This window comes from Antiquaquibacter metalliresistens (assembly GCF_029211225.1).
GTDB classification, from domain to species: domain Bacteria; phylum Actinomycetota; class Actinomycetes; order Actinomycetales; family Microbacteriaceae; genus Rhodoglobus; species Rhodoglobus metalliresistens.
The window spans coordinates 450,166-505,350 of sequence record NZ_JARGEM010000001.1; the positions used below are offsets into that span (position 1 = coordinate 450,166).

Genomic DNA, 55,185 nt, shown 5'->3' on the forward strand with positions numbered 1-55,185 from the left:
CAGCCAGGTCGACTGGGTGAACTATCCGCCGGTCATGCCGGATGGGCTGCCCGGCCTGCTGCAGGCAGCGGCGCTGCTGACCTTCGCCACGGGCGGGGCGACCGTCGTCGTCGAGCTCGGCGGCGAGATGAAGCACCCCGGCCGCACGATCCCGGTCGCCGTCGTCGGTGGCACGATCCTCGCCGCGGTGATGTACGTGCTCGTCTCGATCGTCGCGGCGGGCATCCTCCCGATCGACCAGGTGGCGGGTCAGCCGCTCAGCCTCGTCGCGGGCGAATTCCTGCCCCCCGTCGCGCTCGAGTTCTTCATCCTCGGCGGCGCCATGATGGCCGTGATCAGCACCATGAACGCCCAGCTGCTCACCGGCTCCAAGAGCATGCTCGCCGCGGTCGATGACGGGTGGTTCCCGAGCAAGATCGGGGCCGTCAACAAGCGATTCGGCACCCCGCACTTCCTGCTCATGGGTCTCTTCCTCATCGGCCTGGCTCCGGTCGTCTTCAAGGTTCCGCTCGACGTGCTCGCGAGCTCCGTCGCCGGCGTCGCGCAGATCCTGTTCGTGCTGGTGCTGCTCGCCTCGCTGCGGCTGCGCTACGCGCATCCGGAGCTCATCGCGGCGGCGCCGTTCAAGCTCGACGCCCGCGTGCACTGGATTCTGGCGGTGGTCGGCATCGCGATCTGCGGGTACCAGTCCTACATGCTCATCAGCATGAGCATGACGTTCGAGCTGACGATTGTGCTGGGGGTCGCCGTGGTGATCGCGGCGGTCTGGGGCGCCATCCGCTACCCGAAGGTCAAGCGCGTGATCGCTGCCCGCCTCGCCGCCAGCGGATCCGTCGACGCCGAGCCGATCGTGCTCGACGCCGATGCCGAGCGGGATGGCGCGGCAGCGGATGCCCGGCTGGCCGAGTGACAACCACCCTGAGAAAGGACGCATCCCCGATGACCCCGACGAGTGAGACGCCCACGCAAGGCGAACTGGTCCGGGCGCTGCGCACCGCCGCGCCCGACACCTTCGCGAAGCTCATGGCATTCGACGACGCTGCGCTGCGGGCCGAAGGCAACGTCCTTCCTCGCAAGTACGTGGAGTTGATGGCGATCGCGGTCGCCCTCACCACCCAGTGCGAGGGTTGCATCGACGCTCACACGGCGAGCGCGAAGCGCGAGGGCGCGACGGAGGAGGAACTGGCCGAGACGGTCTTCGTCGCGACGGCCCTGCGCGCGGGGGCGGCGCTCACGCACGGGCTGAAGTCGGTGCGGGCATACCACTCCGCCGCGCACTGAACGAGCGGATGCGGCGGGCGTGCCGAGAGGTGCGTCCGCCGCATCGCACCTGTTCAGCTCCACTGCCGGAACCGAATCCACGACGGCAGGACCTGACAGCGCCGCCGGACTCCGCTCCAAGAATCCCGGCCAGTGGCGCTGTTCGCTCCCGTTGGTCGACTCGCCATCAGAAGACGCCCGACGTCACTCCGTCGAGGGTGGAGTCGAGCCCGGGCTCGAAGGAGTCAGCGAGGTCGCAGCTCGGCTGTATGGCGTGCTCCATGGTGAAGCGCACGAGCGACGGGTGCTGCTCGGGCGAGAGGGACGATCACGGGTTCGAGTCCGAGACTTGACATCCCCGACCCTTCCTGCTTGGTTAGTTACACAACTAACTAACCAATGAACTCAACGAAGGCGGTCGGACGACCGTCGCCGCGATGCGCGAGCAGGAGTCCCTGTCTCGCACCGATCTCGCCGCGTTCATCGTCGCCGTCGTTCACATCGTCGCTCGAACGCGGCCGCCATTGCCGCTCGAGACCGTGGCGGTCTTCACGCTCCCCTCGAAGGAGAAACCGAATGAACTTCCGTGCCCTGCTGTCGATCCTCGCGCTCGGCCTGAGCGTCGCCGCACCTGCTGCCCTCGGGGTCGCCTCGCCGCCGACCGCCCCGGCGGGGCCGATCGAGGAGTTGATCGACCGCGAGATGCCCTCCTCCGGTGCGCCGGGCCTGGCGTACACCGTCGTGCAGAGCGGCGAGATCGCCGCGGCGGGCGCGCGTGGCGTCCTCGAGATCGGTGGCGAGGCCACGGTCACGCCCGACACTCCCTTCGTGATCGGCTCGATCTCCAAGAGCTTCACGGCGCTCGCGGTGATGCAACTCGTCGAGGCCGGCGAGGTCGACCTGGATGCCGAGATCTCGCGGTACCTCGACGGCTTCTCCGGTCGCACCTCCGGCACGATCACGGTGCGACAGCTACTGAGTCACACGAGTGGCTTCTCCACCGGTCAAGGGAACGCCTCGCATCCGGACGCCCCGGCGGAGAAGGATGCGCTCGCGCGCGGGGTCGCCCAGCTCACGGAGGTGACTCCCGCCCACGAACCCGGCTCCATGTGGGAGTACTCGAACGCGAACTACGAGATCCTGGGTCGCCTGATCGAGGTCGTGAGCGGCGAGGACTATCAGACCTACATGACGACCCACATCCTGGAGCCGGTCGGCATGCACGACAGCTTCGTCGCGGACGGCGAGGTCCACGGCTCCGCGACGACCGGCCACGTGCCGTGGTTCGGCACAAAGATCCCGGTGGCCGACGGCCCGACCGACCGCGCGACGGCACCCCAGGGTGGCATCTTCGCCAGTGCCAACGATGTCGCGCGCTATCTGCGGATGATGATGAACGACGAGGACGATGTGCTGAGCGCCGACGGCAAGGCGCAGATGATGCGCCCGGTGAGCGATGTCTCGCCGTTCTATGGCTTCGGCTGGTACGTGGAACCCGATGGCTCGGTCTGGCACACCGGGGTGAGCCCGGGCGTCGAGACCCTTGCGACGATGATCCCCGCCGAGAAGACCGCGGCCATCGTGCTCGTCAACGCCGGCAGCGGGATGGGCTTCGAGGAAACCGACGCCCTCCGCATCGGCATCTCCGACACGGCGCTCGGCCTTCACTACTACGACGGCTCGTCGGCTTGGACCCGCCAGGTGCTGTTCCTCGGTGTCGTGGCGCTGCCCATCGTCTACCTGCTCAGCATGGTTTGGGCATGGCTGCGACGCACCAAGATCCGCGCCAAGACCCGGTCGGGCCTTGCCGGCCTCTTCAGCCTGTGGTTTCCGCTGCTGACCACGATCGCCGCCGCCTGGGTGCTCCTCGGTGTGGTGCCGAGCCTGAACGGCACTCCGATCACGTATTGGGCGCTCTTCCAGCCCGATGTCGTCCTGGCGTTCGTCGCCTCGGCGGTGACCGGCGTGGTGTGGGCCGGGTTCCGACTCGTGGTGGCCTACACCGGGAGGGCAAGACCCGCCTGAGACGTCTGCCGGCCGCGCGCGACCTCAGCCGGGCTGTCAGGTCTCTGTGCCCGGGATGCCGTCGTTGTGGTGCCAACGGACCAACCCCTGCTGGTTGGCGAGGGCCGCTGCTTCCAAGCGGTTGCTCACACCGAGCTTCTTGTAGATGCGCTTGACGTGGGTCTTCACGGTGTTCACGGAGGTGAAGTCCGTCGTGGCGATCTCGGCAATGGTGCGGCGGTCGACGAGGTGCTGCAAGATGACCTTCTCGCGCTCCGTGAGTTCGATGAGCTCGATGCCCGCCGGAGAGGTGTGGTCGAACTGCGAATCGAACTCGAGCCCGGCCAACGCGAAGAGGTCGCGAACGTCTTGCGGGCGCTGCCGCGCAAGAATCGAAGGCAGCGCTGCAGGCTCTCCGGCGGTGACGATCGTGAACGAGCGCAGAGCTGCGTCGGTCTCGCCCAGTCTCATACGCGCAATGGCATGGACGATTGTCGCCTCCCACATGTCCTTCAAGGGAGCGAGGACGCGGCGCATCGCGCGAGCGGACACGCGCGCCGCGGCGATGTCGTTGCCCGCCAGCAGATGAGTGCGCGCCACGGGCACGAGGGAGCGGATGGGGCTGCCGAGGTCCTTGGTCAGCCTGATCACGAGCCCTCCTTCGCCGCCGGCGACGAGGGTGTCGAGGTAGGCCCGGAACACGATGTGGTCGGCAATGGGCTCCACCGCGATGTTGATCCCGCGCTCGAATCCGATGCGCTTGAAGCGCTGGTAGGCGCTGACCGGTTCGTTGCGAGCGAGGTCGTACTGGGTGAGCGCATACAACTGGTACGGCCACAGTTCGAATCTGTCGCCCGCCCCCGCCAGGTGCTGCGCGTGCTTGTCGGCGGCTTCCAGATCCAGCGCATCGGTCGCGAGAACGGTCGAGGCGATCGTCGACCCGATGGTGATGAGGTCGCGGCACCACCCGGGAAGCGCGTTCGGGTCGCCCGCGCGGTCGATCCAGGCGCATGCGGCGTCCGGGTACCCCTCGATCGCGGCGAGCATCGCGGCGTTCGCTGCGGCGTTCACCTTCGCAAAGTGTCGGAACGGCGGGTCGCCTCCATCGCGGTATGACTCGGTGAACAGTTGCATTGCGGCATCGGGGGAGCCGGCCAGCAGCGCGGTGATTCCTCGCTGGAGCGCGACGTGTCCAGGGCGGTCGAGATCGTCTCGGATGTGTCGTGTCACGGTAGCTCGAAGACCCGCGTCGCGGGTGAGATTGCCGAGCTTCTCGGAGATCAGCACAGCGTTGTCGAAACGACCTTCCCATCGGGCGCCGATCATGAGTGTCACGAACCAGCGAGCTGCCAGCGTCGAGTTCTGCCGTGCGGTGAGGATCTCCTGCCGCGCGCGAACGTACCGATAGCGCTCGAGCAGGGCGGCTTGGTCGCCGCCTTCGGCATGACTCCCGCTCAGCATGCTCGCGGCGATCGCGGCACCGGTGAGAACGTGGGGACGCTCGAGGAGCTCTTCATCGCTCAGACGCTCGAACAACTCGAGGATCTCGCGAGCATGAGGCTGGTCGAGGTCGTACCACCGCTCGAGCAGCATCGCTTCTGCGGGAAACATCGGCGGCGGTAGCGGACCTGCAGGTGCTGCGGGTGCACTGTCAGCCGCGGCGGCGTGATCGATCCGTTCATGGACATCCATCGATACGACTCCCCAAGTTGTCTCGACGCGGTTGTGACGCTGCCGTATACCGTCGAGCGTATACACAACATCGGTGTCGAGCTTGCCCCATCCAGCCCCCCTCTCCGCCACGGTCTTGCCGCAGGCACGTCCCACCGCGGAACGCCCCGACCAGGTCCGACCAGGCGCCTCGGATCAGGGGGTATTTCGGGGGTGACATTGCTGGACTCGCTATTGGAAGCGCCGCTCGGCCCGCTTACATGAAGGTGCGGTTGGGGCCGTAGCTGATCGACCAGCACGGGGCCCGCTCCCGAATCCGCGCTGCTTCCGTCTTGCAGGGTCCACGCATGCCCGCGCGACGTTGCGGTGCGTTCAGGAACTGACCACTGACCGCCGACCCCGTCACACGGACGGAGGCTTCGACGGAGTGGAAGCAGAGACAACACGTGCGACGCACAGCACCGAGAGACCTATCGCCGGGAGGGCTCCGCGCCCTGGCGATGACCGCATCCGGAGCGCTCGTGGCGGGCATGGCTGTCGCGGTGACGCTGGTCGGCACAACCGCAGCGGTGGCGGTTCCGGGTTCTCCCGGCGTTCCGGATGACCCGACGGTGCTGTACACGGAGGACTTCGAGAACGCGCCCGGCCAGAACCTGAGTATCACCGACTACGTCTCGGCGGGCGGTGTCGAATACTCAGCCTCAGCGTTCTGGTCTAACAGAGCCGAGTGCAACGGCTTTGTGACCAGCGTGTCGACGCCCACGAACACCACCGATTGCACCGTTGCAGACTTCGGCAGCGCATCGCGTCGGCTCAGCTTCCAGAACACGGTCCGACAGATGGTCAGTGCGATCGCCGCTCTCAACGGCGGAAGCCCGCAGACGAACTCCGGACTTGCGGAGCTCGCGAACTCGCGGGCACCAAGCGGAGAGGTCGTGTTTCAGACCGACGACCTCATCCCGTTCTCGTCGCCCAACCGCTTCGTGACGTTCTCTGTCAACGCTGCCGCGACCACATGCGGTCGTGCCCAGGCGAATCTCGAGTTCTTCGCGGTGAACGAAGTCGGGCTCGAGACGCCGTTGAACGACACGCCGCTGAATCCCTGTACGCAGGGCGGGGTCATCGGCGCGACGACATCGATCAACACCGGACCGATCTACGGCGCCACGTTGTACTCGCAACGATCGGTGCTGCTCGACGGCTCCGCGCTGGGTGTGATCCTTCGCAACATGACGAGTTCGACCGACGGCAATGGCAATGATTACGCGATCGACGACATCCGAGTGCTGGATGTGACGCCGCAGCTGGACAAGTCGTTCTCGCCGTCGCGGGTCCCATCAGGTGGCACCTCGACGCTGACCTTGACGGTCACCAACACGTCCGAGCTTGCCGAGAAGGACGGCTGGGGGTTCACCGACACGCTCGCTGGGGGCCTCGTGATCGCCGATCCGGCGAACGTCGGGGGCACGTGTCAGGCCACGGTCGACGCGACGGCGGGCGGAGACACTGTGAGCGTCACCGACGGTGTGCTGTCGTCGGGCGAAGAGTCATGCACGATCACCGTCGACGTCACGAGCACCATCGATCCGGCTTTGGGGTCGACGACCGTCACCTACGAGAACGGCGCCGACAACATCTCCGACCAGATCGGGATCGACAACCCGGGGACGACGACAGTCGAGTTCTTCATCGAGCCGACGCTGGAACTGACGAAGCTGAGCGACGCCACCGTGGAGACCCGCGTGGGCGACACAGTCACCTACACCGTGACGGCGACCAACACCGGAACCGCCGACTACACGGCGTCCGATCCGGCGGTGGTCTTCGACGACCTAGCAGGTGTGCTCGACGACGCTGACTACAACACGGATGCCACGGCCGACCAGCCCGGAACGATCTCATACGCCGAGCCGCTGCTGTCGTGGGTGGGCGCGCTGCCCGTGGGGGCGAGCGTCGAGCTCAGCTACACGGTCACCGTGAAAGCCGGCGGCGACGGCGCGGTCAAGAATGTCGCCTGGCAGCCGACCGACCCCCAGAACCCGGTGACCCCCGTCTGCGACGACAGTCCCGATGCGACCACGGGCGAGGCCTGCGCCGTCGAGGAATGGGAGCTTCCCAAGCTCACGATCGAGAAGCGCGCCGACCGCACGGAGCTTCCCGCCGTCGGCGAGAGCGTCGCGTACGAGGTCGTTGTCACCAACGTCGGCCCGGGCGACTACACGGCATCGAACCCGGCAACCTTCGTGGATGATCTGAGCGAGGTTCTGGACGACGCGACGTTCGACAACAGCAGCGTCTCGGCATCCACTGGCACCGTGTCGTACAGCGCGCCCGAGCTGTCGTGGTCCGGTGTGCTCGCCTCCGGTGAGTCGGCGACCGTCAGGTACACGGTGACCTACGCCGGTGCGGGAGATGCTGTGCTCAAGAACACCGCCTGTGTGACGGCGGCGGAGACCCTGGCTGGTGCCGACTCGTGCGACTACGTGACCGTGCCCGGCGCGCTGCTGTCACAGTGGAAGAGTGTGGAGTCCTCCGACTCTCCTGCCGTCTCCGGCAGCGTTCTCACGTACACGCTTCACTTCGGCAACGACGGGTCTGTGGCAGGGACTGTCGACTCGATCGACTCCCTGGCACGCGTGCTCGATGACGCGGACGTGACCACGGAACCGGTGGCCTCTGCGGGGCTGACAGCGGCGCGCACTGGCGACACGATCCTGATCACCGGCACCGTTCAGCCGGGGGAGACGGGCACGGTCACGTACGCGGTGACGGTCAAGCCCTACGGTCAGCGCGGCGATGACCGCCTCGCGAACTTCCTGCTCGATTCCGGGCAAGAAGTCCCCGAGTCGTGCGTGACCACCCACCCGGAACGGCCGGATTGCACGGTCGACCACGTCGCCGACGTCGTCGTGACCAAGAGCAGCGACCCCGAGTCGGGCACCGCCGTCACCGCCGGCGACGAGGTGACGTACACGCTGACCTTCACCAACGTATCCACGAATCCCGAGTCGGCTCCCGTGGCCGTCGACTACACCGACGACATGTCGGGCGTGCTCGATGACGCGACGATCACCAAGGAAGCCGCTGCCGCCGGAACGCTGGAGGTGCGGCGGGACGGGTCCACGCTCCGGATCACCGGCACGGTCCCCTCGGGCGAGGCGTTGACCGTCATCTACACCGTGACGGTCAGCGCCGATGCGAAACAGGGCGACAGTGTGCTCGGCAATGTCGTGGCCGTCACCGGAGAAGACCCGGTCTGCATCGAAGGCTCTGCGCTGTGCACCGAGCATCCGATCACGCCGACCCCGGCTTCTGCCGCGGCTTCGGGATGGCTGGCGTTCACCGGCGGGACGTTCAGCCCGTGGCCGCTGCTGATGGTGATCCTGGTGCCGCTGGGCGCCGGACTCGTCGCACTCGCGGCGGTCCGTCGCAAACGGGCTGGCAGGGCAGATGCAGACAGCTGAGTGAGTGACCGTTCACGCCAACCAGCCGATCTCGCAGTAGGCGCCGTCAGCGCTGTGCCGTGCCGAACCGCGGCGCGCGGCGCTCGCGGAACGCGGCGACTCCCTCGGCGAAGTCCGACGAGCCGAGCAGGTGCAGCTGTCCGGTCCGCTCCGCCGCGAGGGCGCCATCCAGGTCCCCGAGCGACAGCGCGTTGATCGCCTGCTTCGTGTGTGCGAGCGCCTGCGGGGCGCCGCCAGCGAGGATGCCGACGATCCGCTGAACCTCGTCCTCGAGCTGTTCGGGAGCCACCGCCGCCGCGACGAGGCCGAGCTCCAGCGCGCGGTCGGCGGGCACCCGCTCGGCGAGCAGCGCCATCCGCATCGCCGCAGCACGCCCGATTCCAGCGGCGGCGAGCGCCGATGCTCCGCCGTCTGGCATGAGACCGATCTTGGTGAAGCCGAGCAGCAGATAGGCCGAGGTCGACATGATCGGCAGATCCGCGGCGAGCGCGAGCGAGAGACCCATCCCGACAGCAGGCCCGTGGATCACCGAGACGACCGGGATTGCCGCAGATGCGACGGCCTTCACGAACCCGTTCGCGACGTCGATGACGCGCGCCTGCACCTCGGGCTTCCCGAGTTCGTCGTCGGCGAGGTCGGCCCCGGAGCAGAACGCCGCCCCGGTCGCGCGCAGCACCACCACGCGGGTGCCATCGGCGGTCGCGGCCTCGAACGCTGCGGCCACGGCCTCGAGCACGGGCACGGTGAGCGCGTTCATCACCTCGGGTCGATTGAGCGTGATCTCGGTGACCGCGCCGGTGCGTGAGACGAGAACGTGTTCCATCGATGGGATGCTACGGCACCGATCCACCTCCCAGGGGATTCGGATGTACGCCCGATACAGTCTCGACCGGCGTTTGTCTCGCGCCGTCCGCACTATGAACACTCATTCACTGCACCACGCCGCCCCCACGCGCCGCGCGCGGCGTCCGCGTCGAACCGATTTCGTCGTCGCCGCCACTGTGGCCCTCGTGCTCGGTCTGATCGGCGTTCCCGCCGTGCTGGCGCCCCCGCGACCGACGCAGGCCGACATCCTCGCGGCGTACGTCACGTCCCACGCGCAGACCCTGCGCGTGGCGCCCCACGCGGCGGTGCAGCCGGTGACGCGCGACACCTACTCGGCGACGCCGGGCATCCAGACCCTGGCGGCGGGCGGCACCAACTACGACTGGGCCAAGCTCGTGCTCGTGCTCGGCGGCTGGCCGATGACGGAGCAGAACGTCACCGTGATCACCCGCTGGATGCGCCAGGAGAACTACGTCGACACCTGGTGGAACCGCAACAACCCGTTGAACAACGGCTGGGGTTCCGGCGGCGGTGGCGGCACCGGCAGCTACGACAGCCTGGTGATCGCCGCCGAGAACGCGGCCGAGGCGCTGCACACGCTGGGCGGATACGCCGGCATTCGGGAGTCGCTGGCGGCATCCGCGCCGACCGCGGTCACCGAGGCGGCGATCTGGGCCTCCTCCTGGGCCACCGGACACTACAACAACGGCGCGCACTGGTCGTATGCACCGGTGCCGGTCGTGAAGGCGCCAGCAGACGCCTGGTGACGCGCTCGCGTGAGAGGATCGCTCGCGTGACTTTGAACTGGTCGGGAACCTACCGATTCACCGCCCCGCGCTTGGTCGAGGCGACGACCATCGATGAGGTGCGAGCCGCGATCGCGGCGGGCGGGCCGGTGCGTGCGCTCGGCACGCGGCACTCGTTCAACGACCTCGCCGACAGCGCGGGCACGCTCGTCACGGTCACCGACATCCCCGCCGACCCGGTGCTCGACGAGGCGAACGCGAGTGTGACGGTGAGCGCCGGCACCCGATACGGCGTGCTGGCCGCCTGGCTCGAGCAGCGTGGTTGGGCCCTGCACAACATGGGGTCGTTGCCCCACATCTCGATCGCGGGTGCCGTCGCGACGGGCACGCACGGTTCGGGCAATCGCAATGGCGCGCTGTCCACGGCAGTGCGCGCGATCGAGTTCGTCGATGCGCGGGGCGAGCTCACGGTGGTCCGGCGTGGCGATCCGGATTTCGCGGGGCTGGCGGTCGGACTCGGTGCCTATGGCGTCGTCGTGCGCGTGACGCTGGACATCGAGCCGTCGTTCCGGGTGCGGCAGGACATCTATCGGGGCATGCCGTGGGAGGCGTACCTGCAGCAGGTCGACGAGGTGATGGGCGCGGCCTACTCGGTGAGCGTCTTCACGGACTGGCTGGGCCCGACGATCGGCCAGGTGTGGCGCAAGACCCGCCTCGGCGCGGGACACGACGAGGTGCCCGATCTCTGGCTGGGTGCCGTGCGCGATCGGCACGCCGCCCAATCCCTGTTCGCCGAGGTGGATGACAACCTCACGCGGCAGGGCGGCGAACCGGGCCCATGGTCGGAGCGGCTGCCACACTTCCGGCTGGACTCCACGCCGAGCAATGGCGACGAGATCCAGACCGAGTACTTCGTCGACCGCGCGGTCGGCGCGCAGGCCCTGGGCGCGGTTCGGGCGCTCGGCGAACGGATCGCCCCCTATCTGCTCATCACCGAGCTGCGCACGGTCGCCGCCGACGACCTCTGGCTCAGCGGCGCCTACGGTCGCGACACGCTCGCCATCCACTTCACCTGGCGCAACGAACCGGATGCCGTGCGGGCCCTGCTCCCCGACCTCGAGTCCGCGCTCGCCGACTTCGATGCCCGCCCGCACTGGGGCAAGCTCAACGGCATCCCTCCGCAGACGATCGCGCACGTCACACCGCGCCTGGCCGATGCGCGCGACCTGTTCGAACGGCTCGACCCGGTCGGCACCTTCTCCAACGCTCACCTGGAGCGGTTGGGCGTGCGTGCGCCGCGATAGCGACGAGGCCGCCGCCGGAGCGATCCTCCGACGACGGCCTCGGGCCGGGCATCCATTCGACTCACCGCAGCGGCAGCGACAGGCGCAGGCTGCGCTCGGCGACGCGTTCGCGCTCGAGCCGAGCGAGCTCGAGCTCGACCCGGTTCGCGCGCCGTTCGTGCGTCTCGAGCGTGCGCGACCGCCGGCCCCACATCACGAGGGCGAGGCCGACGTGCAGCGCCAGCCGGTCGAGCAGGTTCACCCGGTGCGGCTGGTAGACCGCGACGGGTTGGGGCGGGTGGTCGTGGCGACCGGGAGCGGTCGACAACGTGGCGTTCATGATGGTGTTCCTTCGATGCTGACGGGCGCGATCCGCGGTCGGCGGTCGGCCCTGCTGTGACGCCGCTCGTGGCGGCGGAGGGTGCGGCGAGCGTCGTCAGAACGGTCGCCGTGCGGGGGCGATGACCCTCGGGATGCACGAGGACACCCGTGCACTGGGTCTGAGCTTCCTCAGCGTCGCCTCCGTCTGGACCGGCGACGCGAGGTCAGCCGATCAGCAGCCGGAGAGGACGCCGAGGAGCCCGGCGGTACGGGGCATTCCCGTCGGAATCTTGAAATTCAACACGCTCGGCTCCTTTCTTGTCATTGGCGCTCGAACACCGTATCGGGCCGAGCACGCCCGGTGCAAGCACCAACGCCGGCCAATTCGCGGTCGGCGGATCGGCCCGCCCGCAGACGCTGGTATAGTTGCACGGTCCGCTTTCGTGCGGACTCTGCGCCCGTAGCTCAGCGGATAGAGCAATTGACTACGGATCAATAGGCCGGGGGTTCAAATCCCTCCGGGCGCACCAAACGAAGAAGACCCCGCCACTTGTGGTGGGGTCTTCTTCGTTGTGTTCGTCTGGGAGGACGCGGACCCTCTCGTGGGCCCCGACCCGTGCAGTCCGGCGCGTTGCGCAGCAACGTGGCGGCGGCTCGGGTTGGGAGTCAAATCCCTCCGGGCGCACCAACGCTCGGCACCGCCCCCTGCACGAACCCCCACCCGACCGAATCGAACCGCGATAGTTGGGTGAGACGGTCGGCCCTCCCAGCAGCCTGGATGTCGAAAGGGGACACCATGATCGCCATCCTCAACCGGCTGATCGATGCCATCGAGGGCCACCTCACCGATGAGATCGACATCGCCGAGGTGGCTCGCGAACTCGGCACCACGGAGTACCACCTGCGACGCATGTTCTCGTCGCTGGCGGGGATGCCCGTCTCCGAGTACATCCGCCGACGCCGCATGACGGCGGCCGCCGCGGACGTGCTCGCCGGCGGTGAGCTGCTGGGCATCGCGGTGCGTCACGGCTACGGCTCGACCGAGGCATTCACTCGGGCGTTCCGAGCGGTGCATGGCGCGGGTCCGGGCGACGTGCGCCGAGACGGTGGTCCCCTTCGCTCACAATCACGCCTCAGGTTCCGCCTGACCGTCGAAGGGAACACTCCAATGGACACTCGGATCACCGAACGATCGGCCTTCCGGCTCGTCGGCCACGCGGCGCGCGTGCCGCTCATCCACCACGGCGCCAACCCGCACATCCAGGCGCACATCGCCTCGCTGCCGGACACCGAGCATGCTCGCCTCAAGGCGCTCGGCAATACGCAGCCGCACGGTCTGCTGCAGGTCAGCGCGGAGGTCGACCCCGACTACACCGAGGGCAGCGAACTGACCTACCTGCACGGTGTCGCCGTGAGCGAGGGGACCTCGGTGCCCGAGGACCTCGACACGATCGAGGTTCCGGCGGGCTCCTGGGCGGTGTTCCGAACCACCGGCCCGTACCCGTCGGCGCTGCAGAGCACGTGGGCGGCCACCGCCACCGAGTGGTTCCCGTCCAATCCGTGGCGTCTGAGGGAGGGGCCCTCGATCGTCGCGATCGTCGACCGGCCCGACGACTTCAGCGCCGCGACCACCGAGCTGTGGTTGCCGGTCGAGGGGGTCTAGCGTCCCCCGGGAGCAGTTTCCGGGGGCGGATGTCCTTCCCGGGGGGGGGGGGGGCAGAATCGGCGCATGGATGAGATTCTCGAGATCACGTCGCTGCGCCCCGCGCCCGGCTTGACGACCGCCGACTTCGTTGCGGCCAACGCCGACATCGATCGATACCTTCGGCGTCAGCCCGGGTTTCTCTGGCGGCGCATCGTCGAGCGTGGCGACGGCACGATCGTCGACATCGTCGCGTACGACTCCCAGGAGCACGCCGAGCGCGGCGCGGATGGCATCACCGGCGAGATGGGGAACTCGCCCGTGCACGCCGCGATCGACCAATCCAGTGTCGACTGGCAGTTCACGCGGGTGGTGCACGCCGTCGATGGCCCTTGACCTCACCCGATGATCGGTCGTTCCTCCGGCAGGTCGTAGAGCAGCTTGCGCTGCTTCAACGCGAGCGCCGCGGCGAGACCGATCGGTCCGATGCGGCCGGCGACCATGAGCACGGCGAGCACCGCCTTGCTGAAGGTGTCGAGCTCGGCGGAGAGTCCCACCGAGAGTCCGCACGTGGCGAACGCCGAGATCACCTCGAACAGGATGCGGTCCAGCCCCACCGAGGGATTCGCGGCAAGGATGAGTCCGGTCGCGCCCAGCACGAGGGTCGCGCCGAGGAAGGTGACGCTGATGGCGACGCGCAGCGTCTCGCTCGGGATCGAGCGGAACGCCACGCGCAGATCTTTGTCACCGCGCGCCTCGGCGATGATCGCGAGGAACAGCACGGCGAGGGTGGTGACCTTGATGCCGCCGGCGGTGGACGCCGAGCCGCCGCCCACGAACATGAGGGCGTCGCTCAGCAGCAGCGTGACCGGCTCCGACGCGGCGGTGTCGGTGATCGCGAACCCGCCCGAGCGCATCATCGTCGAGGCGAAGAGCGCGTTGAGCACCTTGTCGAGCGGGGATGCATCGCCGATCGTCGCCGCATTGTTCCACTCGAGCGCACCCCAGCCGATCGCCCCCACGATCAGCAGGATCGTGGTGGTGGCAAGGGTGAGCTTGGTGTGCAGGGTCCAGCGCTTCCAGTGCCATTTCGACATGATGAGCGTGAGGAACACCGGGAAGCCGAAGCTCCCGACGAACACGCCTATGGCGAGGGGCGTCAGGATCCACGGATTGCCGCTCAGCGACATGAGGCCGCCGGGGTGCACGGAGAAGCCGGCGTTGTTGAACGACGAGACCGCGTAGAACAGCGCGTTCCAGATGGCGTCCCACCAGTGCTCCTCGGTGGTGAGGAACGGCGGCACGAGCAGCGCGAACAGCACGCCCTCGATGGTCAAGGTCGTGACGACGACGATGCGCAGCAGCGTCTTCACCTCGCCGAGTTTGGAGGTGCCGATGCTCTGCTGCGCGAAGACCTTGGTGTGCAGGCCGAGGTGCCGGGTGACCGCCCGGGCGAGCAGCAGCGCGATGGTGACGATGCCGAGACCACCGGTCTGGATGGCGAGCAGGATCACGACCTGACCGAACGGGGTCCAGTGGCTGGCGGTCTCGACCGTGGTCAGGCCGGTGACGGTGAACGCCGAGACGCCCGTGAAGATCGCATCGATCAGGGGAGTGCCCTGCGGGTCCCGCGTCGAGATCGGCAGGGCCAGCAGCGCGCTGAACACCACCGCGGCGAGCACGAAGACCGCGGCGGCCGCGCGGGCCGGCGACGTGCGGGCGAAATCGCGCAGGGGATGCACGGCCTTGGCTCGTGTCTTCATGCGGATCTCACCCGGCTTCCCTCGTTCAGCGCTATGACTCTAGCCCGGCGGCTGCGCCTAGGCTTGAGGCGATGTCTGCCTTCACCGTCTCCGACGAGGTCGCCGCCGCGCTTGCCGAGCGCCGCCCGGTCGTCGCCCTCGAGTCAACGATCATCTCGCACGGCCTGCCGCGCCCCCGCAACCACGAGGCGGCCCTCGAGTTCGAGGCGATCCTGCGGGATGCCGGCGTCACCCCCGCGACGATCGCCGTGCTCGACGGGGTCCCCCGCATCGGTCTGGACGCCGAGGGCGTGCGCCGCATCTCCGAGGAGGAGCTCGCCAAGGCGAGCGTGCGCGATCTGCCCATCATCGCGGCGGCCGGGTCGAGCGCGGCGACGACGGTGGCCGCGACATCCCACCTCGCCGCGCTCGCCGGCATCCGTGTGTTCGCGACCGGGGGGCTCGGGGGCGTGCACCGCGGTGCGAACGAGACCTTCGACGAGTCCGCGGACCTCTCGACCCTCGCGGTGACCCCGATCACGGTCGTGAGCGCCGGCGTGAAGAGCGTGCTCGACATCGCGGCCACGCTCGAGCGGCTCGAGACCCTGAGCATCCCGGTGATCGGCTTCGGCACGACCGTGTTCCCGAGCTTCTGGTTGCGGGAGAGCGCCTTCACGCTCGATTGGTCGGTGGATGACGCGGCCCAGGTCGCCGCGGTCATGCACGCCCAAGACGCCCTCGGCCACGGTCAGGGCATCGTCGTGGCCAACCCCATCCCCCTGGCGCAGCAGTGGGACCCGGCCGAGCACGATCGCGTGCTCGATGAGGCGCTCGCGCTCGCCGCCGCCGAGGGCGTGACCGGCAAGGCCGTCACCCCGTTCCTGCTGCTGAAGATCGTGGAGCTCTCCGCCGGCCGCAGCCTCGAGGTCAACCTCGACCTCGCGCGCAACAACGTGCGGGTCGCGGGCGAGATCGCGACCGCGTGGGCGGCGCTGGCGTGACCCCGCGCATCCTCGTGATCGGGGATGTCATCGACGACGTCGTCGTGGTGCCCTCGGGCCCCATCCGCGTGGACACCGACACCCCGAGCACGATCCGCCGCGTGGCCGGCGGGTCGGCCGCCAACACCGCCGCGTGGCTGGCTTCGCTCGGTGACGAGGTCTCGTTCGTCGGCTGCGTGAACGCGGCCGACGTCGCCCGGCACACCGCCCTGCTCCCCGGGGTGAACGTGCACCTGACGGCGTCCGGCGCTCCGACCGGCACGATCGTGATCCTGGTCGACGGCGAACACCGCTCGATGCTCACCGAGCGCGGGGCGAACGCCGAGTTGGACCTCGGCGCGATCGACGACGCCCTCATCGGCGACCACGTGCACCTGACCGGTCACACGATGGCCGCCTCCGACGGCACCGCCTTCGCGCGGTTCATCGCGCGGGCGAAGTCGCTCGGCGCGACGGTCTCGGTGAGCCCGGGTTCGGCCGCCTACATCGCCGACCTGGGCGCCGAACGGTTCACCGAGGTGATCGCGGGCGCCGACGTGCTGTTCGCCTCGCTCGCCGAGGGCGCGGCGTTGACCGCCGCGGATCGTCCCGCGGAGGTCGCCGAGGCGCTGGGGTTCGGCACGGTGGTGCTGACCCTGGGGCGCGACGGGGTGCTCGTGGACGGGCATCCCGTGTCGGCCGTGCCCGCCGAGGTCGTCGACCCGACGGGAGCCGGAGACGCGCTGTGCGCCGGGTTCCTCGCCTCGTGGGTGCGTGACGGTGACGTGCTCGCGGCCGGGCGGCGTGGCGTGGAGGTCGCGGCCCGCGCCGTCGGCGTCATCGGCGGTCGACCGCAGCCTTGACGCGCTCGTAGGCCGCGAGTGCCGCCGTGCGCGACGCCCCGAGGTCGACGATCGGCTCCGGGTAGTCGGGCGTGCCGAACTCCGGCACCCAACGGCGCACGTACTCGCCGTCGGGGTCGAATCTGGCCGCCTGCAGCACCGGGTTGAACACACGGAAGTAGGGTGCGGCATCCAGCCCGCAGCCCGCGACCCACTGCCAGTTGCCCGGATTGGAGGCCTCGTCGGCGTCGACGAGGGTGTCCCAGAACCACTGCTCGCCGACGCGCCAGTGCACGAGCAGGTTCTTCACGAGCAGGCTCGCCGCGACCATGCGCACCCGGTTGTGCATGGTGCCGGTGTGCCACAGCTCGCGCATGCCGGCGTCGACGAGCGGGATGCCCGTGCGCCCGCGTCGCCAGGCATCCAGCACGGCGGGGTCGGGCTCCGCCCACGGGAACGCGTCGTACTGTGCCTTGACGTTGGTGGTGGCCAGTTCCGGCAGTCGGAACAGCAGCCCGGCGTTGAACTCGCGCCACCCCAGTTCACTGAGGAACTTCTCCGCGTTCGCGTGTCGGCCCTCGACCGCGTGCCAGACCTGGAACGGGCTCAGCTCGCCGAACCGCAGGTGTGCGCTCAGGCGGCTGGTCGCCTCGGCCCCCGGCTCGTCCCGGCGGTGGTAGTCGGCCAGGCCGCGCTCGGCGAAGGCTTCCAGGCGTTCGCGGGCCCCGCGCTCGCCGGGCGTCCAGGTGTCGCGCAGCCCGGCCGCCCAGTCCGGTCGGGTGGGCAGCAGCGCCCAGTCATCGAGGCGCTCGGATGCCGCGTGCCCCCATTCCACGGTCGGCACCGGGAGCGGCGCCCGCACCGGGTGCTCGAGCGCAGCCCGCCAGAACGGCGTGAACACCCGGTACGGCTCGCCCTGGGCCGTGGTGACCGTCCACGGCTCGAACAGCAGGTTGGCGTGGAAGCTGGCGACGTCGATGCCGTCGTCGCGCAGGCGCTGCTTCAGGCGGGCATCGATCGCGCGGGAGGCTCCGTAGCGGCGGTTCCAGAACACGGCCCCGGCATCCGTCTCGGCGACGAGCGCCGGGATCACCTCCTCCGCCGGACCGCGCCGCAGCACGAGCGGCGCCGTCGCCGCCAGAGCGGCGAGCGAGTGGTGCAGCCACCACCGGCTCGCGCTCCCGAGCGGTCGGATGCCGTGGCTGACCTCGTCGAGCAGATAGACGAGCACCACGGGCCCACCCCGCTCGGCCGCCGCCGCGAGCGCCGGGTTGTCGGCCAGGCGCAGGTCGTCCCGCAACCACACGAGGGTCGGGGATGCCGCGGTCATCCCTTCGCGCCGAGCCGCAGCTTGTCGCTGAGCCGGGTCAGCGTCTCGAGCTCCTCGCGGGTCAGGGCGGAGCCGACGACCTGGTGGATCGACGCCGCGTGCACCGCAGCAGCCCGCCGGAACAGCTCCATGCCCTTGTCGGTCAGGCACACGATCGTGCCTCGCCCGTCGCCCGGGTCGGCCTCCTTGGCGACCAGCCCGCGCGTCGCGAGCCGATCCACCATGCGACTCACGCTCGGCTGCGAGAGCAGCAGGTGCCGGTTGAGGTCTCGGATGCGCAGCCGCTGCTCCGGCTGGCGCGAGAGATTGAACAGCACGTCGTACTCCTTGAGCGAGAGCCCGTGCACCGGGAACTCGCTGCCGAGCTGCCGCACCACCGCAACCTGGGCCCGAAACAGCGCCTCCCAGGCGGTCACGGCGCTCCTCTTGTCGCTCACGACACCACTCTAGGCATCGGGGGTGTCAGGAGCGGAATCGTGCTCGTTAACTGGCTGTGGGCCGGTTCCAGAGGCTAGGAACCGGCCCACTCCCTTGCACCAAGAGTGTCCTGCAATCACATTCCGCGGAAGCTGCCACAGCAAACAACTTCTGCTCTATGAATGTATAACGGAAAGGTAACGGTGTCTAGTTATCCAACCGTTATATTTCTGCGAGTTCGCCGCGAGCCATTCACAGCCCGCAGTACGCCTTCCAGAACGCGTACATCTGCTCCTTCAGCGCGTCGCTCGCCGACAGGATGAGCCGCCCCTGCGCCCCCGACGAGGTCGTGACCTCGAGCGGCAGCCGCGTGCCGATCTTGTCCTCCGCGAGCGCATGCGCGTCGCACCGGTTGGGAACGATCGGCACCCGGAACTCCGTCGGCCCAGCCGCGCTCAGCTCGATGCCGAGCGGTAGCTCGCTCGTGCCGACGCCGTCGAGCGCGGGTGCGAGCAGGGTGGTGCTGTACGCGGCATCCACCGTCACGGTGCCCGTCGCACCGGTCGGCGCCACGGCGACGACGATCTCACCGGGGGTGCCGAAGGTGTTCGCGGATGCCACCGAGGTCGCGGTGAGCTGCACGATCTCGCCGACGCGCACACCGAGGCACGCGGCATCCCGAAGGCGAGGCAGCAGGTCGAACGGGTCGTCGGGCGTCAACTCGAGCGTGCCGGATCGGTCGCCCAGCCGGTAGTCGAGCACGACCGTGTGCACCGCGTCGGCGTCGGCGGTGCAGTCGTTGTCGACGAGCGGCACGCGAAGGTCGAGCCGCAGCCCCGCGCCGACCACCGGCTCGCGGTCGCCGGTCCACACGATGTCGTCGACGAAGTAGGTGGACTCCAGCCGTGCCCCGGTGACGGTCAGCGGCTCGGTGCCGTCGTTGTGCACCTGGATCGCGATGCGGCCGGCAGCGACATCCGGTCGCGGTTGATAGACCGAGACCGAGATGCCCTCGAGCGGCGCGGGAGGCTGGGCGCACCCGGCGAGCGCCAGCAGGGCCACCAGGGCGAGGAAGGCTGCGCGAACCATGCCATGGATACAACCACACCGGCCGAGCGGACCGCCAACCGTCGAGAGGCGGCCCGCCAGCGACCGCTTAGAAGAAGTCGGGCGAGGGCGTCGAGGCCTGGCGGATCGAGACATCCGCGTGACGGTCGAAGCGGTAGCCGACCCCGCGCACGGTGCGCACGATGTCCTCGAAGTCGCCGAGCTTGGATCGCAGGCGGCGCACGTGCACGTCGATCGTGCGCTCGTTCGGCACTTCGTCATCGCCGACCGACCACAGTGCTGCGATGATCTCCGACCGATCGACAGTGCGGCCCTCGCGCAGCACGAGGTACTGCAGCAACTCGAACTCCTTGTAGGTCAGGGATGCCGTCTCCCCGTCGAGCAGCACACGCTTGCGCGAGATGTCGATCACGACCCCACCGCGAGGCTTGGGCTCGGCCGGCGCTTCCTCTTGGCGGTGCTTGGCGAGGGCGGCGGGATCCTGCAGGGCGAGGCGCACGACATCGACGTCCCGACCGCCGGCGCCGACCGGCGCCAGAGCGACGGCGGCGTAGGTCTCGGCGCTGGGGACGAGCTCGGCCACGAGCTTCTTGATCTCGGCGACGACATGCGCGAGGTCGGTGCCCGCTTCGACGGCCTTGAACTCGTCGAGACCGACGTAGAGGGCGAAGCCTCGGGCCTCGGTGCCCTGCGGCACGGCCTGCAGGCGGCGGCTCGGGGCGGCGGTGGGAACGGGCGCGGCGGGGGCGATGGGTGCGCGCTCAACGGTGGCAATGGACATGGTTGTTGAATCCTCGGTGGGGGTGAAGGGCCCCTGATGATGGGGTTGTGATCCTTCGGGGTACTGCGGTCGTGCAAGCGGAGTCACGCCGTGATGAGGACGATATCCGCGGAGTTCGTATTCAGGGTCGAACGGAACTCGGCGAGGAGGGGCCGATTAGGCACACATTCGACAACACATGACCGCGCGAGAACCCATCACCTCAAGGGTGGTCAGGGGGCGCACGGAAACGGTCATGCCGCGAGTGTACACACCGGGGCGCGAGCTTGTCGAGATCGACGGGGCTTGCACCAGTCAGGAGTCGGATTTCCGGGCTGGCAGAATCGTGAGGTGGGGGGAACACGTCTGGCCTTGCTGGGTCGTCTTGTCGTCGTGAATGTCGCGCTGTTCGCGGCCTATGCCGGGGTGCTCTCGGTGCTGCTGCCTCAGCAGATCGCGCGAATCGATCCCGAGGGCAAGGTCGGTGCGCTCGCGCTCGTGACCTCGGTATCGTTCGGCGTCACCGCTCTCGCGCAGCCCCTCGTCGGAGCCCTGAGCGACCGCACGCGGAGCCGGTGGGGGCGCCGCGTGCCGTGGATGCTCGGGGGTGCCGTGGTCGGCGGCGTTGCACTCGGTGCGATGGGTGGCGCGTCGTCGGTCGCCATGCTCGTGGTGCTGTGGGCGATCGCGCAGTTCTGCCTCAACGGCACCGACATCGCTTCGAGCGTCTATCTCGTCGACGGCTTTCCGGTGCAGCAGCGCGGGCTGGCCGCTGGAGTGCTCGGGGCGGCGGCGGTCGCTGGTGGTGTCGTGGGCACGATGCTCGCGGGCTCCGGCGCGCTCACGTCGAGTGTCGGATACTGGGTGCTCGCAGCGGTGGTGCTGGTCGCCGTGCTCGTCTTCGCTCTCACCTCGCGGGATCGCGTCGTACCGCAGGCGCAGGCGCAGCCGTTCCGGGTGGGGGTCTTCCTGCGCGGGTTCGTCGTGAACCCGCGGCGGCATCCCGACTTCGTCATCGTGCTCTTCTGGCGCATCTGCTTCACCGTCGCCTACGGCAGTGTCCACGGGTATCTGCTCTACATCCTCAGCGACTTCGTCGGCGTCGGTGAGGAGGAGGCGGCGGTGCTCGTCGGGGTCGCGGCCGTGATCGGTGGGGCCGGACTGCTCGTCGCCGTGCTCCTCGGCGGATGGCTCAGCGATCGCCTGGGACGCCGCCGCCCGTTCCTCGTCGCCGCGGGGTTGGCGGTCGTGGCGGCGCTCGCGGTTCCCCTGCTCTCTCCGACGGTACCGGGCATTCTGGCGCTGGCCGGAGTGCTCGGTGCGAGCCTCGGACTGTCGATCGCGTGCGGGACCGCGCTCGCCAGTCAAGTGATGCCCGACCCAGACCGCGAGGCGGCGCGTGGCCTCGGGGTCTTCAACGTCGCCACGAACCTCGGCCAGGCTGCCGCACCTCTCGTCGCGGCGGTCGTGATCGCGTCGACCGGCGGATACGCGGCGCTCTTCGTCGTCAGCGCGGTGATCATGCTCATCGGCACGGGACTCATCGCGTTCGTGCGCGAAGGCGGTGCGAGCGCGCCCATCGCTCGCGATTCGGCGCATTCGCGCCCGCGGGTGACGCGCGGCTACACCAGCCCGTACAGGCGGTCCCCGGCATCCCCGAGGCCCGGGACGATGTAGCCGACCTCGTTGAGTTTCTCATCGATCGCGCCGAGCACCACGGTGACCTCGCGGCCGGCGGTCGCCTTCTCGACGGCGGCGACACCCTCGGGCGATCCGATGAGGCAGACGGCCGTGACATCCACGGCCCCGCGTTCGAAGAGGAAGTCGATCGCGGCGATGAGCGAACCGCCGGTGGCGAGCATCGGATCGAGGATGAAGCACTGACGGTTGGAGAGATCGTCGGGCAAGCGGTTCGCGTACGTGGTCGGCTGCAGGGTCTCCTCGTCGCGCATCATGCCGAGAAAGCCGACCTCCGCGGTCGGCACGAGCTTGACCATGCCCTCGAGCATCCCGAGCCCGGCGCGCAGGATGGGCACGACGAGCGGCTTCGGGTCGCTGATCGCGAGGCCCTTCGTCGGCGCGACCGGAGTCTGGATGTCCACCTCGTGCACCCGCACCTGTCGGGTCGCCTCGTAGGCGAGCAGCGTGACGAGCTCCTCGGTGAGGGCCCGGAACGTCGGCGACGGCGTGTTCACGTCGCGCAGCACGGTGAGCTTGTGGGTGATCAGCGGGTGGTCGGCAACGTGGACTCGCATAGGCTCAATCTACTGTGGAGAGCTTTTCGGCGAGCGCCGCCGAGGAATGGATGTCGGAGGCGATCTCCGAAGCCCGCCTCGCGCTCGCGAGCGGTGACGTTCCGGTCGCGGCGCTGCTGTTGGATGCCGCGGGCAACCGCCTCGCCGTCGGCCGCAACGAGCGCGAGCTCACCGCCGACCCCACCGCCCACGCGGAGATCGTCGCGATCCGCGCCGCCGCCCGGCAACTCGGCACTTGGCACCTGGAGAACACCACCCTCGTGGTCACCCTCGAGCCGTGCACGATGTGCGCCGGCGCGATTCTGCAGGCGCGCATCCCTCGCGTCGTGTTCGGCGCGTGGGACGAGAAGGCCGGCGCCGCGGGCAGCATCTACGACGTGTTGCGCGACCGCAGGCTGCCGCACCGCGTCGAGGTGGTCGCCGGCGTGCTGGAGCGGCAGTGCGCCGAACTGCTCGTCGGCTTCTTCGACGAACGTCGCTGACGAGTGCTGCCGATGAGCTGCTGCTCATGAGCGCTGCTGACGCGCGACGCCGGCGCGCGACGCTGACCCAGCGCCCGCGTTCGTGATCAACTCCACGCCGCCTCCACGAGGCTCGGGAGTGGCCGTCTCTCTTCCTCTCCGCAGACTCGGCAATTCAAGGACAATGTCCTTGAATTGCCGAACGTTCCGAGGGCCCGGATCTTGGGGCGGGGATATGGCGCGACGGGCCGGCGCTCGCACGCCGGGTCTGCGACGCCGGGTCTGCGATGCCGGGTCTGCAACGCCGGGTCTGCAACGCCGGGTCTGCGACGACCGGCTTAGCGCCAGAACACCGCGACGAGCACGTTGATCACGGCGAGGCCACCCGCGGCGTGGAACCACGGCTGCACCTTGCCGCCCCTGCGCTGCACGACGACCGCGACGATCGCGGCGACGAGCACGATGGCGGCGATGCCGAGCTTGACGGCGATCTTCACCATGTTGACGTCGTGGTCGCCGGCCTCGGCGAGTCCGACCAGGCCGACGCCGGTGAGCAGCTGCACGATGGCGCCGTAGAGGGTCGGGCCGAGGATGAAGTCGGACTTGCGCCTCATCTGCACGAAGAAGGAGCCGATGATCGCGGCGAGGCCGAGCATGTGCCCGGCGAAGAGGATCGAGTGCAGGATGTCCATGGTGCTAGTCCGTTCCCTTGATGACGATCGCGTCGGTGGCCGGCGCGACGGCGTTCGCCGCGACGTACACGTCCGGCTCGATGTAGATCACGCGCGCGACCGGCACGGCGGCCCGAATCGCGGACTCGAGTGAGTTGATGCTCGCGGAGATGTCGGTCAGACGCGCCTTGCTCGCGAATCCGACCTTGGCGCCGACGAGCAGCTCGTCCGGCCCGAGATAGAGGGTCTTCATGTGGATGAGGGTCTCCACGTCGGGGTGCTGTTCGATGACGGCGCGGATCTTCGCGTCATCCTCGAGGTTCGCGCCCTCGCCCACGAGCAGGCTCTTGGTCTCGATGCCGAGCACGACGGCCACGAGCACGAGCAACGCACCGATCGCGAGGGTGCCGATGGCATCCCACATCGGGTTGCCGGTGAGGATCGTGAGCCCGACGCCGACGAACGCGAAGACCAGACCCAGCAGGGCCGCGACGTCCTCAAGCAGCACCACCGGCAGCTCCGGCGCCTTAGCGTGCCGGATGAACTGCACCCAGCTCTGCTTGCCGCGCGTGTGATTGGACTCCTTCACCGCAGTGCGCAGCGAGAACGACTCGAGCACGATCGCGATGGACAGCACGAGGATGGGCAGCCACGGCACCTCGAGCGCGTGCGGGTGCTGCAGCTTGTCGATGCCCTCGTAGATCGAGAACACGCCACCGATGGAGAACAGGATGATCGCCACGACGAAGGCGTACACATAGCGCTCGCGGCCGTAGCCGAAGGGGTGCTCCCGGTCCGCCACCTTCTTGGACCGGCGGCCGCCGATGAGCAGCAACAGCTGGTTGCCGGAGTCCGCCACCGAGTGCACGCTCTCGGCGAGCATCGACGATGAGCCGGAGAAGACGAAGGCCACGAACTTCGTGATCGCGATGCCGAGGTTCGCGAGGAGGGCGGCGATGATGGCCTTGTTGCCGCCGGATGCGCTCATGGCCCAATCCTAGGATGATCACGTGACCATGACGCTTCCTTCCATCGCCATCATCGGCACCGGCGCCATGGGCGGCGCGATCCTCTCCGGATTGCTCGCGCCATCGGTGACGGTGGCCGGTGGCATCCGCGTCACGAACCGCACCGAGGCCAAGGCCCGGGCGCTCGACGGCCCGGGTGTCGTCTCGTACGCGCTCGAGTCCGTGCCGCGGGGCAACCTCGAGGCGGTGGATGGCGCGGCCATCGTGCTGCTCGGCGTCAAGCCGGCCCTGCTGCCCGACACGCTCGCCGAACTCGCCCCCGCGCTGGACCCGAACGCCCTCGTCATCAGCGTCGCCGCCGGAGTCACGACCGCCACCATGGAGGCGCTCGTGCCGAACCCCGTGCTGCGGGCGATGCCGAACACCCCGGCGATCGTCGGCAAGGCGGTCACCGGTCTGGCGGCCGGCTCGCGCGCGACGCCAGAGCAGGTCGCGCTCGGCCGGGCGCTGTTCGAGACCGTGGGGAGCGTCGTGGAGGTTCCGGAGTCGCAGATCGATGCGCTCTCGACGATCTCCGGGTCCGGCCCCGCGTACGTGTTCTACCTCATCGAGGAGTTGACCCGCACCGCCGTCGGCCTCGGGTTCGCCCCTGACGTCGCGGCCCAGCTGGTGTCGGGCACCTTCGAGGGCGCGGTCGCCTTGCTCGCGGCATCCGGTCGCTCGCCCGAGGAACTGCGCGCCCAGGTGACGAGTCCGAAGGGCACGACGGAACGGGCCATCGCCGTCATGCAGGAAGCCGACCTCGCCGGGATGTTCGACCGGGCGACCGCTGCGGCGCTCGCCCGAGCGCGGGAGCTGGCAGCGGGGGCGTGACGCCGAACGGTCGCTGACGCGCGGCCCTAGCTTTCGAGCGTCGCGAACCGTTCGATGTCCGCGGAGTTGCCGCTGACGATGACGAGATCCCGGTTGGAGACCACGGTCTCCGGCGTCGCGTAGGTGAACTCCTTGCCCGGCGACTTCACGCCGACCACAGTGATGCCGTACTTGGACCGCACGCCCGACTCGGCGAGGGTCATCCCCCGGATCGGCTTCGGGGGATACATCTTCACGATGGCGAAGTCGTCGTCGAACTCGATGAAGTCGATCATGCGACCGGAGACGAGGTGGGCGACACGTTCGCCCGCCTCGGCCTCGGGGTAGATCACGTGGTTCGCCCCGATGCGCGACAGGATCTTGCCGTGCGACTGGCTGATCGCCTTCGCCCAGATCTGCGGGATCTTGAGGTCGACGAGGTTGGCCGTGATCAGCACGCTCGCCTCGAGATAGGAGCCGACCGCCACGACCGCGATGGCGAAGTCCTGCGCTCCGATCTGGCGCAGCGCGTCGATGTTGCGCGCATCCGCCTGCACCGCGTGGGTCACGCGCTCCGACCACTTCTGCACGAGGCCCGCATCCTCATCGATGGCGAGCACCTCTCGGTCGAGGCGCTGCAGCTGGCCCGCGGTAGCCGCGCCGAAACGACCGAGCCCGATCACGAGCACAGGTGCATCATGTGGGATCTTGTCAACCAATGGAGGGCCTCCTCGAGCCTGACTGGACGAAGCATAGCCACGCTACTCTGATGTGATGGCCGACATCTTCGACGTCATCGCGGACCCGACCCGGCGCGATCTGCTGCAGGTTCTGCTCGAGCAGCGCGCCTCGCAGGCGTCGGCCACGAGCGAGATCAGCGTCGGCGATCTCGTGGAGCGTCTCGGGCTGAGTCAGCCGACCGTCTCCAAGCACCTCAAGGTGCTGCGCGATCACGGCCTGGTGAGCGTGCGCGAGGACGGTCAGCACCGCTACTACCGGCTCGACGCGTCGCCGCTCGAGGCGCTCGAGGACTGGCTGGTGCCCTTCGTCACCGCGGAGTTCGAGGACGACGACCTGCGCATCGACGACGGCGGCTCGGCCGTCTTCGCGGCCTGGTCGGGTGCGGATGTCGGGGAGAACCTCGGCCGCAAACTCGCCGAAGGTCAGCATCAGGCGCTCACCGTGATCCACGACGCCTCGGAGGCCGTGCAGAAGCGCCTCCCGGTGATCATGCGCAGGCGTCCGTTCCGCAAGGGCTGAGCGCCTTCGAGGGGTGGACACCGGCTCACTCCTGCCCCTAAGGTGATCGTTTGACACTCCAGTCACAGGGGTTTCTCATCCGAAGGGGCACAGGCATGGCCGCGGATCTGTCCGATGTGCGCTTCCTCACGGTCGCCGAGGTGGCCGAGATGATGCGCGTGTCGAACATGACCGTGTACCGCATGGTGCATTCGGGGGAGCTGCCGGCCGTTCGGTTCGGGCGTTCGTTTCGCATCCCGGAGTCTGCCGTGGTCGCCGCGATTCAGACGCCGATCTCCGACGTCGGCTGATTTCAGGTAAACTCGGCGAGTCTTCCCACGGTTCTGACGGACCGAGTGGTCCAGATCAGCAACCAGTGAGGTAAATCAATGGGTTCAGTCATCAAGAAGCGCCGCAAGCGGATGGCCAAGAAGAAGCACCGCAAGCTGCTGCGCAAGACGCGTCACCAGCGTCGCAACAAGAAGTAGCGCGCTGGAGCCTGGAGAAACGTGCCAGCGTTTCCGCGACGCCAGCGCCGCGGGAGCCTGCGACTGAGGTTTCTACCTCGTCTTCTTCACGGCTCGCGCCTCGCGTCGAACGCGCTTGCGGGCATCCCGGATGCTCGACCGCTTCAGCGGCAGCACGCTCCAGCCCTGGTCGATCGCGTGCGCGTGCAGCTTCGCATCGGGGTTCACCACCACGCGATTGCCGACGAGGCTGAGCAGCGGGATGTCGTTGCTCGAGTCCGAATAGGCCCAGCAGTCCCCGAGCGCCGCCTTGCGCTCGCGGGCGTGGTCGCGCGCGACCGCGGCCTTCTCGTCCCCGTGCAGCACATGGCCGTCGAGCGCGCCGGTGAAGATGCCGTCGAGCGCCTGCACTCGCGTGCCGAGGGCGCCGGTGAGTCCGAGTCGGTCGGCGATCACCTGGGCGACGAGCTGCGGGGTGGCCGTGATCAGCCACACCTCGTGGCCCTTGGCGAGGTGCTCCCGGGTGAGGTCGACGGTCTCCGGCCAGAGGCGAGGTGCGAAACGGCGCTCGTAGATGTCCTCGGCGAGATCGATGAGTGCGGCTTCGCTGTGCCCGCCGACGAGTCCCAGCGCACGCTCCTTCGCACTGGCCAGGTGCGCCCGGTTCTCGCCCACGGCGAGAAACCTGAACTGGTGCCAGGCGAAGACGGCGATGTCGCGCCAGGAGATCAGGCCGCGCTTGAAGGCCTCCCGGCCGACGTAATAGACGCTCGCGCCGCGGATGAGCGTGTTGTCGACGTCGAAGAAGGCCACGATCGGGCGTTCGCTCGGTGCCGGCGGCGCTGCAGAAGACATCGCGATTAGTCTATGGGCGTGTCATCCACGCGCCTCACCCTGTTGTCCAAGCCGGGGTGTCACCTCTGCGACGCGGCCCGAGAGGTCGTGACGGAGGTGGTCGCGCAGCTGGGCGATGAGGCATCCGTGACGGTGGAGGAGCTCTCGATCCTCGACGACCCGGAGCTCAACGCGCGGTACTGGGACGAGATCCCGGTCGTGCTGATCGACGGCGTGGTGCACAACATCTGGCGCATCGACGCCGAGCGGCTGCGTGCCGCGCTGGTCGCGAACGGCCAGTGAGCGGCGTCGCTCGATCGTCGCGGGGCTAGAGCGCCTTGGCCTGGTCTTGCACCGGGATCGGGCCCGTGAGCCGCTCGGCGAGCTTGTCGCGCTCCGCGGCCAACGACGCGAGCGTCGAGGTCTCGAGCCCGGGCTGCAGCATGTCGTCGAACGGGTTCGGCATGCCGCTCTTGGCGTGCACCGCCTCGGCGTAGGCGCTCGCGGCCGCAGCGACCTTGGCGCCCGCGCGCTGGGCCTTCTTGAGAGACACCGCACCTCCGCCGACAACATCGGCGTGCTTGTTCAGCGCCTTCTTCAGTTCCTTGAGCGCCGCATCGATCTTCTTGGACATGGGGTCATCCTGCCCCATGAACCTGAACTCGACTAGATCAGGCGCCGGTCTCGTCGACGACGGTCGCGTCCGCGGCGTTCTTGCGCACCGACTCGATGCCGTTCAGCGCGCTCGCCTTGGCGGCGTAGCCCTCCGACATCGCGATGATCTCGCCATTGCCGGCCTTGAGGACGAAGCGGAACTCGCCCTTCTTGTCCTTGCTGACGACGAACTTGCCGGCCATGGTGGCTCCTTTGCTGACGGTTGATGCCAGCCTAGAGCCCCGGGGTGCCCTGCGCCTATGACGGAAGTGCTAGGGCAGCAGGCGCGTCGGCCCGCGGAACAGGTAGGTGGTCTCGCGGATGTTCGTCAGGTGCAGCATGAGCATCAGCACGCGCGACAGTCCCATGCCGAACCCGCCGTGCGGCGGCACGCCGTAGCGGAAGAAGTCGAGGTAGAACCCGAGCTCCTCGGGGTCGAGACCCTTCTCGCGCGCCTGCACTTCGAGCACCTCGACGCGGTGCTCGCGCTGGGCGCCGGTGGAGATCTCGACGCCGTTGAAGATCAGGTCGTAGCTGTTGGTCAGGCCCGGGTCATCCGCGTGACGCATGTGGTAAAACGGCCGGATGCTGGAGGCGTAGTCGGTGAGGAACACGAACTCGTGTCCGAACTTCTCCTTCACGTAGGCGGCGATCTGGCGCTCGCCCTCCGGGTCCATGTCGTCGTCGGCGCGCGGCACCTCGTAGCCGCGCTCGGCCACGATGCGCTTCGCCTCCGCGAGCGGGATGCGCGGGAACGGCAGCGTCGGCACGGTCACCTCGACCCCGAACGCGGCCTCGATCTCAGCCCCGTGCTTGTCCTTGACCGCCTGGAAGCCCGCCACGAGCAGTTCCTCGTGCATGCGCATGACGTCTTCGTGGGAGTCGATCCAGCTCATCTCGGCGTCGACGCTCGTGAACTCGGTGGCGTGCCGGCTGGTGAAGCTGGGGTCGGCGCGGAACGCGGGCCCGACCTCGAAGATCTTGCCGAAGCCGGCCGGCTGGGCCATCTGCTTGAAGAACTGCGGACTCTGCGAGAGGTAGGCCTTCGTCTCGAAGTACTCGACCTCGAACAGCTCGGCCTTCGATTCGCTCGCGCTCGCCATGAGCTTCGGCGTGTGCAGCTCGATGAACTCGTGCTCGACCCAGTAGGTACGCCACGCGTGCTCGAGGGTGGTCTGCACCCGGAAGATGAGGTTGTTCTTGGGCTGGCGCAGGTCGAGGAAGCGCCAGTCCATGCGCTTGTCGACGCCCGAGTCGTCGGCGATCGGCGTCTCGGGGATGGCCGCGGCCGCGATCTCGATGCCGTCGAGCTTGATCTCGACTCCGCCGAGCTTCACGCGCTCGTCGTGCTTGAGCTCGCCCGTGGCGGTCAGGAACGTGCCCTGCGCGAGGCCGGAGATCGTCTCGGCGAGCTCATCGGGCTCGGGCGTGCCATCCTCCGCGAAGGCCCGAGGATGCACGAGCTGCACGGCACCGGACTCGTCGCGCAGCACGACGAACTGCACCTTCTTCTGGTCCCGCACGGTATCCACCCAGCCGGAGACGGAGATCGGACCGTCGGTCGCGGCCAGCAGATGCTTGATCAGGGTGCGTTGCGTCACCCCGGAAGTTTAGTCGTGCGGGGCCGAGCGCCAGCGCTGCTCCCATTCATGAACGGGTTGCAGGGCCACCAGCAGGTCCTCTCCGCGCTCGGTGAGCCGGTATCGGATCTGCACCGGGGTGGTGGGGATCACCTCTCTGGCGAGCAGCCCGGCGGCCTCGAGCTCCCTGGCGCGCTGGGCGAGCATCCGATCGCTCAACCCCTCGACCCGGGCCACGATCTCGCTGAAGCGGGAGGCGCCCTGCCAGACGGCGAGCAGGATGCCCGAACTCCATCGTTTGCCGATCAGCTCCACCGCCCACTGAAAGGGCCGGCACTCTTCGTCCTTGATGCGCCGGAGTGGCGGCGCGGTCTGAGCATGCACTTGTATATCGTAAGTCACTTACGAGGGGTTTGCACCGCCCTGGTGGCGGGAGGATGCTGGTGGAATGCCTGACTACGGACATCCCCTGCAGTTCGGAACCTTCGTCACTCCGGTCAACAATCCGCCGCAGCAGGCGGTGCAGCTGGCCCGGCTGAGCGAGGAGCTCGGCTTCGACCTGGTGACCTTTCAGGACCACCCCTATCAGGCGGCATTCCATGACACCTGGACGCTGATGAGCTGGGTGGCGGCGGTCACCGAGCGCATCCACATCTCCGGCAACGTGCTCAACCTCCCGTTGCGCCAGCCTGCTGTGCTGGCCCGCTCGGTGGCGAGCCTCGACCTGCTCTCCGGAGGCCGGATCGAACTCGGGCTCGGCGCCGGCGGGTTCTGGGACGCGATCGAGGCGATGGGCGGGGACCGGCTCACCGGCGGCCAGGCCGTCGACGCACTCGGCGAGGCGATCGACATCATCCGCGGCATCTGGGATGCGGGTGATCGCTCGCCGCTTCGCGTGGGCGGCGAGTTCCACTCCGTGTCCGGCGCCAAACGTGGGCCCGCGCCGGCTCACGACGTGCCGATCTGGATCGGCGCGAGGATGCCGAGGATGCAACGCCTCATCGGCACCAAGGGCGACGGCTGGCTGCCCTCTCTGCCATGGCTGAAACCTGGCGACCTCGCGGCGGGAAACGCGATCATCGATCAGGCGGCGCTGGACGCGGGTCGCGATCCGCGCGAGATCCGGCGACTGCTGAACATCGGCGGTGCCCTCGACCCCGACGAACTGGTCAGGCTCGCCGTCGAGGACGGCGTGAGCGTGTTCATCATGATGGGTGACGATCCGTCCGCGATGCGCGGTTTCGCCGAGACCCTCCCGGATGTTCGGGAGGCCGTCGCCGCCGAACGAGCCTCCCGTGGCACCGAGCAGGGTCGGGCGCGCGGCGAGGCGATGCTCGCCAAGCGCCGCGCCGGGATCGCCTACGACGCGGTGCCGCCTTCCCTGGCCGCGGACGTCATCGAGCCCGGCGACCCGGCGTACCCGCGCAAGCGCAACAACTACCTGCGCGGAGGTGCGCCGGGCATCATCCTGCGTCCCGCGAACACCGAGCAGGTAGTCGACGCCGTCGCGTTCGCGAGGTCGCATCGGGAGCTTCCACTCGGTGTGCGCAGCGGAGGGCACGGCATCAGCGGGCGTTCCACCAACGACGGCGGGATCGTGATCGATCTCGGTCGCATGGATGCCATCGAGATCCTCGATGAGGCGTCCCGTCGGGTGCGCATCGGCCCCGGCGCACGCTGGGGGGATGTGGCGGCGGCGCTCGCCACGCGCGGCTGGGCCCTGTCATCCGGCGACTACGGAGGCGTCGGCGTGGGTGGACTCGCGACCGCCGGCGGCATCGGATGGCTCGCGCGCGAGCACGGTCTCACGATCGATCACCTGCGCGCTGCCGACGTGGTGCTCGCCGACGGCTCGGTGGTTCGCGTCAGTCAGACCGAGAACCCCGACCTGTTCTGGGCCGTGCGGGGTGCCGGCGCGAATGTCGGCATCGTGAGCTCGTTCGAGTTCGAAGTCGATGAGGTGGGCGAGGTCGGCTGGGCGCAACTCGCCTTCGACGCGACCGATACTGCGGGGTTCCTCGAGGGCTGGGGAGCGCTGATGGAGGCCGCGCCGCGCGACCTCACGAGCTTTCTGATCGTCGGGCGGTCGAGTCCGGGGCAGCCCACGATCGCCCAGATGATGGCGATGGTCGACTCGGCCGATCCGGACACCATCCTCGAGCGACTGCAGCCGTTCGCCGCTATCGCTCCACTCGTGCAGCAGTCGGTCGAGCTCACGACGTATGCGCAGGTGATGGCGAACGCCCAGGGCACGGACCACCACGGTCAGGGTGAGCCGGTCGGCCGGTCCGGTCTGCTGCATCGCTTCACAGCGGAGGTCGCGCGCGCGACGGCACGGATGCTCGACAGCGGCGAGGTCTTCTTCTTCTCGGTGCGATCGGTGGGTGGTGCCGTCGCGGATGTGCCACCGGATGCGACGGCCTACGCCCACCGCACCGCGAACTTCGCCGTCGCTGCACTCGGCGGCAACCGCAGCCGGCTCGACGCGCAGTGGGACACGCTCGTGCAGCGGTACATGGACGGCCTCTACCTGAGCTTCGAGACCGATCCGCGGCCCGAGCGCCTCGCGGACGCGTTCCCGCCCGACACGCTCGCCAGGCTTCGCGAGATCAAGCGCCGCGTCGACCCGGAGAACCTGTTCCGCGACAACTTCCCGGTCGGTGCCGCGATCGCGGCCTGAGGAGCGGTGCGAGCGCCGCGTAGAATCGAGATCGTGCCCGCCGACCTCATCCGCCTCGTGCGTCATGGCGAGGTGCACAATCCCGAGGGCATCCTCTACGGGCGCATCCCGGGCTACCACCTGAGCGAACTGGGGCACCGCATGGCGGATGTCGCGGCCGAGAGCCTGACCGGGCATCCGGTCACCGCGCTCTGGGCCAGCCCGCTGCAGCGCGCCCAGGAGTCGGCGCAGCCCTGGTCGCAGCGCTTCGGCCTGCCGATCATCACCGACGAGCGGCTCATCGAGCCGACGAACTGGTTCGAGGGCACCACCGTCAAGCGCAAGGTGCGCGACCCGCGGTCGTGGCCCAAGCTCGCCGACCCCTTCACCCCCGGCTGGGGCGAGGCGTTCACGCTCGTGCGTGCCCGCATGCTCTCGGTGATCGAGGAGGCCTGGGCTGCGGTGGACGGCGGCGAGGTCGTGATGGTCAGCCACCAGATGCCGATCGTCACCGTGCAGCGCTCGGTCGCGGGCAAGCGACTGTTCCACAACCCGGCCAAGCGCCGCTGCAGCCTGTCCAGCATCACGACGCTCGCGCGCGAGGGCGACCGCTTCGTCGAGGTGGACTATCAGGAACCTGCGAAAGCATTGCTGGCATCCGCCATCGACACCGGAGCAGTGTGAAGACCCGATCCCTCATCGCCGCGGCAGGCCTCGTGCTGCTGCTGGCCGGCTGCACCGCAACCGACCCGCTCGCCGAGCAGTACCAGAACGGCTCGGGCCAGGGGTACATCTCCGGCGACGGCACCCTCGAGGTCGCACCCGACCAACGCGGCGAGGCGATCGCATTCGAGGGCGAGAGCATCGACGGCGACGCCATCACCAACGAGGACTTCGCCGGTGAAGTCACGGTGCTGAACTTCTGGTACGCCAACTGCCCGCCCTGCCGCATCGAGGCCCCGTACCTGGCCGAGCTGAGCGCCGAATACGACGGGGTGGCCTTCCTCGGGGTGAACACCTCGGACGAGGCGGCCGTCGCGCGCCTCTTTGAGGACGAGAACGGCATCGAATACCCCTCGATCCTCGACGCGCGCACGGCATCCGTGCAGCTCGCCTTCGCCGGGGCTGGGGCGGTCGCGCCGAACGCGGTGCCGACGACGCTCGTGCTCGACCGCGAAGGTCGGGTCGCCGCGCGCATCAGCGGCGTGATCAAGGACCCGTCGATTCTCGCCAGCATGCTCGACACCGTGCTGGCCGAGCAGTAGTGGGCATCGAGCAGATCCTCGGGCAGGGCAACCTCCTGCTCGCCCTGCCGATCGCGCTCGCCGCGGGCCTGCTGTCGTTCCTCGCCCCGTGCGTGCTACCGCTCGTGCCCGGCTACCTCGGCTATGTCACCGGGACCACGGATGCCGCGAGCCAGACCCGCGGCCGCACCGTGCTCGGCGCCGCCCTGTTCGTGCTCGGGTTCAGCGTCGTCTTCCTGACCATCTTCGTGCTCTCCGGCACCGTAGGACTCTTCGTGCTGCAGTACCGCGACATCATCACCCGCATCGCCGGCGTGATCGTCATCGTGCTCGGCCTCGTCTTCATCGGGCAGGTCACCTTCCTGCAGCGCGACATCAAGCCGCGGTGGCGCCCCGCGCCGGGTCTCGCGGGTGCGCCGCTGCTCGGCGCGGTCTTCGCGATCGGCTGGGTGCCGTGCATCGGCCCGACCGTCGGTGCCGTCATCGCGCTCGCCAGCTACGAGGCGAACCCGGGGCGGGCCGCGATCATCGGGGCGTTCTATTGCATCGGCCTCGGCATCCCGTTCATCCTGGTCGCCCTCGGTTTCGGCTGGGTCGGCTCGTCGATCGGGTGGGTCAAGCGGCACATCCGGGTGATCAACATCATCGGCGGCGCGCTGCTCATCGCGACCGGCATCGCGATGGTCAGCGGACTGTGGGGCATGCTGTTGTCGTGGTTGGGGGTGGTGATCGGTGGCTTCGACGTCGTCCTCTGATTCCGTGAACAGCGATCCGATGCGCCCGGGAGATCACTTCGACTCCGACGCGCCGATCAACCAGCCGAAGCTCGGCGCGGTCGGCTACCTGCGGTTCTTCTGGCGGCAACTGACGAGCATGCGCACGGCGCTGTTCCTGCTGCTGCTGCTCGCCATCGCGGCGATCCCCGGTTCCCTCGTGCCGCAGGTCAGCTCCGACCCGAACGGCGTCGTGCAGTACAAGGCCGCCAACCCCGAGCTGTCGGCGGTGCTCGACACCCTCGGCGTGTTCTCCACCTACACCTCGGTGTGGTTCTCGGCGATCTACCTGCTGCTGTTTATCTCGCTGATCGGATGCGTCATCCCGCGCACCAAGCACCACGCGCAGGCGCTGCGTGCCCGGCCGCCCAAGACCCCGGCTCGGCTGTCGCGTCTCGAGGGGTTCACGACGCGCCCGTGGGCGGGGGATGCCGCCACCGCCGTCACGACCGCGACCGCCCTGTTGCGCCGCCAGGGCTACCGGGTGGAGCAGTACGGCGACTCCGTGAGCGCGGAGCGCGGCTACCTGCGCGAGACCGGCAACCTGGTCTTCCACACCGCGCTCATCGGCGTGCTCATCGCCGTCGGCATCGGCGGTGGCTTCGGGTACACCGGTCAGCGCGTGGTCGTCGAGGGCTACGCCTTCGCGAACACGCTCGCGAGCTACGACTCGTTCAATCCGGGCCGGTTCTTCCAGGAATCCGACCTCGAGCCCTACTCGATCGCCCTCGAGCGCTTCGACGCCGTCTACGAGCAGGAGAACATCAACGCGCTCGGCCAGCCGGTGGACTTCACGGCCACCGTCACGACGACGCTGCGCGGCCAGGAGCCGCGCGAGCAGCAGATCAAGGTCAACGAGCCGCTGTCCATCGGCGGCACCCAGGTCTACCTGCTCGGCAACGGGTACGCCCCCGAGCTCATCGTGCGCGACGGTGACGGCGAGGTCGTGTTCTCGGGGCCGACGCCGTTCCTGCCGCAGGACGCCAACCTGTTCAGCCTCGGCGTGATCAAGATCCCGGACGGGCTCGACGAGCAGCTCGGCATCCGCGCCCTGTTCTACCCCAGCGCGGTGCCGACGGCGACGGGCGCCTACGCCTCGAACTTCCCCGACCTCATCAACCCGCTGCTGACCCTCGAGGTCTACACCGGCGACCTCGGCCTCGACGACGGGGTGGCGAGGAACGCGTACTCGCTCAACACCGACGAGCTCACCCAGATCGCCGGCCGGGATGCCGCGGCCCCGACGATCGAGCTGCGCCTCGGCGATCGCGTGGACCTGCCCGACGGCCTCGGCAGCATCGAACTGGCCGGACTGCCGCGTTTCGTCTCCCTCGACGTGCACCACGACGCGGCCCAGGGCTGGGTGCTGCTGTTCGCCGCGCTCTCCCTCGCCGGACTCATCGTGAGCCTGTTCATCCCCCGTCGGCGCATGTGGGTGAAGGCGGTCACCGCCGACGACGGCACGGTCACCCTCGAGTACGCGGGCCTCGCCCGCGGCGACGACCCCGGCCTCGAGGCGGCGGTCGCCGAACTCGCCGACCGGCACGCCGCGGCCAAGGCTTAGGCTGGAAGCCGTGACCGACACCCTCGCCTCCCTCTCCCTCGTCGGCGTCTACTCGGCGATGGGCATCTACGTCATCGCGTTCGTGCTCTTCACCCTCGACCTCTCGCGTCGCACCGTGGCGGTGCCCGCCGCCGAGGTGCGCGGGGTCGTGACATCCGCGGGGTCGACCGCCGTGCTGGAGAAGACCGAGGCGCCGGCTCCCGCGAAGAGCCCCCGTTACCTCCGCGCGGCGTTCGCGCTGACGATCCTCGCCTGGGCGCTGCACGTCGCGGCCGCCGTGCTGCGAGGGGTCGCCGGTGGTCGGGTGCCGTGGGCGAACATGTTCGAGTTCTCGCTCACCGCCACGGCGATCATCGTCGGCGTCTTCCTCGCGGTGCAGTTGTGGCAAGACCTGCGCTTCCTCGGCGCCTTCGTGATCGGCTTCACGATCGTCGCGCTCGGGGTCGCCACCGTGAACTTCTACGTCGACGTCGTGCCGTTGCCGCCGGCCCTGCAGTCGGCGTGGTTGGTCATCCACGTGTTCGTCGCGAGCCTCGCCACCGGGTTCCTCGCACTCGGGGCGGCGCTGTCGATCGTGCAGCTCGTCAAGTCGCGCAGAGCGGGCAGCCCGCGCGCGCTGAAGGCGCTGCCGGATGCCGACAAGCTCGAGCAGACCGCCTACCGCCTCATCGTGGTCGGCTTCGTGTTCTGGACCTTCACCCTCATCGCCGGCTCCATCTGGGCCGAGCGGGCCTGGGGCCGCTACTGGGGCTGGGACACCAAAGAGGTCTGGACCTTCATCGTCTGGGTCATCTACGCCGGCTACATCCACGCCCGGGCGACGCGCGGTTGGCGCGGCGCCCGCTCGGCGTGGCTGGCGATCATCGGCTTCGCCGCCCTCGTGTTCAACTTCACGATCGTCAACCTGTTCTTCAAGGGCCTGCACGCCTACAGCGGCCTATGAGCACTGCCGGTATCGATCCCACCGTGCCGCCGAGCGGCACCGGTTGCGTGGAGTGCGACGAGATCGCCAGCTGGTGGGTGCACCTGCGTCGCTGTGCCGAGTGCGGCCACATCGGCTGCTGCGACGACTCGCTGAACAAGCACGCCACCGCGCACTGGCATGCGACGGGGCATCCCATCATCCGCACGTTCGAGCCGAACGAGGACTGGTTCTGGGATTACGCGACCAACCAGTACTACGACGGCCCGGCGCTCGCGCCGCCGGAGCACCACCCGCTCGACCAGTCCGTGCCCGGTCCCGCCGAGCGGTTGCCCGCGGACTGGCAGGAGCTGCTCGAGGCCCAGCGCTAGTCGCTCAGCGCGTGAGCTGGATCGGCACCCGGCCGTAGCCGGTGTCGAACTGGATGAGCGGGCCGTCGGCGGTGCACTCGTAGGGTGCCGAGTTGATCGGCGCGCTCGAGAGGATCTCGCCGAAGAGCTCGCTGCCGTCGGTGACGACTCCACCCACATCCACGGTCAGGGCGACATCGCTCGCCTCGTGGGAGGTGACGATCGTGCCGTCGTCTGCGGTGTAGTCGCCGGCGATCGAACCGGTGATCACGCCGCGGCCCGAGACGCCGGCGAAGTCGAGCACGAGCTCGAAGTCGGGGGTGTACCGGTAGGCGGACCCGTCGAAACCGAGGCCAGTGCCGCCCTCGATGGTGAACGCGGCCCCGCCGCTGCCGACGGAGACGGCGTCGTAGAAGGCCTGCATCTGGTCCTGCTCGATGCGCCAGTCCCCGACGAGGCATTCCGGCCCGGTCGCGGGGGTCTCGACCTCCGCCTCGGCCGTCGGGCCCGTCGAGGCCGATCCGTCCGGCGTCGGCTCGGTCGCGCATCCCGCAAGGGCGAGCGCTGCGCCTGCCGCGGCGAGCAAGGTGATGGTGCGTGATGGGATGCGCAACGGAACTCCTCAAGGTCGCGAACGTGTGCCGCCAGGGTAGCGTCCGGGGTGCGCGACGGGCGTGAGTGGGATCTACTCAGCCTCGAGCACCGCGAAGCAGCGCTCGAGCCGCGCGAGCCACCACCGGGTGCGATCCGCGGTGGCCGCGTGTGCCTCGAGCAGGTGCTCGGTGGGGGTCACTCGGCGCACCTCGATGGCGCCGTCGAAGGGGATGAGCGGCTCGTCGGTCACGTCCACCGCGAGCAGGGACGCCGTCGCCAGTCCGCAGTCGTAGTCGAGCTGCGGGATCGCGGCGGCCAGGTGCAGGCCCATCGAGATGCCGACGGAGGTGTCGAGGGCGCTCGAGACGACGACGGGGAGACCTGCATCCCCGACGATGCGCAGCGCCGCCGTGATGCCGCCGAGCGGCTGCGCCTTGATCACGAGGATGTCGGCGGCGCCCGCCCGCGCGACCGCCAGGGGATCCTCGGCCTTGCGCACGCTCTCGTCGGCGGCGATCGGCACGCCCATGTAGTGCACGCGCTCGCGCAGCTCGGCGAGCTCGGGCACGCTCGCGCACGGCTGCTCGACGTACTCGAGGTCGTACTCGGCGAGGGCGTGGATGGCGCGCTCGGCCTCGTCCACGGTCCACGCGCCGTTGGCGTCGATGCGGATGCGGCCCTCCGGCCCCAGGATCGCGCGCACCGCCGCGATGCGCTCGACATCGTCGCCGAGGCGCTGACCGGGATCGGCGACCTTGACCTTGACGGTGCGGCATCCCGGGAATCGGGCGAGCACCCCGGGTACGTCACCGAGCTCGACCGCCGGCAGGGTGGCGTTCACTCGCACGCTCTCGCGCAGCAGCGGGTGCTCGGGGCCCCAGCCGAAGTCGATCGCCGCCGCGAGCCAGTGCGCCGCCTCCTCGTCGAGGTATTCGGTGAACGGGGAGAACTCGGTCCAGCCGTTCGGCCCCTCGATGAGCACGGCCTCGCGCAGGTCCACCCCGCGAAAGCGCGAGGTCAGCGGCAGCGACACCACGCGGGCGGTCGCGAGCAGGTCATCGACGGTGGGGAGCATCTGCCCAGTCTGACAACATCCCGTCGATTAGGGTGAGGGTCGTGGAGAGTCCGGGCCAGATCGAGCACGTGCCGCTCAAGGTCGTGCCGATGTACGTCGAGGGCGAGAACCCCGATCTCGAGGATGCCGACGAGACCGAGCCCCCAGAACTTCCGGGCGTCGTCGCGCGGGTCCGCACCCCGTGGGTGGGGCGCGGCGCGCTCGCGCTCGCCGTCGCCACCGCGGTCGTGCACGGCATCGCGGTGTCCGTCGCCGGCGACGGCGACCCGGTCACCGGCACGGTGCTCGCCTACGTCGCGATCGGCCTGAGCATCGCCGCCGTCCTCGGCGGGCTCGTCGCGGTGATCGCGGGCTTCGGTCGCCGCACGGGTGCCGCCGCCATCGTGCTCGGGGTGTTCGCGAACCCGGTCGTGCTGCTGACCGTGCTGAGCTGGGTGCAGGCGGTCGCCTCGTAGGCTGGGGCCATGGCATCCCCCTCACCGCTGTTCGACGCCGACCTGTGGCGCGCGGTCGACGGCTTCGGCGAACTGACCGACATCACCTACCACCACGACGTCGCCGGCCGCGTCGCCCGCGTGGCCTTCGATCGCCCCGAGGTGCGCAACGCCTTCCGGCCGCACACCGTCGACGAGCTCTACCGGGCCCTGGATGATGCGCGCCAGAACCCGCGCATCGGCGTGGTGCTGCTCACCGGCAACGGGCCCAGCCCCAAGGACGGCGGCTGGGCGTTCTGTTCCGGGGGCGACCAACGCATCCGCGGTCGGGACGGGTACCAGTACGAGGACGGTTCTGTCGCCAGCGGCAGGCTGCACATCCTGGAGGTGCAGCGGCTCATCCGCTTCATGCCGAAGGTCGTCATCGCGGTCGTGCCCGGGTGGGCGGCCGGCGGCGGTCACTCGCTGCACGTGGTGTGCGACCTGACGATCGCAAGCCGTGAGCACGCCCGGTTCAAGCAGACGGATGCCGACGTCGGCTCCTTCGACGGCGGCTACGGCAGCGCCTACCTCGCCCGGCAGGTGGGGCAGAAGGTCGCTCGCGAGATCTTCTTCCTCGCCCAGGAGTACGACGCCGCGCGCGCGTACGAGATGGGGGCGATCAACGCCGCCGTGCCGCACGCCGAGCTCGAGACCACGGCCTACGCGTGGGCGACCACGATCATGGGCAAGTCGCCGACCGCGATCCGCATGCTGAAGTTCGCGTTCAATGCGCTCGACGACGGCCTGGTCGGCCAGCAGGTGTTCGCGGGGGAGGCCACCCGGCTCGCCTACGGCACCGACGAGGCCGTCGAGGGTCGGGATTCGTTCCTCCAGAAGCGCGAACCGGACTGGTCGCCCTTCCCCTGGCAGTACTGATGACCCGCCCGCTCGCCGTCGTCGACTCGCGGGACGTGCCCGCGGTGCTCGAGGGACTGCGGGCGGCGCTCTCCGGCGACGGTCCGGCGATCATGCCGCACCCGGGCACACCGCACGGGCTGCCGCCGGTGGTCGAACGGCGGGTCGCCGTCGTGGTCGAGACGAGCGGGTCCACCGGGCGGCCGAAGCGGGTGGCGCTGTCCGGTGACGCGCTGTTGGCGAGTGCCGCGGCATCCGATTCGCAACTCGGCGGACCGGGGCAGTGGCTGCTGGCCTTGCCCGCGCACTACATCGCGGGCATCAACGTGCTCGTGCGCTCGCTCGCGGCGCAGACCGAGCCCGCGATCATGGACCCCGAGGGGTTCACGCCCGAGCGGTTCGCGCTCGCCGCCGCCGATCTCGGTGCCGAGCGCTGGTTCACCTCCCTCGTGCCCGTGCAGCTCGCGCGGCTGATCGAGGACGACACCGTGCTGGAGCTGCTGCGGCGCTTCGACCGCATCCTGGTGGGCGGGCAGGCGGTGCCCGTGCCGTTGGCCGCGCGCGCCCTGGAACTCGGCCTCTCGGTCACCCGCACCTACGGCTCGAGCGAGACCTCCGGCGGCTGTGTGTGGGACGGCGCGCCGATCGGCGACACCGAGGTACGCATCGTCGACGGTCGCGTCGAACTCGCCGGCAGCGTGCTCGCCGAGGGCTACCTCGACGACCCGGGGCGCACCGCGCTCGCCTTCCCGCAGCGCGACGGCCGCCGCTGGTACCGCACGGATGACACGGGCGAGCTGGTCGACGGCGCGCTGCGGGTCACCGGCCGCGCCGACGACGTGATCGTCTCGGGTGGGGTGAAGGTGTCGCTGGCCGAGGTGGAACTCGCGGTGCGCGGCATCCCGGGCCTCGCCGAGGCGGTCGTCGTCGCGGTGCCGCACCCGCAGTGGGGCGAGGTGCCCGTCGTCGTCGCCACGAACTCGCCGCCGCTCGAGACGGTTCGGGATGCCGTCGCCGCCGCCCTCGGCCCGGCCGCCGCCCCGAACCGGGTGCTGCTGCTCGACACGATCCCGACGCTCGCCTCCGGCAAACCAGACCGCCTCACGATCGCGGCCCTCGCGCTCGGCTAGGCTCTCCGCGTGGCACGGCAACAGCGCATCGACCCAGCATCAGTCCCCGCGCCCCGCAAGGCGCCCGCCAAGAAGAGCAAGAAGCGCAGCGGCCGCCCGGGTGGCAGACCCGGCGCGGTGCAGGTGAGGAAGGCGACCCTCGGCGACTGGATCGGCGGAGCGCGCCTGCTCACCCTGCCGTTGTCGATCGCGCCGGTCGCGATCGGTGCCGCATCCGCCTACATCCTTCGGCCGGATGACGCGGGCCCGCTGTGGGGCCTCTGGCGCACCCTCCTCGCCCTCGCCGTCGCCGTCGGGCTGCAGATCGGCGTCAACTACGCCAACGACTATTCGGACGGCGTGCGCGGCACCGACGCCTATCGCGTCGGACCGAGTCGACTGACCGGGTCCGGTGCGGCGAAGCCGCGCGCCGTGCTCGCGGTCGCCCTGGTGTTCTTCGCGCTCGCGGCCGCCGCAGGGGTCGTGCTCGTCATCGTCACGCAGCACTGGTGGCTGCTCGCCGTCGGTGCCGTGGCGATCCTCGCCGGCTGGTTCTACACCGGTGGCAAGCGGCCGTACGGCTACTACGGCCTGGGCGAGCTGTTCGTCTTCGTGTTCTTCGGCATCGTCGCCACCGCCGGCACCACGTTCGTGCTCGTCGGCACGGTCAACATCGAGAGCTGGCTCGGCGGGGTCGCCACCGGCCTGCTGGCCTGCGCCGCGCTCATGATCAACAATGTGCGCGACCGTGAGCAGGACGCGCTCGCCGGCAAGCGCACCCTCGCCGTGCTCATGGGCGACCGCGCCTCGCGCATCGCCTACGTCGTGCTGCTGCTGGTGCCGTTCGGCGTGCTCGCGTTCTATGTGCTGTTCTACGCCAACGCCTATCTCGTGTACTTCGCCCTGCTCGCGGCGCTGCCCGCCGCGCTCATCGCGATCACCGCGAAGAGCGGCCGCGAGTTCGTCGTCGCGCTGCGACTGACCGGGCTCACCGCGCTGGCCTACGGCCTCGGGCTGGGCTGGGCGATCGCGTTCTGAGGGGACTGATCTCGACGTCCGCCACCCGACCGAGCCGAACGCGCCGTGGGCTGGTGGAAACGTTCGGGAGTTCAAGGACAATGTCCTTGAACTCCCGAGTCTGCCGGGAGGTGGGCTTGAGCCCAGCGGCTTGAGCCCAGGGATCGGGGGCCCGGCGACCTGAGGCGTACGGAGAACGGGCGGCGCGTCAGCGCTCCTCGACGCGGTCCTCCACGGCGGCGTCGGAGTCGGTGGGCGGCGCGGCCCGGCGCTCGGCGATGTCGCGGGCGACGGCATCCCGAAGCCTGCCGAAGAAGATGTAGGCCACGCACAGGCCGATCACCGCGGCGACGATCGCAGAGAGCCACCACGGCATCGGCGTGAGCAGCAGCAGGGCGAAGACCACGGCGAAGAGTCCGACGCGCACGAGACTGTAGAGCACCCAGGCTTTCACCTGCCCAGTGTAGGCACGGGTTGGCGACCTAGAATCGACACATGGCCCGTCTGTTCGTGATCGTCCCCTTCCTGGTGGTCGCGCTCGACGTGTTCGCGATCGTCGATCTGGCGCTCATCGACCCGCGTCGGGTGCGCACGCTCAACAAGTTCGTCTGGGTGCTCATCATCCTGCTGCTGCCCGTCGTGGGCGCTCTGCTGTGGTTCCTCGTCGGCCGTGAGCGGCGCGACGCCGGAGGCTCCCGCCGCACGGTCGCCCCCGACGACGACCCCGCGTTCCTGCGCAACCTGAGCACGCAGGGTGACCAGGAGGAGCGCATCCGCCGCCTCGAGCAGGAGCTTGCCGAGCTCGACGATGACCCGCCGACCAGCAACTGAGTCGCCGGCGACCGACTTCGCCGTCGCTCTGCTCGACGAGTTCGTGCGCCTCGGAGTGCGCGACATCGTGCTCGGCCCCGGGTCGCGTTCGCAGGCCCTCGCCCTCGCCGCCGCCGAGTTCGAACGACTCGGTCTGGTGCGGTTGCGCGTGCGCGTCGATGAGCGCGTCGGCGGGTTCCTCGCGCTCGGACTGGCGGTCGAGACCGGTCGCCCCGTGATCGTCATCACGACCTCGGGCACCGCGGTCGCCAACCTGCACCCGGCCGTGCTCGAGGCGTATCACTCCGGTGTGCCCCTCATCGTCGTCACCGCCGACCGGCCGGAGTCGCTGCGCGGGGTCGGTTCCAACCAGACCACCAACCAGCCGGGCATCTTCGGCTCCGCCGTGCGGCACAGCTGGGATGTCGGTGCCCCCACCGGCGCGCCCGGCGAGACGGATGCCGCGACCGCCCTGGCCCGGGATGCTCTGGCCGCGGCATCCGGCCCCGTGCACCTCAACCTCGCCTTTGCGGAGCCCCTCTCCGCGCCGCTGAGCCTGGATGCGCCCACGTCGGCCCCCGGTGAGGCACCGATCCCGGCGACGACGGACGCGCGCTCGCTGACCATCGCGCCCGCACCAGGCACGATCGTGGTCGCGGGCACGGGGGCGGGTGAGCGCGCCGAATCCCTCGCCCGCGAGCTCGGCGCACCGCTGATCGCCGAGGTCGCCAGCGGCGCCCACTTCGGCCCCAACCTGGTCGTCGCCTACCGTGCGCTGCTCGCCATCCCCGAGTTCTCGGATGCGGTCGACCGCGTCATCGTGCTCGGTCACCCGACCCTGTCCCGCGAGGTTCCCGCGCTCATCCAGCGCGACGGCGTCGAGACCATCGTGGTGCGCGGACGCGACGCCGAGGACTACAACCCGGGGCACGCCGTCGCCGAGTTCGTGGATGCCCTGGTGGTCGAGGGCGACCCCGCGCCGCGTTCCTGGGCGGGACCGTGGATCGCGGCATCCCGCGAGCTCATCGCCTCGCCCGAGCACGGCCCGGATGTGGCCGCGGAGCTCGGCGCCCACGTGCGCTCCGAGCTCGCCGCGGTGCGCCAGCCCGTCACGCGGCGCTCCCTCGTCGAGGCGGTGTGGCGGGCGACCTGGCCGCACGATCGGCTCGTGGTCGGGGCATCCCGACTGATCCGGGAGATGGACAAGGTCGTCACCGGCAAGAAGATCCCGGTGCACGCCAACCGGGGGCTCGCCGGCATCGACGGCACCATCTCCACCGCGCTCGGCATCGCCCTCGCGAGCCAGGACGGCGAAGCGAAGGGCACCACGCGCGTGCTGCTCGGGGATCTCGCGCTGTTGCACGACGCCGGCGCGCTGCTGTTCGGGGCGGGAGAGGTCAGGCCGCGCATCCAGGTGATCGTCGGTAACGACGGGGGAGGCACGATCTTCGACGGGCTCGAGGTCGCGCGCTCGGCGGGTCCCGCGTTCGACCGGGTGCTGCTGACGCGGCAGGAGTTCGACCTTCAGGCGCTCGCCGCGGCCTACGGGTGGCAGTACGTGCGGGTCGAGAACCGGGGGGCGCTCGACCAGGCGCTCACGGCATCCCTCGTCCCCACGATCGTGGAAGTGCCGCTGCCCCGCGAGTAGCGTGAACGCATGAGCGAACTCGCGCCGGTCGGCGAAGGCTTCGTGCTCGCCGACGTCGACCCGTCATCCACGCCCGGGTTCACCGGTGACAAGGACGCCGCGGGGGCCGAACTGCAGGCCACGGCGCTGACCCTCGGTGCACTGCAGGAGCGCCTCTACGCGGAGAGCAAGTTCGGCGGGCAGCGCCGCGTGCTGCTCGTGCTGCAGGCGATGGATACCGCGGGCAAGGGCGGCATCATCCGGCACGTGGTCGGCGGCGTCGACCCGCAGGGCGTGCACATCCACGCCTTCAAGGCGCCGACCGACGAGGAGAAGGCGCACGACTTCCTCTGGCGGGTGCGCCGCGAGCTGCCCGAACCGGGCATCATCGGCGTCTTCGACCGCTCCCACTACGAGGACGTGCTCATCCACCGCGTGCGCGGCTTCTCGGCGCCCGAGGTGATCGAGCAGCGCTACGGCCTGATCCGCGAGTTCGAGCGGGAGATCGTGGATGACGCCACCACCCTCATCAAGGTGATGCTGCACATCTCGCCCGAGGAGCAGAAGGCGCGTCTCGCCGAGCGCCTCGAGCGCGCCGACAAGCACTGGAAGTTCAACCCCGGCGACATCGACGAGCGCGAGCGGTGGCACGACTACATGGCGGCGTACCAGATCGCCCTCGAGCGCACGTCGACCCCGGATGCCCCGTGGTACGTCATTCCCGCCGACAGCAAGTGGTACGCCCGTTGGGCCGTGCAGAGGCTGCTGCTCGACGCCCTGCGGCGTCTCGACCCGCAGTGGCCGGAGGCGGACTACGACGTCGCGGAGCAGCAGCGGCGGCTCGCCGCGAGTTGAGGGTCGAGCATCCACTGATCGAGCGGAGCCGGGATCGTGGGGCCGCGCGGATGTCGATCCGGCTTCCCGCCCATGGATGCCCGCCGAACCCCGGAAGCCGGATCGACATCCCCGCTCCCGTTGCCTAGGCTCGAGACATGAGGGGTGCTCTCGTTGTCGCCGTTGGGCTCATCGTGGCGGGGCTCGCGGGGTGCGGTGCGCAGCCCGATCCCGCGCCGACACAGCCGACGGAACCGACGCCGACCGCCTCGGCGACCGCCCGGCCCGAGCCGAGTCTCGGGGTGACCGACTCCGGGCCACGCAAGGGCGCGATGGGCGAAGTCACGACCGACGCCGACGGCGTGCCGCTGACCTACACGGTGGTCGAGGGAGACACGCCGGACGAGATCCGGATGCGGTTTGACATCTGGTGGGACCAGCTCGTCGGCCCGGACGGCGAGCGCCTGAACAGCCCGCTCATCTATCCCGGCGACGTGCTCACGTTCACCGGCTCGCGCGAGGCTCGGGAGACCGAACACCCCTGAACGGTCCTCGGCGCCCGCCGGGCTCGTCGAGTGTGCAGTTTCTGCGGGTGCCAGCTCGCGCGACCCGCAGAAACTACACACTCGACGGCGCGGGAGCGGCAGGGAGACGGGTGATCGAACCGGGTCGAGGTCAGCCGAACGCGTCGACGATCGGGCGGAACTTCAGCGCCGTCTCCTCGAGCTCGGTGTCGGGGTCGGAGCCCGCGACGATGCCCGCGCCCGCGTAGGCGTGCACGGTGCCGTCCTCGGTGACCTGGGCGCAGCGCAGCGCGATCGCCCACTCCCCGTCTCCGGCGGCGTCCACCCAGCCCACGGGGCCGGCGTAGCGGCCTCGGTCGAAGGGCTCGAGCTCGCGGATGAGGGCGGTCGCCGCATCCGTCGGCGCACCGGCGACCGCGGCGGTGGGGTGCAGGGCCGCGACGAGGTCGAGCGCGCTGGAGCCGTCGGCGAGCGCGCCGGTCACGTCGCTGGCCAGGTGCCAGAGGTTGGGCAGCTTCAGCGCGAACGCGGCGGCGCTCGCCGAGAGCGCCGAGGTGTGCGGGCGCAGCGCGTCGAGCACGCTCTGCAGCGCGAAGTCGTGCTCGCCGAGGTCTTTGGCGGAGTGCACGAGGGCCTCGGCCGCAGCGGCGTCGGCATCGGCGTCCTCGCCGCGGGCGGAGCTGCCGGCGAGCACCCGCGCGTCGACGATGCCGCCCTCGGAGCGCACGAGCGTCTCCGGGCTTGAGCCGATGAGCCCCTCGACCGCGTAGGTGAAGGTCTGGCGGTAGCTTCGCGAGAGGTGGGTGATCGCGCGACGCAGGTCGGCATCCGGCGCGATGTGGCCGATGAGGTCGCGAGCGAGCACGACCTTGCTCACGGTGCCGTCGGCAATGCGCTCGAGGGCGGTGCGCACCGCCGCGGTGAACACGCTGCGGGTCATCTGCCCGTGCAGCATGCGGGCACGGTACTCGGGTCCGGATGCCGCGACCCTGAGCTCGTCGTCGGCGCCGTCCACCCGCGTGACGAAGCACGTGCCATCGCGCCGGCCGACGATCACGCGGGGCACGATCAGCACGCTGGAGGCCTCGGAGTCGGGCGCGAAGGTGAAGCTGCCGAAGGCCACGAGACCGGAGCCCGGCAGGTTCACGCCATCGGCGACGTCGGCTGCCGCCGCGAGTTCCCGCCACGCGCGGGCCGCCTGCACGATGCGGTCGGGGCCGCGGAACTCCAGCCGCACCGCGTCGCCGAAACCGATGATGCCATCGCCGTCGCGCACGAAGGCGAGCGGATGATGCGGCTCGAGCAACGGGACGAGGGCCCCGACATCGGGGACCACGGAGCTCACGACCCTCACATCGCCCACCCTACCCCCGCCCGCCGAACGTCGGTGCCGGGTGGTCACCGCACCGCGTCGAAGCCCGTGTGCGACGGATGCCGCACCCGAGGTCGAGGGAGGCCGCCAAGTGCCCGGCGGCGCGCGACCCTAGACTGGACGGGTGAGCAGGGCGGACATGGAGAAGGACCCGGACGAGGTCGCCGGCATGTTCGACGGCGTCGCCCGGCACTACGACCGAACCAACACGGTGCTCTCGGCCGGCAACGCGATCCTCTGGCGTATGGCCATGGTGCGCGCGGTCGCGCCCGTCGCGGGTGAGCGCATCCTCGACGTCGCCGCGGGCACGGGCACCTCGTCAGTCGCCTTGGCGCGCAGCGGTGCTCGCGTGGTGGCGGTCGACTTCTCGGCCGGGATGATCGAAGAGGGCCGCAGGCGGCACAAGAACATCGAGTTCATCCAGGCGGATGCCGAGAAGCTGCCGTTCGGTGACAACGAGTTCGACGCCGTCGCCATCAGCTTCGGGTTGCGCAACATCGCCGACCCCAAGGCCGCGCTCTCCGAGATGTACCGCGTGCTCAAGCCCGGCGGTCGTCTCGTGGTGTGCGAGTTCTCGAAGCCGCCCGTCGCGATCCTGCGCGCCGGCTACTGGACCTATCTGCGCCACGTGATGCCGGTCGTCGCCGACCGCGTGAGCTCCAACCCCGAGGCCTACAAGTACCTCGCCGAGTCGATCCAGGAATGGCCCGACCAGGGCGAGCTCAGCCAGTGGCTGCGCGGCGCGGGCTTCATCCGCGTGGCGTACCGCAACCTCACCGCCGGGATCGTGGCGCTGCACCGCGGTCGCAAGCCGTCGGATGCGACCGTGCTGGCATCCGTCGCCAAGCGCAAGCTCGCGACCCAGCCCATCACGACCGTCCGCTCCGCGAAGAGTCCGAAGAGCACTGCATGAAGGCCACGCCCCCGCTCGCGCGGCGCAGCAACACCCTGAGCTCGTCGCTGGGTCTCGGCGAGAAGCTCTTCGCCTCGAGCGATGAGCGCCGGTTCGCCGAGGCGATCGAACAGGGTCTGGAACGCGTCGAGGCCGGACTGGCCGCCGAGGTGTCGTTCGCCGATGACATCGTCGACGTCACCACCCGCTACCTGCTGGATGCCGGGGGCAAGCGCGTGCGCCCCGTGTTGACCCTGCTCACCGCCCAGCTCGGCGACGGCAACAACGACCAGGTCATCTCGGCGGCGATCGCGATCGAGATCACCCACCTCGCCTCGCTGTACCACGACGACGTGATGGACGAGGCGCAGATGCGTCGCGGCGTGCCCAGCGCGCAGACGGTGTGGGGCAACTCCGTCGCCATTCTCGCGGGCGACCTACTGTTCGCCCGCGCGAGCAAGATCGGCGTCGAGCTCGGCGGTCGTGTGCTCGCCCTGCAGGCGGCCACCTTCGAGCGCCTCGTGCTGGGGCAGCTGCACGAGACGATCGGTCCGCGCGACGATGAGGATCCGATCGAGCACTACCTGCAGGTGCTCGCCGACAAGACCGGTTCGCTCATCGCCTCGGCCGCCCAGATGGGTGTGATCTTCTCGAACGCTCCGGAGCAGTACCGCGACCCCGTGCGGCTGTTCGGCGAGCGCATCGGCGTCGCCTTCCAGCTCATCGACGACGTCATCGACCTGTCGTCGCGTCCGGATGACACGGGCAAGGTCCCCGGCACCGACCTGCGCAGCGGGGTGGCGACGCTGCCGCTGCTGTACCTGCGCCGCCTGGCCCGCACCGACGCGGACGCCGCCGCACTGCTGCTGCGCATCGATCGTGACGTGAGTGCGAGCGCGGCCGGTGAGGCCGATGACGAGGAACTGCAGGCGGCGATCGCGGAGTTGCGCGAGCATCCGGTCACCCAGCAGACCCTCGATGAGGCGCACCGGTGGTCCCGCGAGGCGGTCGAGGCGCTCGCCCCGCTGCCGACCGGCCCGGTGAAGAAGGCGCTGACGCGCTTCGCCGAGACCATCGTCGACCGCAGCAGTTGAGTATTGGAGAACACCCCGTGACGAAGCTTCGACTGGCGATCGTCGGCGCCGGACCCGCCGGCATCTACGCCGCCGACATCCTGCTGAAGGCGGAGAAGCAGTTCGAGGCGTCCATCGACCTCTTCGAGCAACTGCCCGCGCCGTACGGACTGGTGCGCTACGGCGTCGCCCCCGACCATCCGCGCATCAAGGGCATCATCACCGCGCTCAAGGACGTGCTCGACTCAGGTCGCATCCGCATCTTCGGCAACGTGCGCTACGGCCGCGACATCACGCTCGACGACCTCAAGCGCCACTACAACGCCGTGATCTTCTCGACCGGAGCGATTCGGGATGCCGCGCTGAACATCCCCGGCATCGAACTGCCTGGCAGCTACGGCGCGGCGGACTTCGTCAGCTGGTACGACGGGCACCCGGACGTGCCGCGCGAGTGGCCGCTGGAGGCGTCGTCGGTCGCGGTGATCGGCAACGGCAACGTCGCCCTCGATGTCGCCCGCATGCTCGCCAAGCACGCCGACGATCTGCTGCCGACCGAGATTCCGGACAACGTCTACCGCGTGCTCAAGACCAGCCCGGTCACCGACGTGCACGTGTTCGGGCGGCGCGGTCCGGCCCAGGTGAAGTTCTCGCCGCTGGAGCTGCGCGAACTCGGCGAGCTCGACGACGTCGACATGATCCTCTACGACGAGGACTTCGACTACGACGAGGCCTCGAAGAACGCGATCGCCAGCAACAAGCAGGTGATGGTGATCGACAAGGTGCTGAACCAGTGGCGCGCGCGCGAGACCGGTTCGGCATCCCGCCGCCTGCATCTGCACTTCTACGCCAAACCGCTCGAGGTGCTCGGCGATGGCAAGGTCGAGGCGTTCCGGTGGGAGCGCACCGAGCCGGACGGTGAGGGCGGCGTGCGAGGCACCGGCGAGATCCGCGAGCTGCCGATTCAGGCGATCTACCGTGCGGTCGGGTACTTCGGGTCGCCCCTGGAGGGGATTCCGTTCGATGAGCGGCGCGGGGTCATCCCGAACCGTGAGGGCATGGTGATCGACGACGCCGACGAGCCCGTGAACGGCGTGTACGCGACCGGCTGGATCAAGCGCGGCCCGGTTGGCCTCATCGGCCACACCAAGTCCGACGCCATGGAGACGATCCGCAACGTGATCAACGACCAGGCCAACTGGTGGAACCCCGAGCGTCCCGACGAGGAGTCGATCCAGGAGCTGCTCGCCGAGCGGGGCATCGAGTACACGAACCTCGACGGCTGGCACAACCTCGACGAGCACGAGATCGCGCTCGGTGAGGCGGTCGGCCGCGCCCGGATCAAGGTCGTGCCGCGCGAGGAGATGGTCGCGATCTCGAACGGTCGCGCCGAGCGGTAACGTCGCCGACACACGAGCCGGGCATGATGACGGCATGCTGCTGATCGTCAACGCCAACCTGATCACGATGGCCGACGGCGCCGCCGACGTGCTGCCGGAGGGCTGGATGCTCGTCGGCGACGACGGCGTCATCGTCTCCACCGGGTCCGGCACACCGCCGGCCACCGACGACGAGGTGCTCGACGTCGCGGGGGCCTTCGTCGCGCCCGGGTTCGTCTCCAGCCACAGCCACCTGTTCACGAGCGCCACACGGGGCCTGGGGGTCGACCAGACGCTCTACGGATGGTGCGACTCGATGCTCGGCTTCTTCAACCACACCACCCCCGAGCAGATGTACTGGTCGACGGTGCACGGCTCGCTCGACTTCCTGAGCAACGGCGTGACGACGGCCTTCGACTTCACCAACCCGCGCCTGCCGTGGGAGACGATGATCGACGGACAGCGTTCCGGCGTCGGCGAGGTGCGCTCGCTCGAGTACCTCACGCGGCAGGCCGACGCGAAGGCGGACGCAGGCATCCGCTACGTCAACGCCCTGCCGATGGATGTCACGGTCGGCACCGACGACGAGATCTTCGAGCGTCTGGCCGCCGCCGTCGCGCACGACGACGCCGCCGACCAGAGCCTGCGCCTGCGGTCGGCGATCTTCGGCGCGGTGCAGTGGTCGCCGCGCCGGGATACCGCCGAGCTCGAGGTCGAGGCCATGCGTCGGTTCGGGCTCGTCAACCAGGCCCACTTCCTCGAGACCCGGGAGGAGGTCGAACTGCAGCGCAGCAAGTTCGCCTGGTACGACGAGGCGGGCGCGCTCGGGCCCGACCTCGTGTTCGGGCACTTCATCCAGACCACGGCCGAGATCATCGACCGCGCCGCCGAGGCGGGTTCCGGCATGTCGTGGCAGCCGGCCTCGAACGGACGCCTCGCGAGCGGTATCGCCGACATCCCACGGATGCGCGAGCGCGGCATGACGATCGGCGTCGGCCTCGACGACCAGGCGTGCACCGACATCTCCGACCCGTGGCAGAACATGCGCATCGGCATCTACCAGCAGCGGGCCGCGACCGGCGACCCGCGCACGATGATGCCCGCGGACATGCTGCGGATGCACACCCTCGGTTCCGCGCGCGTGCTCGGCATCGACGACCGGGTCGGCAGCCTCGAGCCCGGCAAGTACGCCGACTTCGTGGTCGTGAACCCGCGCTCGCCCGATATCGGGCCGCTGTGGCATCCCATCGACAGCTACGTGCTCGCGTGCGGGCTCCGCAACCTCAAGCAGGTCTACGTCGGCGGCCGGCTCGTCAACGACCGGGGCGAATCGACGAACCCGCTCGCCGCGGAGGCGAGCGCGAAGCTGCACGAGCAACTGCCCGCGCTCGCCGCGCGCGTGGGTTGGCCCGCCTGAGCGGTCGCGAGGTCTTCTAGGTGGCCCGCCCGCGTACCCCCGCGGCCCGCTCCCGCGCGACCCGCCCGCTTACCCACTCCTCGCCCGCCCGCCCGTCCACATCGGCGCGACACCGCGTGCGCGCGGGTCGCTGAGCGCAGAGAAGCGCCGACCCGGCCCCCGCCGCAGACTCGCGGAACTCAGGATGAGTTCCTGAGTTCCGCACCTGGAGAATGACCTCACTAGCGCGGGTGTGGAAGCCACGGTGTCGGAGATCCGCCTTCGCGGAGCGGTGTTCGGCCCTGGTCCGCGGCCCGCTGGTGTGCTTCAGTGGGTCGAGTCGGCCACGGAGACCAAATGTCCGGTCTCCGGGTCCGCGGGTGGACGACCTGGACGAGCGAAATTCAGGAACCGATCCTGAGGATCGCGAATCGCCCAAACTGGACGCCCGCCGCGAGCCCACCTCAGCGGCGTGTTCGGTCGCCGAGTGTGCAGTTCCGGTGGGTGACGCGAGCCGATACCGGCCCGACCTGCACAGTCGATGCCGCAAGCGGGGTGTCGGCGGCGGGGCGTCGGCAGTGGGCTGGCCGCGACCGAGGCCCGCTACTGCACCGCGGCGGTGAGTCGCGCGAGGTTGTCGAGGGTGGCCTTCACTCGGCTGCGTTTCTGCCACTCCGCGAGCGTGAGCCGTGTGCTGTTGGCCCGGTAGGAGTCCTCGATGGCGCGCAGCGAGGAGAGGAACTTCTGCCCGCGCACCATCACCGACACCTCCAGGTCGAGGGTGAACGAACGCATGTCCATGTTGCTCGATCCGATCACCGCCACCTCGTCGTCGAAGCTCATGTGCTTGGCGTGCAGGATCGTCGGCGCCTTGTAGAGATAGATGATCACGCCAGCCTTCAGCAGCGCCTCGTAGTAGCTGCGTTGGGCGTGGTACACCAGAAACTGGTCGCCGATCTCGGAGACGAACAGCTCCACGTGCAGCCCGCTCTGCGCCGCCGTCGTGATCGCGTAGAGCATCGAGTCATCCGGCACGAAATACGGACTGACCAGGATGATGCGCTCCTGCGCCGCGTAGACGAGCGAGTTGAACATCCGCAAGTTGTTCTCGCCCTCGAAGCCGGGCCCGCTCGGGACCACCTGGCAGTCGATGTCCCCGCTGCCGGTGGCGCGTGCCGGAGCTGCCTCGCGTTCGAGCAGTTCGCCGGTCTCCGAATACCAGTCGGTGACGAACAGCGCGTCGATGCCGGCGACGACCGGTCCCTCGAAGCGCGCCATGAAGTCCTTCCAGTGCAGCCCGCGCTGGTGGTTCTTCTTGCGCTGGTAGCCGGTCTCGACGACGTTCTGCGAGCCGGTGAACGCGACCTCACCGTCGACGACCAAGAGCTTGCGATGATTGCGCAGGTCGGGGCGCTGGATCTTGCCGCGCAGGGGCTGGAACGGCAGCATGAGGTGCCAGTCCACCCCCATCTGCTTGAGTCGGCGGATCGTGGGCTTGTAGCCCGGGTACTGGAAGTTGCCCAGGTGGTCGAGCAGCACGCGCACCCGAACCCCGCGGCGGTGCGCGGACTCGAGGGCGTCGAAGAACGGGGCGGTCGTGTCATCCAGCAGCAGGATGTAGAACTCGACGTGCACCGACCTCTTCGCCGCGTCGATGGCGGCCGTCATCGCGTCGAGCGACTCCTGGTTGTCGGCGTACAGCTGCGCGGTGTTGCCGCCGACGAGCGGCATGGCGCCGAGCGTGCGGTTGAGCTCGACGATCGGCTCGAGCCACGACGGCCAGGGCGGGTCGATCTGCACCCGGTCGAATCCCTCGGTGGTCTCGAGGATGTAGTCGTTGATCTGCTGCTGACGCTCGCGCCGCTTCTTCGGCAGCCGGGCGCTGCCGACGATGAGGAACAGCAGGATGCCGACGTAGGGGATGAAGAAGATCGCGAGCAGCCAGGCGAGGGCGGTCTGGGGTCGCCGGTTGCGCGGGATGTAGATCAGCGCCAGCACGCGCACGATGAAGTCGCCGAGGAACAGCACGACCGCCAGCGTCACCGGAAACCAGCCCTGATCAGTCGTCGCCACCACGGGCGCAGTCTATTGGGCGCCGTCAGCGTGGGGGTGTCATGCCACGTCGCCGATCTGCACATCGAGCGCGCCGTCGGGGTGCCAGGTCAGCATCAGTCGCTCGACGCGCCCGAAATCCCGGGCATACACCGTCAATGCCAGGCCCTCGCGAACGAAGCGGGCCTCGTCTACGCACGTGCGCCCGGCACCGGTGGAGAGCTTGACCGCGGCCACGCAGATGCGATCGCCCGC

59 protein-coding genes and 1 tRNA gene (2 of these 60 cut by a window edge) are annotated in these 55,185 nt (G+C 69.4%); 37 read left to right on the forward strand and 23 right to left on the reverse strand.

Annotation, left to right across the window (positions count from 1 at the left end; genetic code table 11):
* The 3 genes from PYV02_RS02310 to PYV02_RS02320 all read left to right on the forward strand — a co-directional run.
* Nucleotides 1-910, forward strand: partial view of an APC family permease gene (locus PYV02_RS02310; protein WP_275755791.1) — the 3' portion only. Its footprint begins 536 nt before the window's first position; 910 of the gene's 1,446 nt are visible here — the last part of the coding sequence; the start codon falls outside the window, past its left edge; its stop codon occupies nt 908-910.
* 29 nt (nt 911-939) lie between these two features.
* On the forward strand, nt 940-1,281 hold the full coding sequence (locus tag PYV02_RS02315; RefSeq protein WP_275755793.1) for a carboxymuconolactone decarboxylase family protein: 342 nt from the start codon (nt 940-942) through the stop codon (nt 1,279-1,281).
* Between the two features lie 555 nt (nt 1,282-1,836).
* A complete protein-coding gene (locus tag PYV02_RS02320) occupies nt 1,837-3,285 on the forward strand; it encodes a serine hydrolase domain-containing protein (RefSeq protein WP_275755795.1) in 1,449 nt (482 codons plus the stop codon).
* A gap of 36 nt (nt 3,286-3,321) precedes the next feature.
* Here the strand turns inward: PYV02_RS02320 and PYV02_RS02325 are convergent, their stop codons facing one another.
* Nucleotides 3,322-4,875, reverse strand: a complete 1,554-nt coding sequence (locus tag PYV02_RS02325) for a helix-turn-helix transcriptional regulator (RefSeq protein WP_275755797.1) — start codon at nt 4,873-4,875, stop codon at nt 3,322-3,324.
* Between the two features lie 560 nt (nt 4,876-5,435).
* On the opposite strand from PYV02_RS02325, the gene PYV02_RS02330 reads away from it, so the two are divergent.
* Entirely contained in the window at nt 5,436-8,399 is a 2,964-nt protein-coding gene (locus PYV02_RS02330; protein ID WP_275755799.1) for a DUF7927 domain-containing protein, read from the forward strand.
* A 46-nt stretch (nt 8,400-8,445) separates the two neighbouring features.
* Here PYV02_RS02330 and PYV02_RS02335 read toward each other — a convergent pair whose 3' ends face one another.
* Nucleotides 8,446-9,222, reverse strand: a complete 777-nt coding sequence (locus tag PYV02_RS02335) for an enoyl-CoA hydratase-related protein (RefSeq protein WP_275755802.1) — start codon at nt 9,220-9,222, stop codon at nt 8,446-8,448.
* 94 nt (nt 9,223-9,316) lie between these two features.
* Here PYV02_RS02335 and PYV02_RS02340 point away from each other — a divergent pair, with 94 nt between their 5' ends.
* The gene (locus tag PYV02_RS02340) at nt 9,317-9,991 is read left to right on the forward strand and encodes a hypothetical protein (protein ID WP_275755804.1); all 675 of its coding nucleotides are present in this window, start codon (nt 9,317-9,319) and stop codon (nt 9,989-9,991) included.
* 26 nt (nt 9,992-10,017) lie between these two features.
* Nucleotides 10,018-11,274, forward strand: a complete 1,257-nt coding sequence (locus PYV02_RS02345) for an FAD-binding protein (protein WP_275755806.1) — start codon at nt 10,018-10,020, stop codon at nt 11,272-11,274.
* A gap of 61 nt (nt 11,275-11,335) precedes the next feature.
* On the opposite strand, the gene PYV02_RS02350 is transcribed toward PYV02_RS02345, so the two are convergent.
* On the reverse strand, nt 11,336-11,593 hold the full coding sequence (locus PYV02_RS02350; protein WP_275755808.1) for a hypothetical protein: 258 nt from the start codon (nt 11,591-11,593) through the stop codon (nt 11,336-11,338).
* Nucleotides 11,594-12,028: 435 nt separating this feature from the next.
* Between PYV02_RS02350 and PYV02_RS02355 the strand changes: the two genes are divergently transcribed.
* From PYV02_RS02355 to PYV02_RS02365, 3 genes are all read left to right on the forward strand, one after another.
* Nucleotides 12,029-12,104 (forward strand) — tRNA-Arg (locus tag PYV02_RS02355).
* A 266-nt stretch (nt 12,105-12,370) separates the two neighbouring features.
* Entirely contained in the window at nt 12,371-13,237 is an 867-nt protein-coding gene (locus PYV02_RS02360; RefSeq protein WP_275755810.1) for an AraC family transcriptional regulator, read from the forward strand.
* Between the two features lie 66 nt (nt 13,238-13,303).
* Nucleotides 13,304-13,612: a hypothetical protein gene (locus tag PYV02_RS02365; RefSeq protein WP_275755811.1), complete on the forward strand. Its 309-nt coding sequence runs from the start codon at nt 13,304-13,306 to the stop codon at nt 13,610-13,612.
* Nucleotides 13,613-13,614: 2 nt separating this feature from the next.
* Here PYV02_RS02365 and PYV02_RS02370 read toward each other — a convergent pair whose 3' ends face one another.
* A complete protein-coding gene (locus PYV02_RS02370; protein WP_275755813.1) occupies nt 13,615-14,979 on the reverse strand; it encodes a TrkH family potassium uptake protein in 1,365 nt (454 codons plus the stop codon).
* Between the two features lie 71 nt (nt 14,980-15,050).
* Between PYV02_RS02370 and PYV02_RS02375 the strand changes: the two genes are divergently transcribed.
* Together PYV02_RS02375 and PYV02_RS02380 are read left to right on the forward strand one after the other, a co-directional pair.
* A complete protein-coding gene (locus PYV02_RS02375) occupies nt 15,051-15,959 on the forward strand; it encodes a pseudouridine-5'-phosphate glycosidase (RefSeq protein ID WP_275755816.1) in 909 nt (302 codons plus the stop codon).
* Nucleotides 15,956-16,801, forward strand: coding sequence for a carbohydrate kinase family protein (locus PYV02_RS02380; protein ID WP_275755818.1), 846 nt, complete (start codon nt 15,956-15,958; stop codon nt 16,799-16,801). Before PYV02_RS02375 ends, PYV02_RS02380 begins: the two co-directional genes overlap by 4 nt.
* On the opposite strand, the gene PYV02_RS02385 is transcribed toward PYV02_RS02380, so the two are convergent.
* The 4 genes from PYV02_RS02385 to PYV02_RS02400 form a co-directional block, all read right to left on the reverse strand.
* Entirely contained in the window at nt 16,776-18,110 is a 1,335-nt protein-coding gene (locus PYV02_RS02385; RefSeq protein ID WP_275755820.1) for a cryptochrome/photolyase family protein, read from the reverse strand. The genes PYV02_RS02380 and PYV02_RS02385 overlap by 26 nt on opposite strands.
* Entirely contained in the window at nt 18,107-18,547 is a 441-nt protein-coding gene (locus tag PYV02_RS02390) for a MarR family winged helix-turn-helix transcriptional regulator (protein ID WP_275755822.1), read from the reverse strand. The genes PYV02_RS02385 and PYV02_RS02390 overlap by 4 nt, the downstream gene beginning before the upstream one ends.
* Nucleotides 18,548-18,779: 232 nt before the next feature.
* Nucleotides 18,780-19,616 (reverse strand): hypothetical protein, encoded by an 837-nt coding sequence (locus PYV02_RS02395; RefSeq protein WP_275755824.1) that lies wholly within the window; start codon nt 19,614-19,616, stop codon nt 18,780-18,782.
* A gap of 67 nt (nt 19,617-19,683) precedes the next feature.
* Nucleotides 19,684-20,376: a winged helix-turn-helix domain-containing protein gene (locus PYV02_RS02400; protein ID WP_275755826.1), complete on the reverse strand. Its 693-nt coding sequence runs from the start codon at nt 20,374-20,376 to the stop codon at nt 19,684-19,686.
* 330 nt (nt 20,377-20,706) lie between these two features.
* Between PYV02_RS02400 and PYV02_RS02405 the strand changes: the two genes are divergently transcribed.
* Complete coding sequence (locus PYV02_RS02405) at nt 20,707-22,032, forward strand: MFS transporter (RefSeq protein ID WP_275755828.1); 1,326 nt, start codon at nt 20,707-20,709, stop codon at nt 22,030-22,032.
* On the opposite strand, the gene upp is transcribed toward PYV02_RS02405, so the two are convergent.
* Nucleotides 21,978-22,610 carry a uracil phosphoribosyltransferase gene (upp, locus tag PYV02_RS02410; RefSeq protein WP_275755830.1) on the reverse strand — a complete coding sequence of 211 codons (633 nt, stop codon included), beginning with the start codon at nt 22,608-22,610 and terminating at the stop codon, nt 21,978-21,980. The genes PYV02_RS02405 and upp overlap by 55 nt on opposite strands.
* A 14-nt stretch (nt 22,611-22,624) precedes the next feature.
* On the opposite strand from upp, the gene tadA reads away from it, so the two are divergent.
* Complete coding sequence (tadA, locus tag PYV02_RS02415; protein ID WP_275755832.1) at nt 22,625-23,092, forward strand: tRNA adenosine(34) deaminase TadA; 468 nt, start codon at nt 22,625-22,627, stop codon at nt 23,090-23,092.
* Nucleotides 23,093-23,409: 317 nt separating this feature from the next.
* Here the strand turns inward: tadA and PYV02_RS02420 are convergent, their stop codons facing one another.
* Together PYV02_RS02420 and PYV02_RS02425 are read right to left on the reverse strand one after the other, a co-directional pair.
* Nucleotides 23,410-23,763, reverse strand: coding sequence for a hypothetical protein (locus PYV02_RS02420; protein WP_275755834.1), 354 nt, complete (start codon nt 23,761-23,763; stop codon nt 23,410-23,412).
* A 4-nt stretch (nt 23,764-23,767) separates the two neighbouring features.
* Nucleotides 23,768-24,730, reverse strand: a complete 963-nt coding sequence (locus tag PYV02_RS02425; RefSeq protein WP_275755836.1) for a cation diffusion facilitator family transporter — start codon at nt 24,728-24,730, stop codon at nt 23,768-23,770.
* 28 nt (nt 24,731-24,758) lie between these two features.
* On the opposite strand from PYV02_RS02425, the gene proC reads away from it, so the two are divergent.
* Nucleotides 24,759-25,583: a pyrroline-5-carboxylate reductase gene (gene proC / locus PYV02_RS02430; RefSeq protein ID WP_275756019.1), complete on the forward strand. Its 825-nt coding sequence runs from the start codon at nt 24,759-24,761 to the stop codon at nt 25,581-25,583.
* Between the two features lie 26 nt (nt 25,584-25,609).
* Here the strand turns inward: proC and PYV02_RS02435 are convergent, their stop codons facing one another.
* Nucleotides 25,610-26,281 carry a potassium channel family protein gene (locus tag PYV02_RS02435; RefSeq protein ID WP_275755838.1) on the reverse strand — a complete coding sequence of 224 codons (672 nt, stop codon included), beginning with the start codon at nt 26,279-26,281 and terminating at the stop codon, nt 25,610-25,612.
* A 55-nt stretch (nt 26,282-26,336) separates the two neighbouring features.
* Between PYV02_RS02435 and PYV02_RS02440 the strand changes: the two genes are divergently transcribed.
* The 3 genes from PYV02_RS02440 to PYV02_RS02450 all read left to right on the forward strand — a co-directional run bounded on the left by PYV02_RS02440 (nt 26,337) and on the right by PYV02_RS02450 (nt 27,289).
* The gene (locus tag PYV02_RS02440; RefSeq protein WP_275755840.1) at nt 26,337-26,822 is read left to right on the forward strand and encodes an ArsR/SmtB family transcription factor; all 486 of its coding nucleotides are present in this window, start codon (nt 26,337-26,339) and stop codon (nt 26,820-26,822) included.
* A 95-nt stretch (nt 26,823-26,917) separates the two neighbouring features.
* Complete coding sequence (locus tag PYV02_RS02445; RefSeq protein WP_275755842.1) at nt 26,918-27,112, forward strand: helix-turn-helix domain-containing protein; 195 nt, start codon at nt 26,918-26,920, stop codon at nt 27,110-27,112.
* Nucleotides 27,113-27,190: 78 nt separating this feature from the next.
* Nucleotides 27,191-27,289, forward strand: a complete 99-nt coding sequence (locus PYV02_RS02450; protein WP_003792170.1) for a 30S ribosomal protein bS22 — start codon at nt 27,191-27,193, stop codon at nt 27,287-27,289.
* 72 nt (nt 27,290-27,361) lie between these two features.
* On the opposite strand, the gene PYV02_RS02455 is transcribed toward PYV02_RS02450, so the two are convergent.
* Nucleotides 27,362-28,123, reverse strand: a complete 762-nt coding sequence (locus PYV02_RS02455) for an HAD family hydrolase (protein WP_275755844.1) — start codon at nt 28,121-28,123, stop codon at nt 27,362-27,364.
* Between the two features lie 18 nt (nt 28,124-28,141).
* Between PYV02_RS02455 and PYV02_RS02460 the strand changes: the two genes are divergently transcribed.
* Nucleotides 28,142-28,405, forward strand: a complete 264-nt coding sequence (locus PYV02_RS02460; protein WP_275755846.1) for a glutaredoxin family protein — start codon at nt 28,142-28,144, stop codon at nt 28,403-28,405.
* A 25-nt stretch (nt 28,406-28,430) separates the two neighbouring features.
* Here the strand turns inward: PYV02_RS02460 and PYV02_RS02465 are convergent, their stop codons facing one another.
* The 4 genes from PYV02_RS02465 to PYV02_RS02480 form a co-directional block, all read right to left on the reverse strand.
* Nucleotides 28,431-28,736: a hypothetical protein gene (locus PYV02_RS02465; protein ID WP_275755848.1), complete on the reverse strand. Its 306-nt coding sequence runs from the start codon at nt 28,734-28,736 to the stop codon at nt 28,431-28,433.
* Nucleotides 28,737-28,773: 37 nt separating this feature from the next.
* Nucleotides 28,774-28,959 carry a YegP family protein gene (locus PYV02_RS02470; protein ID WP_275755850.1) on the reverse strand — a complete coding sequence of 62 codons (186 nt, stop codon included), beginning with the start codon at nt 28,957-28,959 and terminating at the stop codon, nt 28,774-28,776.
* Nucleotides 28,960-29,028: 69 nt separating this feature from the next.
* Nucleotides 29,029-30,357, reverse strand: coding sequence for an aspartate--tRNA(Asn) ligase (gene aspS, locus PYV02_RS02475; protein ID WP_275755852.1), 1,329 nt, complete (start codon nt 30,355-30,357; stop codon nt 29,029-29,031).
* Between the two features lie 9 nt (nt 30,358-30,366).
* A complete protein-coding gene (locus PYV02_RS02480) occupies nt 30,367-30,720 on the reverse strand; it encodes a winged helix-turn-helix transcriptional regulator (RefSeq protein ID WP_275755854.1) in 354 nt (117 codons plus the stop codon).
* A gap of 64 nt (nt 30,721-30,784) precedes the next feature.
* Here PYV02_RS02480 and PYV02_RS02485 point away from each other — a divergent pair, with 64 nt between their 5' ends.
* Genes PYV02_RS02485 through PYV02_RS02515 form a run of 7 tightly spaced genes read left to right on the forward strand, consistent with a single transcriptional unit; the run spans nt 30,785 to nt 37,869 of the window.
* Complete coding sequence (locus PYV02_RS02485; RefSeq protein ID WP_275755856.1) at nt 30,785-33,016, forward strand: LLM class flavin-dependent oxidoreductase; 2,232 nt, start codon at nt 30,785-30,787, stop codon at nt 33,014-33,016.
* 33 nt (nt 33,017-33,049) lie between these two features.
* Nucleotides 33,050-33,679: a histidine phosphatase family protein gene (locus PYV02_RS02490; protein WP_275755857.1), complete on the forward strand. Its 630-nt coding sequence runs from the start codon at nt 33,050-33,052 to the stop codon at nt 33,677-33,679.
* On the forward strand, nt 33,676-34,260 hold the full coding sequence (locus PYV02_RS02495) for a TlpA family protein disulfide reductase (RefSeq protein ID WP_275755858.1): 585 nt from the start codon (nt 33,676-33,678) through the stop codon (nt 34,258-34,260). The genes PYV02_RS02490 and PYV02_RS02495 overlap by 4 nt, the downstream gene beginning before the upstream one ends.
* A gap of 5 nt (nt 34,261-34,265) precedes the next feature.
* Nucleotides 34,266-34,994 carry a cytochrome c biogenesis CcdA family protein gene (locus tag PYV02_RS02500; protein ID WP_275756021.1) on the forward strand — a complete coding sequence of 243 codons (729 nt, stop codon included), beginning with the start codon at nt 34,266-34,268 and terminating at the stop codon, nt 34,992-34,994.
* A gap of 19 nt (nt 34,995-35,013) precedes the next feature.
* Nucleotides 35,014-36,576 carry a cytochrome c biogenesis protein ResB gene (gene resB / locus PYV02_RS02505; protein ID WP_275756023.1) on the forward strand — a complete coding sequence of 521 codons (1,563 nt, stop codon included), beginning with the start codon at nt 35,014-35,016 and terminating at the stop codon, nt 36,574-36,576.
* A gap of 10 nt (nt 36,577-36,586) precedes the next feature.
* On the forward strand, nt 36,587-37,519 hold the full coding sequence (gene ccsB, locus PYV02_RS02510) for a c-type cytochrome biogenesis protein CcsB (RefSeq protein WP_275755860.1): 933 nt from the start codon (nt 36,587-36,589) through the stop codon (nt 37,517-37,519).
* The gene (locus PYV02_RS02515) at nt 37,516-37,869 is read left to right on the forward strand and encodes a UBP-type zinc finger domain-containing protein (protein ID WP_275755862.1); all 354 of its coding nucleotides are present in this window, start codon (nt 37,516-37,518) and stop codon (nt 37,867-37,869) included. Before ccsB ends, PYV02_RS02515 begins: the two co-directional genes overlap by 4 nt.
* A 4-nt stretch (nt 37,870-37,873) precedes the next feature.
* Here the strand turns inward: PYV02_RS02515 and PYV02_RS02520 are convergent, their stop codons facing one another.
* Both PYV02_RS02520 and PYV02_RS02525 read right to left on the reverse strand, forming a co-directional pair.
* Nucleotides 37,874-38,461 (reverse strand): hypothetical protein, encoded by a 588-nt coding sequence (locus tag PYV02_RS02520; protein ID WP_275755864.1) that lies wholly within the window; start codon nt 38,459-38,461, stop codon nt 37,874-37,876.
* Nucleotides 38,462-38,533: 72 nt separating this feature from the next.
* Nucleotides 38,534-39,517, reverse strand: a complete 984-nt coding sequence (locus PYV02_RS02525) for an o-succinylbenzoate synthase (protein ID WP_275755866.1) — start codon at nt 39,515-39,517, stop codon at nt 38,534-38,536.
* Between the two features lie 41 nt (nt 39,518-39,558).
* On the opposite strand from PYV02_RS02525, the gene PYV02_RS02530 reads away from it, so the two are divergent.
* The 4 genes from PYV02_RS02530 to PYV02_RS02545 are packed head-to-tail and all read left to right on the forward strand — an operon-like array spanning nt 39,559 to nt 42,995.
* A complete protein-coding gene (locus PYV02_RS02530) occupies nt 39,559-39,972 on the forward strand; it encodes a hypothetical protein (protein ID WP_275755868.1) in 414 nt (137 codons plus the stop codon).
* 9 nt (nt 39,973-39,981) lie between these two features.
* A complete protein-coding gene (locus tag PYV02_RS02535) occupies nt 39,982-40,869 on the forward strand; it encodes a 1,4-dihydroxy-2-naphthoyl-CoA synthase (protein ID WP_275755870.1) in 888 nt (295 codons plus the stop codon).
* Complete coding sequence (locus PYV02_RS02540; protein WP_275755872.1) at nt 40,869-41,978, forward strand: AMP-binding protein; 1,110 nt, start codon at nt 40,869-40,871, stop codon at nt 41,976-41,978. The genes PYV02_RS02535 and PYV02_RS02540 overlap by 1 nt, the downstream gene beginning before the upstream one ends.
* A gap of 9 nt (nt 41,979-41,987) precedes the next feature.
* Nucleotides 41,988-42,995, forward strand: coding sequence for a 1,4-dihydroxy-2-naphthoate polyprenyltransferase (locus tag PYV02_RS02545; RefSeq protein WP_420833582.1), 1,008 nt, complete (start codon nt 41,988-41,990; stop codon nt 42,993-42,995).
* A 187-nt stretch (nt 42,996-43,182) separates the two neighbouring features.
* Here the strand turns inward: PYV02_RS02545 and PYV02_RS02550 are convergent, their stop codons facing one another.
* Entirely contained in the window at nt 43,183-43,428 is a 246-nt protein-coding gene (locus PYV02_RS02550) for a DUF4229 domain-containing protein (RefSeq protein ID WP_275755874.1), read from the reverse strand.
* A 41-nt stretch (nt 43,429-43,469) separates the two neighbouring features.
* Here PYV02_RS02550 and PYV02_RS02555 point away from each other — a divergent pair, with 41 nt between their 5' ends.
* The 4 genes from PYV02_RS02555 (at nt 43,470) to PYV02_RS02570 (ending at nt 46,790) form a co-directional block, all read left to right on the forward strand.
* Entirely contained in the window at nt 43,470-43,805 is a 336-nt protein-coding gene (locus tag PYV02_RS02555) for a PLD nuclease N-terminal domain-containing protein (RefSeq protein WP_275755875.1), read from the forward strand.
* Nucleotides 43,783-45,432, forward strand: coding sequence for a 2-succinyl-5-enolpyruvyl-6-hydroxy-3-cyclohexene-1-carboxylic-acid synthase (gene menD / locus PYV02_RS02560; RefSeq protein WP_275755877.1), 1,650 nt, complete (start codon nt 43,783-43,785; stop codon nt 45,430-45,432). Before PYV02_RS02555 ends, menD begins: the two co-directional genes overlap by 23 nt.
* Nucleotides 45,433-45,441: 9 nt before the next feature.
* A complete protein-coding gene (locus PYV02_RS02565; RefSeq protein ID WP_275755879.1) occupies nt 45,442-46,266 on the forward strand; it encodes a PPK2 family polyphosphate kinase in 825 nt (274 codons plus the stop codon).
* A 137-nt stretch (nt 46,267-46,403) separates the two neighbouring features.
* Nucleotides 46,404-46,790, forward strand: a complete 387-nt coding sequence (locus PYV02_RS02570) for a LysM peptidoglycan-binding domain-containing protein (protein WP_275755881.1) — start codon at nt 46,404-46,406, stop codon at nt 46,788-46,790.
* 130 nt (nt 46,791-46,920) lie between these two features.
* Here PYV02_RS02570 and PYV02_RS02575 read toward each other — a convergent pair whose 3' ends face one another.
* Nucleotides 46,921-48,132, reverse strand: a complete 1,212-nt coding sequence (locus PYV02_RS02575) for an isochorismate synthase (protein WP_420833583.1) — start codon at nt 48,130-48,132, stop codon at nt 46,921-46,923.
* Nucleotides 48,133-48,265: 133 nt separating this feature from the next.
* Between PYV02_RS02575 and ubiE the strand changes: the two genes are divergently transcribed.
* Genes ubiE through PYV02_RS02595 form a run of 4 tightly spaced genes read left to right on the forward strand, consistent with a single transcriptional unit; the run spans nt 48,266 to nt 52,899 of the window.
* The gene (gene ubiE / locus PYV02_RS02580; protein WP_275755885.1) at nt 48,266-49,054 is read left to right on the forward strand and encodes a bifunctional demethylmenaquinone methyltransferase/2-methoxy-6-polyprenyl-1,4-benzoquinol methylase UbiE; all 789 of its coding nucleotides are present in this window, start codon (nt 48,266-48,268) and stop codon (nt 49,052-49,054) included.
* Entirely contained in the window at nt 49,051-50,127 is a 1,077-nt protein-coding gene (locus PYV02_RS02585) for a polyprenyl synthetase family protein (RefSeq protein WP_275755887.1), read from the forward strand. Before ubiE ends, PYV02_RS02585 begins: the two co-directional genes overlap by 4 nt.
* Nucleotides 50,128-50,144: 17 nt before the next feature.
* Nucleotides 50,145-51,503, forward strand: coding sequence for an FAD-dependent oxidoreductase (locus PYV02_RS02590; protein WP_275755890.1), 1,359 nt, complete (start codon nt 50,145-50,147; stop codon nt 51,501-51,503).
* A gap of 34 nt (nt 51,504-51,537) precedes the next feature.
* On the forward strand, nt 51,538-52,899 hold the full coding sequence (locus PYV02_RS02595; RefSeq protein WP_275755892.1) for an amidohydrolase family protein: 1,362 nt from the start codon (nt 51,538-51,540) through the stop codon (nt 52,897-52,899).
* A 582-nt stretch (nt 52,900-53,481) separates the two neighbouring features.
* Here PYV02_RS02595 and cls read toward each other — a convergent pair.
* Together cls and PYV02_RS02605 are read right to left on the reverse strand one after the other, a co-directional pair.
* Nucleotides 53,482-54,954 carry a cardiolipin synthase gene (gene cls / locus PYV02_RS02600; RefSeq protein ID WP_420833584.1) on the reverse strand — a complete coding sequence of 491 codons (1,473 nt, stop codon included), beginning with the start codon at nt 54,952-54,954 and terminating at the stop codon, nt 53,482-53,484.
* A gap of 36 nt (nt 54,955-54,990) precedes the next feature.
* Nucleotides 54,991-55,185, reverse strand: partial view of a hypothetical protein gene (locus PYV02_RS02605; RefSeq protein WP_275755895.1) — the 3' portion only. The gene runs 360 nt beyond the window's last position; only the last 195 of its 555 coding nucleotides appear in the window; its start codon lies off the right edge, out of view; the stop codon is at nt 54,991-54,993.

Excerpts from the sequence above, each read along its gene's own strand:
- PYV02_RS02570 (WP_275755881.1), top strand. The coding sequence starts at position 46,404 with ATGAGGGGTGCTCTCGTTGTCGCCGTTGGGCTCATCGTGGCGGGGCTC.
- menD (WP_275755877.1), top strand. The coding sequence starts at position 43,783 with ATGACCCGCCGACCAGCAACTGAGTCGCCGGCGACCGACTTCGCCGTC.
- resB (WP_275756023.1), top strand. The coding sequence starts at position 35,014 with ATGCGCCCGGGAGATCACTTCGACTCCGACGCGCCGATCAACCAGCCG.
- PYV02_RS02370 (WP_275755813.1), bottom strand. The coding sequence starts at position 14,979 with ATGAAGACACGAGCCAAGGCCGTGCATCCCCTGCGCGATTTCGCCCGC.
- PYV02_RS02350 (WP_275755808.1), bottom strand. The coding sequence starts at position 11,593 with ATGAACGCCACGTTGTCGACCGCTCCCGGTCGCCACGACCACCCGCCC.
- PYV02_RS02540 (WP_275755872.1), top strand. The coding sequence starts at position 40,869 with ATGACCCGCCCGCTCGCCGTCGTCGACTCGCGGGACGTGCCCGCGGTG.
- upp (WP_275755830.1), bottom strand. The coding sequence starts at position 22,610 with ATGCGAGTCCACGTTGCCGACCACCCGCTGATCACCCACAAGCTCACC.
- PYV02_RS02445 (WP_275755842.1), top strand. The coding sequence starts at position 26,918 with ATGGCCGCGGATCTGTCCGATGTGCGCTTCCTCACGGTCGCCGAGGTG.
- PYV02_RS02515 (WP_275755862.1), top strand. The coding sequence starts at position 37,516 with ATGAGCACTGCCGGTATCGATCCCACCGTGCCGCCGAGCGGCACCGGT.
- PYV02_RS02360 (WP_275755810.1), top strand. The coding sequence starts at position 12,371 with ATGATCGCCATCCTCAACCGGCTGATCGATGCCATCGAGGGCCACCTC.
- PYV02_RS02365 (WP_275755811.1), top strand. The coding sequence starts at position 13,304 with ATGGATGAGATTCTCGAGATCACGTCGCTGCGCCCCGCGCCCGGCTTG.
- PYV02_RS02465 (WP_275755848.1), bottom strand. The coding sequence starts at position 28,736 with ATGTCCAAGAAGATCGATGCGGCGCTCAAGGAACTGAAGAAGGCGCTG.
- PYV02_RS02330 (WP_275755799.1), top strand. The coding sequence starts at position 5,436 with ATGACCGCATCCGGAGCGCTCGTGGCGGGCATGGCTGTCGCGGTGACG.
- PYV02_RS02385 (WP_275755820.1), bottom strand. The coding sequence starts at position 18,110 with ATGACCGCGGCATCCCCGACCCTCGTGTGGTTGCGGGACGACCTGCGC.
- PYV02_RS02535 (WP_275755870.1), top strand. The coding sequence starts at position 39,982 with ATGGCATCCCCCTCACCGCTGTTCGACGCCGACCTGTGGCGCGCGGTC.
- PYV02_RS02315 (WP_275755793.1), top strand. The coding sequence starts at position 940 with ATGACCCCGACGAGTGAGACGCCCACGCAAGGCGAACTGGTCCGGGCG.
- PYV02_RS02455 (WP_275755844.1), bottom strand. The coding sequence starts at position 28,123 with ATGTCTTCTGCAGCGCCGCCGGCACCGAGCGAACGCCCGATCGTGGCC.
- PYV02_RS02450 (WP_003792170.1), top strand. The coding sequence starts at position 27,191 with ATGGGTTCAGTCATCAAGAAGCGCCGCAAGCGGATGGCCAAGAAGAAG.
- proC (WP_275756019.1), top strand. The coding sequence starts at position 24,759 with ATGACGCTTCCTTCCATCGCCATCATCGGCACCGGCGCCATGGGCGGC.
- PYV02_RS02325 (WP_275755797.1), bottom strand. The coding sequence starts at position 4,875 with ATGTTTCCCGCAGAAGCGATGCTGCTCGAGCGGTGGTACGACCTCGAC.
- PYV02_RS02335 (WP_275755802.1), bottom strand. The coding sequence starts at position 9,222 with ATGGAACACGTTCTCGTCTCACGCACCGGCGCGGTCACCGAGATCACG.
- PYV02_RS02440 (WP_275755840.1), top strand. The coding sequence starts at position 26,337 with ATGGCCGACATCTTCGACGTCATCGCGGACCCGACCCGGCGCGATCTG.
- PYV02_RS02320 (WP_275755795.1), top strand. The coding sequence starts at position 1,837 with ATGAACTTCCGTGCCCTGCTGTCGATCCTCGCGCTCGGCCTGAGCGTC.
- PYV02_RS02565 (WP_275755879.1), top strand. The coding sequence starts at position 45,442 with ATGAGCGAACTCGCGCCGGTCGGCGAAGGCTTCGTGCTCGCCGACGTC.
- PYV02_RS02375 (WP_275755816.1), top strand. The coding sequence starts at position 15,051 with ATGTCTGCCTTCACCGTCTCCGACGAGGTCGCCGCCGCGCTTGCCGAG.
- PYV02_RS02395 (WP_275755824.1), bottom strand. The coding sequence starts at position 19,616 with ATGGTTCGCGCAGCCTTCCTCGCCCTGGTGGCCCTGCTGGCGCTCGCC.
- PYV02_RS02585 (WP_275755887.1), top strand. The coding sequence starts at position 49,051 with ATGAAGGCCACGCCCCCGCTCGCGCGGCGCAGCAACACCCTGAGCTCG.
- PYV02_RS02425 (WP_275755836.1), bottom strand. The coding sequence starts at position 24,730 with ATGAGCGCATCCGGCGGCAACAAGGCCATCATCGCCGCCCTCCTCGCG.
- PYV02_RS02555 (WP_275755875.1), top strand. The coding sequence starts at position 43,470 with ATGGCCCGTCTGTTCGTGATCGTCCCCTTCCTGGTGGTCGCGCTCGAC.
- PYV02_RS02420 (WP_275755834.1), bottom strand. The coding sequence starts at position 23,763 with ATGGACATCCTGCACTCGATCCTCTTCGCCGGGCACATGCTCGGCCTC.
- PYV02_RS02485 (WP_275755856.1), top strand. The coding sequence starts at position 30,785 with ATGCCTGACTACGGACATCCCCTGCAGTTCGGAACCTTCGTCACTCCG.
- PYV02_RS02400 (WP_275755826.1), bottom strand. The coding sequence starts at position 20,376 with ATGTCCATTGCCACCGTTGAGCGCGCACCCATCGCCCCCGCCGCGCCC.
- PYV02_RS02470 (WP_275755850.1), bottom strand. The coding sequence starts at position 28,959 with ATGGCCGGCAAGTTCGTCGTCAGCAAGGACAAGAAGGGCGAGTTCCGC.
- PYV02_RS02340 (WP_275755804.1), top strand. The coding sequence starts at position 9,317 with ATGAACACTCATTCACTGCACCACGCCGCCCCCACGCGCCGCGCGCGG.
- PYV02_RS02595 (WP_275755892.1), top strand. The coding sequence starts at position 51,538 with ATGCTGCTGATCGTCAACGCCAACCTGATCACGATGGCCGACGGCGCC.
- PYV02_RS02525 (WP_275755866.1), bottom strand. The coding sequence starts at position 39,517 with ATGCTCCCCACCGTCGATGACCTGCTCGCGACCGCCCGCGTGGTGTCG.